The sequence below is a fragment of the Dyadobacter sp. CY261 genome (assembly GCF_021440085.1).
In the GTDB taxonomy this organism is placed as follows: domain Bacteria; phylum Bacteroidota; class Bacteroidia; order Cytophagales; family Spirosomataceae; genus Dyadobacter.
In genome coordinates, this window is record NZ_JAKCPW010000001.1 from 921,538 (window position 1) to 979,208 (window position 57,671).

Here is a 57,671-nt window from a genome sequence, read left to right on the forward strand (position 1 = left end):
TATCGACTTGCCGGGTTCCAATAAATGCACTCTTTGTGGAAGGAATTCCAGAAAACAATTGAATGCCTTGCCCAAATAGGCCGCACATATATATAGGTTCTGTTCAGTGGTATTGGTGATGGAAAGCTGTATTTTTCCCTCCCAGTTTCCCCCGATTTTTTCGTATTCCAGAGTAGCCCTGCCGCTTGAAATATCGATTGTTTTGGCAGTGCCATCCGCCGCGATTTGAGTCAGTTCAATTTTCAGCGGATTGGCAGGAAAGCCTTGAGGAATCTTTTCGTTTTGGAGATTTTTGATAAAATGCCACCGCGATATGTGTTGGATCGATTCGATAATCTCGCTGGTCCTGTTATCACCGATAAAGGGAATGGGTTCGATTAAAGGTCGGAACGGATCATCCGGTAAAGTGAGGTAAGCTTCACCGCTATTCAGGTGCAAAGTATAATCCGCCATTTCCGACGACTTGCTGTCCTCTTTTTCCTCCCCGGCCGGTTCGCCGCCAAACGAAAATCCGCCGCTTGCGTTCTTTTGCAACTCATCAAGAAGCGCCGCTGCTTGTTCCGGCGTGGCATCGCGGTTGTCAAGTTCGAGCTTCAATTCCTGCGTCAGCAATCCGGCTACTTCCGCTTTGTAAATCGTATTCCTGTCAAGGCCATCCGCGGCAATTTGTGTGTAGTCTATAAAAACCCCGTTTTCTTTAACTTTGGCTTCGATAACGGTTTCAGGTTGCTTTGGATCACTCAGTTTTATGATAGCATCGGTTTTCACCCCGTGAAGAGCGCCCACATTTAATTGCCAGCCGTTTGCCTGATTAAAAGTCGCTTCGCAAATCGTTTTTTGCGGATCGATAGCGCGATTAAGAAAACCGCTTCCCAACAACTTATCTGCAATAAACGGCGCATAAACGCGGGGCGTCTGTTCGTAACTTGCCCGCATATATTGGCGTACGCGGCTTCTGAGGTTGTTATAGGAAATGTTGCTCCCGCAGTCCGTCAGTGTTTTCAGTAAAGTTTTGGTAAAAACACCCGCGCCGGCCACTTCCAGAGCTGTCTGGTTGGATTCGCAAGCTGCCATTTGAACATGGGTCCCTTGCGGAAGGAACTCTGCGATTTTCTTTCCTTTGATAGCCGCCTCCTGTATGGTATCGCTGAAAAGGAACTCGCTCCATTCTCTTTTTGGGAAAAACTGAGAACCTCTTTCCAGGCTTGTTACACGTCTTTCATTTATTTCACTACCCGCGCTGCCGGCCATCATCAACGCGCCGTTTCTGGTATTATCCCCGGAGTGGCAGCAGTCGAAAATGGTGACAATATGGGCTTTTGTTTTTTGATATAACTGATTGATCAAATAACGCAACTCCTTATCTGTCAGTAGGAATTGAGAGTATTTGGTGGTGCCCCCGTCGTAGCAGACCATACATTCCAGCCCGCCGTCCGTTTCGTCCCAGATGTCGTCTGCTTCCTCCTGCGTACCATGCCCGGAATAGTAAAAGAAAACCGTATCGCCTTCTTTGGCATTGCCCAGGTGGTTTTTGAAAGCATCTTCAACGCCATTTCGCGTCGCTTCCGAATCGGTTAACCGCTTGATGTTAACGTTAAAATCCGTTCCGGTCCGAAGGTAATTTTCGACGGCGTTCACATCATTGATACACCCACCAAGTTTTCTGACACGCGCGTAATTGTTGATTCCGACCAGTAATGCGAAGAGCTCAGGTTTTTTGGCAGCACTATCGTCGGTCAAGGATTTGTCTTCAAAGTCATTTGGGTTATATCCTTCGTTATCAGTCGTTTCTTCTTCCTGTTCCAGCAAATCGCGGCTCTGCGGATACAGTGCGTCTACTTCCGATTCGTCTTCTATAACGCTTTCCAGGCTCCGGGCAGAAGGTGCGGTTGACACAAACTCGGAAGCTTTCACGCCCTCGATGACCGTCTTCCAGTCAAAAGCCGGCCCGACATCCCATTTTCCGCTTGAACGGTAGTTGATATGGGACACAATGCCTTTGAAATTAACCAGCTCGTTAAATGTCGTGTACCGTTTGTCTTCGGGCAAAAACTCTCTGGGAATATTGTATTTGGCGGTCAGGAAGCGGAGCAGGATAATGAGGCTATCGATCTGCTCAGCGGTGTAGGAAGGGTAAAAGGTTTGCTCGCGGAACGGTTTGTCGATTTTGACATAAGCTTGCTTGTTATCGATCGGACAGTACGGATCAGGAGCGCTGACTTTGCCGGTATTCGGATCTTTGATGCGGGAATAGATCGTTTCCAGGTTGCCGTCCTTTGGTACCAGAAAGCCGTAGTTAGAAAGCTCAATACCAATGGTAGCCTTATCCTGAGGGTTGCCGGTACCTTTCTTGTTACCTACCCCTTCGCCTAAATGTCCCGACCAAAATTTGGATGGAAACAATTGATAAATCGTTCCGTCACGGGCGATCACAAACGGAACCGAAACGTGCCGGCTCTGTTGGGTAAGGCTCTGCATGTCAGAACGAAGATTTCCGGCAGTGAAATGGAGCACGATCCTTTGCTTTGGGTGCTCCGTTCCGAAAAAGTAGTCCGTGGTTTTCGGGGTGAAAGCGGTTCCGTTTAAGGTTAAATTCTCGTTAGGAACCGGCAAAGAAAAGGCTTTTAAGGACGCAGCATTATCGGCGCGAAAGCGCGCCTCTATCTGGGAAAGGGTGTCGAATCTCATAACAAGTTCTGTTAAACGGAAGAATTAATCAGACAAAATAGCAGTCTTCAATTTATACAAAATTGTCTACGAAGATTTCATCTTTTATTTAACGGTAAATACCCAAAACATCTGGCAATGAGGGCAAAATGGCTGTCAGTCATCCGAATCGGGCAGTTCGATGGCATTGAGCATATTGATGATCGAAGCCACATCATTTTTAAGCGAATCGGGGATGATTTTCTTCCCGGAGAATGTTTGCAGGTCGTCGATCATAGCATCCCGGTTATAGCCAGTGCCTTCCATATAAGCGCAGTTTTCCTCATCGGAGTTTCGTGTAGCAGCATATTGCTGGTAGTAGCGGCGGGCTTCCGCAATGTTACCGGATAGAAGATACGCGTGCGCCAGGTTCACATACATGTAATCGAGGCGCGATTTGGGCGTAACAGCCACAGCAGTCCCTTTTTTCGCATATTCGATCGACTTTTTAAAGTTCCCATCGAACAGCCGGTACCAGGAGGCATTGTTGTACACGATCGACAGGTAGTGATTCAGGCACGGATCGTTCGGAAGCTTCTCCTGCATGTCTTCGAAGAATAGAATATGGTCGTCGCTCGCATAGCGTTTTGATTGCGCGCGCACAAAGGAAAAAAGTGTATTCCGCTCGTCTTCTCTCAGCTTTTGGACCTTCCTTTCGAGATTACCACGCACAGCCAGATAAACGTCGGTTAAACCCTGGTTGCCATCCGCATTGATTTTTCTCGATAGCTTCATCCAGAGCTCGAAATTGTCCCTTCCCTCCACCTGTCTCACCAAAGCTTCGAGGATGCTTTTAAGGTTGGCAAGCGACCCGGAGTTTCCCGACATAAAGAAGGAGCCGGATAGCCTGTCAATTGATGTCAGGTATTCGTTTTCCAGATAAGTCCACAAATCCTCTTTGGCACTGATACTCGAATTTCTTCTCAAATGTTCAAGATCTTCTGCGTCCAGTGGCAGCAGGAAGCGCACCTTTGTCTCAGGAAGAAGGCGGGAGCTCGGTTCGATCTTCTTGTTGCCGGTCCAGAACAGCCGGCTTATTCCCATCTTATTGTCCGAAATGGCGATCATAGAGTCGTGCGGGAACCTCCTCAGCGAATTATAGTTATATTCGTTGTCGATGTCATAGAGCGATTGCGTGCTGTCGCTCAGAATCCCGTCAGAGGTTAGTCGGAACGATTCGCCGTCGCTGATGCTGTCAATGACCCTTTTCATCATCAGCATCTTGCCACTGTTGTATGTAACCCTCACCAGGGTAGTGTCGTGACTGTTAACTGCCACACCGATCCCATGGTTCGAACGGGCTTTGTTCCACCCACGTCTGACGAGATTGTACCTGTTTTCCAGTGTTCCGAAACGCTCGTTATACAGGCTTACCGTATTAGGGCCAGTAATAATGATCAGCTTTTTGCCCCCGCCCACATGTGCGATGGCCATATCCGTGATCGGTTCGACATTAAATATGGAAGCAAAATACAGGTTTTCATGTTCGGGATATCTCTTGATTTCCTCAAACATGGCATCCCCGAACAGGCCGGGCAATATGCTATTTTCTTCGTACTGTTTATAGAGAATGTATTGCTGCGTTTTTGATTTGGCAAGGTTAATCAGGAGCCGGTAGCGAGTACTTTTTTCCGAACCCCACACGGTCAGAAAAGTCAGTACAATCAAAATAAATGCGGCCCCAACGGCATAGCTCAACCCATATATAGTCGCGAGCCGGCGCTTGCTGTCCGCAACGAATTTCCATTCTTCTTTCGTCGGCTGCTTGCTCAGCGCAACATTTTCTCTGATGTCCTTGGTCGAACGCTTGATATCCCTCAAATCATTCCGGTCGAGATACGACCTTAAAAACCAAATCCTGTTCGACTGCTCGTATTTCAGATACGCGTTTTTAATGGTCTTGATCGTTCTCGCGATGTGCGAATTTTCGAGACTGAACTTGTCGTATATGATTTTGGCAAGACTATCATGCGCGATTTCATAAATGCTATCCGCCTCGTTCTTACCGTATTTGTCCAGCCTGAGAATATTTTTATTGGCCAGCGATTTGACGATCGCAGTGGCAATGTCCAGCGGCGCAGCTTTCGAAATCACATCCTCCATTTTTTGCGGACGTTTTGTGCCTTCGTCGCTGACAAAGCAATAAAGTACGTCCCTCACGGTATTGTAGTTGACCGACTCGTATTCCGCGGAGACTTCCAAGATCGTCTTCTCAATTCTTTCTTCCAGAAATTGTTTGAGCACATTCTGAATGTTCCCTACTTCTGCCAATAACCCGCTCCCGAAACTTTTGCGAGGGCCGGGGGCCTTATGCCAAAGCCGGTCGAGGTAAATTTGAAGATGGGGCAGTTCTATCAGGTTTTCGTCGATTTTTAGGTTCCTCACGATCCCATCGACGGTGGCATCGTCGGTTTCTATGTCGAAATGCTCACACGATTTGTTAATGACGTTTTTAATGTCTTTGTCGGTCATTCGCTCGATCAGCACTCGTTTGTCAAAGATCTCCGGCACAATGCTCTCATACTTTTGCAGCTGGGCAATGTACCGTTCGCGCATGATGAAAATTACCTTGCACGGAATATCGCGCGCGTCGAGCAACCTCCTGAGATCCTTAAAAAAAGTCTCTTGTTCCTCCGTATTCCCTAATATGAATATTTCTTCAAACTGGTCGAAGATTAGGTACACCGGTTTAAAAAAATCGAAATACAGCGATCTAAGACAGTCCAGGATATCGGCATCGAGCGGAAAATCCTTTTTGTTTTTAATATTAATTTCTTTTCGCAGTGAAATATTGATATCGTCGTAGCGCCGTACGAATATTTCAAGCCAATCGGTTTTTTCGAAACAGTTTGCCAGTCCGCATTTGATGATACTGGACTTTCCCGTTCCAAGCGGACCGTTCACCAACACGATATTGGATTCGTGGATATAGTTGTATACGGTCCTGATCTCATCCTCTCTTTCAAAAAATGCGCTGCGTTCATTTTTCTCAAATGAGTCCAGCAGTTTGAACGGTGAATGTGTCATGATTTGAAATAGGAAATAAAACCTTCGACGCTATGAAGAATATCCGGGCCGATGGTTTCCAGTTCTTCCTGTGATATTTTTAAATCGGTCTTCGTCCTCAAAAAATTAGGCAAAGCGGGAATTTGCAGGCGGTCTTTCTTTTCATTGATATTTTTAATGAAGTTATAAGTGCACGTGGCATTCGTAGCACCTTTATCATAATTATAGAAGAAATATATTTTGGAAAGCTTTTCGCTGATCAATGCATTCATATCAATCACAAACGGGTACAAATTGAATGCAAAAAGGTTCTTGTTCTCGATTTTATAAATCACTACCGAATTAGAATCCGTGAAATTTTCGAAGTCTTCCATTTTGTCGGTAAACCCCACCAGTACATAATCCAGTTTGACCATTTTATGCTGGTAAACGGCCGGTTGGTTTTTCTTTTTATTGATATAGATATTTTTAATGGTCGCGAATTTATACCTCGCGCAGAAGCCCAATTCCTTGAAAATGACACACAGGCTGACCTCCGTTTTCTGGCAATCCTGCTGGCTCTCCCGATCGTCGAGGTCTTCCATGGCGGCCAGGTCCCTGTACTTGCTTTTAATGCGTGTTATATTCAGGTACGCCCCGAAGAACTCGCTGTCCTTTTCGTCCATAAGGTCGGCCAGATGGGACATTTCGTTGACGAACAATGGTATGTCGTGGGCCTTGAGCTTATCGTGAATAAGCCTGACAAGCGGGATAACGTCATAGGCCTGCCTATCCTGATGGTTGAGCAGGAAAAACGCACTGATATGTTCTTTTAAATGATCTTCCAGAACTGGCACCTTTCCCTGCACCAGCGCCTCCCATAGTTGGGAAAACATGATAAACAGCAGAAGATCGGCCATCACGGTGTAGGTATTGATCAAAAACCGCAGCCGTTCGCTTGCGACGGGCTCATCTTCGGTAACCAGCAGTTTTCGGACCTGTTCGGCAATAGGAGAGGGCAAGCTATTGATAATCGCGTTTTTGACCTCCCTGACATCGAATTTTCTGGGATCCCATTGCTCCCCATATTTCTTTTCAAGGTCTTCAAACATCGGGAGTTCGTCGCTGAATGTCATCAGTACATTGTAGAGCGCGGCGAGAATGGCATCTTCGGAGGTATTGAACTTCGAGTCGATCTGGCTTTTGATGTGCAGCTCATAAAAGCTTTTATCCGATAACCGGTGGCCAGCTGCTTCCGGATGGTTTTTGTGAAGGTAAAGCCCCCAGACCGGACCCGAATTAGGTGGCTTAATCAAACTCATAAGGCCACGGCCCGGATTGTCCGAAGTGTTTACCGACGCATTGTTTTTGGCCGTGACCACCTCCGTCGCCAGCCTGAAAGCCTCGTCGATGGAATGTCCCTTGGCCAGTTTAGTGTAAAAATCTTCGGCAAATCGCGTGGCGGTGTCGTCGCCGATCTCGATGCTTGTCGCAATGACCGCACGCACACCGGCGTCGAGAAGCTGGTCAACCTGCTCCTGGGTGGAACAGCCGTTCAGAAAAACGAGTTGCAGGTTCTTTTGCAACCGGATCGATTGAAGAAGTCCCGCCCCGTAAATCGTCGCGTCTTCCATCAGCAGCTGACTGCCGTTGGCATGCCCTGCATAATGAATGATCTCTACCTGAGGTTGATACAAGAGCAAACGGTCCCGTAACTTCTTGATGGTACGCCCATCGGTGTCCAGCAAAAGGTGTCCTTTGGCCTGTCTTTCCCGCAATGCATCCGAAATAGCCTCTTTTTCCTTTTCAAGTTGTGAGAGGTAGGCGTCACTGGAATTTGAAAACGCACAAAGTATAACCGGAGGTCGCATTGATCATGAAGGATTAGGCTGGTAAGTGTAGAAGCGCAGAACGTATCGATAATACCAAAGTAGTTACATTTTTTATTAGAAATATTATTAAACGGTTTAATGCTGTAGATAGGGGCATTGGCCATCCCTGACTTCCATTGCATTATTGCTTACCCTGGCGCCCGCCATCATTTCCTGCGGCGATGGGCGCGACGTAGAGCCCGTGCGGCGACCTCTGCGATGGACGACAAACCCGGTGAAAAGCACGCCTATACCTGGTCCTACGAACGATCTTTGCAGGCGCTTACCTTAAAGATCCGCAAAGCCACCAAAAAATAGACGAATGAGAAATGGTGTACCAAAGCGATAACCGGCTGTGGATCAAATTCAATGTGCTGCCCGACGGTAGGAAGGACTCTTTGCTAAAAAGCATTATCAAGTTGAAGAAGCATTGATGCGTTGCTGGTAATCCTCGCCCCATGCGCAAAGTGCGTCCATGATGGGAATCAGGCTCTTACCGATCTCCGTCAGTTTGTATTCGACCCTGGGCGGCGACTCCGCAAAAGCCTCGCGGATCAGGATTCCGTCGCGTTCGAGCTGTTTGAGTTGGGCTGTAAGCGTCGCCTGGGTAATGTGCGGCAGCTTGCGGCGCAATACACCAAAGCGCATCGGGCATTCTTCGCGTATCTTGTTCAGCAGCGTTAGTTTCCATTTTCCGCCGATAATGTCCAGGGCGATGTTCATCGTATTGTTTTTTTCCAAAAAGATGAGAAATCGTCTTTTGTAATCGATTGATCCACATTAATAGTATGGTCTGTCATACCTGGTATCGTTTTATAAACTACTTGATTACGAGTGTTGTCCGCTTGATTTTTGGCCCAAAACAAATGCCTATCCAAGCTTTCGGGCCTGAGATCATCCAACAACGCAATGAACAGACAAATTTCAAAATGGTCGCTATTGGCCATTATTTCTATTTCCGTGTTTTTGTCCGTCATGGACATTTTTATCGTGAACGTCGCGATTCCGGCCATCAAAGCGGGTATTCGCGGCAGTGACAGCGACATTCAACTCGTCATTGTGCTTTACCTGCTGGGCTATGCGGTTTTTCTTGTCACCGGTAGCCGGGCAGGCGATTATTTTGGCAAAAAAAGGATCTTTGTCGTCGCTACGTTCATGTTTGTGGTCATATCGGCCGTGTGCGGTTTGGCACAAACGGCCTGGCAACTAAACGTCGCGCGATTCTTCCAGGGCGTAAGTGCTGCTTGCATGATCCCGCAGGGCATTAATTACATTCAGGTACTGTTCCCGGGCAGTGGCGAGCGGACGAAGGCATTGGGGATTTATGGCAGCGTCGCGGGCAGCGCGTCGGTCATCGGGCAGTTCCTGGGTGGAATACTGCCCGAAATTGAATTTGTTCCGGAAAGCTGGCGGCTTATTTTTCTGATCAACCTGCCAATCGGGCTGGTTGCGGTCCTGCTTGCATGGTTATTTCTGCCGCGCGATGCGCCCACTCGGGCTGGTGCATTCGATCACGCTGGTGTTGCATTGCTTACAGGTACGCTTGTGTGCCTCACGTACCCGCTCATACGTGGACGGGAATTGGGCTGGCCAGGGTGGTGTCTCGGAATGCTGGCGGGCAGTGCAGTTTTGCTTGTTTTTTTTATAAGAGATCAAAAACTGAAATTGGGCAATGATCGTCAGCCATTGCTGGATGTGCGGCTGTTTGGTTTCAGGGACTTCAATATCGGCATGGCGATCGTGCTGTTTTACTTCATGGTCCAGGATTCGTACTTTCTGATCAATGTCATGCTGCTGGAAGGTCTTGGTTTCAGTTCTGGCGAAACTGGCATTTTGTTTGTTTGTCAGGGTGTTGGCTATGTCGCGGCATCGTTAGCTGCCGTGCGCCTGGTTCCTGTATATGGCAAGAAAGTGTTGCAGGCAGGCATATTGGTCATGATCGTCACTTTGCTGTTGCACATTGCTGTTCTCAGAAGCGCGGAGGTGAATCGGAATGTGCTGTATTTCGTCCTTTTCATATATGGCACCGGTTGTGGGTCGGTATTGCCCTCATTGCTTGCGGTGGCATTGAAAAACATTCCGGTCGGGCTTGCCGGCGCTGCTTCCGGGACGTTTTCGACTTTTCAGCAAACCGCCATTGCCCTGGGCATCGGCGTGACAGGCGGAATCTTTTTCACGCAGCTTGGGCCGCATCCAGATGTGTCCGACTTCGTTTCGGCCTACCGCGTGGCTACGGTTTGCAATGTCGGCCTGCTTGGGCTCGTCGGTTTTTTCCTTTGGTTATTACCAGGCAGTAAGGGGGTGTATGGCGACGTGGTTTCGCATTGAAGGAAAGCTGATGATAAGGATTCAGCAATAGATCACTAGTGCATGTGGGGGTATTGTGAGCCGGATTGACTTCCCGTTCCTTACCTCAATGTTTAATTCGGCCGGACTCAGGTCAGAAGCATACAAGCACTTCATGGTGCTGTCCACCGGATGTATTCCGTCGTCCACAGTAACATATACTATAGCATAATTTTCCTCGGCCAGATTCATGGCGCACAAAATTTCGCGGCCGTCCGAAATACGCGACCATGCAATTACCTCCTTGTCTCCATCTTCATGATCAGGGAAATTAAAATCAGTGCCATTCCGGGACGTCGACCGCAGGAAAAAATCCCCGGAAAGCAGGGTGGGGTGCTTTTGAATGAGAAAGTCCAGCCGCTCTATTTGTGAAGGGCGTAACTTATCCAAACAGTTCTCACGAATGCCGAACAGGTCTGGGTTTAAATGGATGTCGAGCAGGTTTTGCATCATCGTAACTGGCAGATTTACAACTATGTTGAAGGTAGTGATATTTGGTACGCAATGAAATATTATTCTAAATATTTTTAATTCGTTTTTTATTTTCAAAATTTTATTTTACATTTGGTAAATATTTTAAAATAAAGTTATGAATAGAGGAACAGTTAAGTTTTTTAATGACGCCAAAGGTTTTGGTTTCATTGCTCCGGAACATGGCGGAGATGATGTTTTTGTACATACGTCAGGTCTCAATGATGACATCCGTGAAAATGACAGTGTGTCTTATGAAGTTGAAAATGGAAGAAAAGGCCTAAATGCAGTTAACGTGAACGTTATCTGATCAACCATACATGTAAGCGAGAAAATCCTCCCGAACAGGGAGGATTTTTTTGTTTTAGACGGTGTTTTCTATGAAATCCAACCAAAATTCATTGATGGGACGGCCGTGGCGAACGGTGGCCGCATTACCGGTCCGGATACTGGCTACGCTTTTTAGCGAAAGTCTGCTCTGGTTTACAAAAATCCTTTCTTTTTTACTTTTTGTATCGCTCCGGTATATCCTGAAATACCGGAAATCAGTTATCCGGAAGAATCTGACGCGTTCTTTCCCGATGAAATCAGCCGGCGAGATCCGCAAGTTGATGCATGCTTATTACCGCCACATGAGCGATTTGCTGCTCGAACCTTTTCTATTTTATATGGCACCGGCTTTGCTAAGAAAGCGTCTGGCCACCTACACCAATCCAGAGGTACTGGAAAGATTATATAAAGATCGCAGGCAGGTTATCGTCTTTGCATCACATTATGGAAATTGGGAGTATCTGATCAACCTACCACAAGTCACCAATTATCAGGTCTATACTGCCTATTCGCCTATTAAAAGCGGGGCCTTAGACCGGCTGATGATCAGGTTGCGGTCATTTCTGGGTGTCAGGCTGATCCCCAAGAAGGGTTTTTACCGGCAGGCATTGTCGCTATTGCGACAGACTGCGATCCCAAACCTGCTGGTCGTTATTGCAGATCAACGGCCTGCTCCGGGCAACGACAAATTTCATATCCCGTTTCTGGATCAGGACACTGCTGTTCAAACCGGCGGGGAAAGAATGGCAGCATCGTCTGACGCGGCGGTGGTATACGTTGAATCCCACAAAAACGCGCAGTTCAGCTACGATTTCACCTTCAAATCGATGGAAAATACAGACCGGGTAATTCCCATGAGCATCACAAAGGCTTACTACCGGTTTCTTGAAAAAAGTATCAGTCTTGCGCCCACTTACTGGCTATGGTCACATAACCGGTGGAAGGTTCCGACAGTTAGTGCTTTTTAGTGCCTTGGCCCGCCCGTGAGCTGCGCCGAAATGCGGATGGCCCGAGCCAGGAACGAAATTTGGATCCTGATGGGGCCGGTCGGCTGATGAACAATGATTAACTGTAAAAAAAACGAGCCATAGCAAATATCGCCATGGCTCGTTTTTTAGCGTAAAACGCGGTGTAAGTTATCTTACAGGTACCGGGATTAGCTCCCTTTCAAAAAAGGCCAACAACTTTTGGTCGTAGTCACCGATTTCTTCACAATAGTAAATGCGCTTCAAGTAATTCTTGATAGTTAACCTTTTGCCGGGGCTTGTTAGCAACGAAACCACCGACCCTATCACATGTTTGTTTTCCATTCTTGTAAGGTAGACAACTTATCTCGCCATTACTAGATATTTACAATTTAAATTATTGATATACAGATATTAATAATTGGAAAAATTATGGCAAGACAAATAAGCTGCCGACATCGATATATCCCGACCTGAAAGTGCTTTCGAAGGAGGAACTCCGACATGCGGATCACTCAACTTAAACAGAGTCCGCAATAATAATTTTTTTGCTTAAATCATATCTCATGTTTTTTACAAAGACCAAGCTTGCTCTGTTCAATGCGGCCTTGTGTACGGCCTTGTCGGCCCCTTCATTCAGCCAGTCACAGCCCGTCACGATCGAGGTGAACCTGACGAAGGTAAAAGCTCCTATGCAACCGATTTGGGCATTTTTCGGGTACGATGAGCCGAACTATACCTATATGAAGGATGGCAAAAAGCTCCTGACGGAAATTTCACAGTTCAGCAAAGTACCCGTGTTTGTGCGGGCGCACAGCCTGCTTGTGACCGGCGATGGCGAGGCTGCGCTTAAATGGGGCTCTACCAATGCCTATACCGAAGACGCGCAGGGCAAACCGGTGTACGACTGGAAGATCGTCGATAAGATTTTCGATACTTACATTGAAAGAGGCATGAAGCCCATCGCGCAGATCGGTTTTATGCCTCAGGCGCTCTCAAGTAAGCCGGAACCCTACCGCCACCACTGGAAGCCGGGCGATAATTATAACGACATTTACCTGGGCTGGGCTTATCCGCCAAACGATTACAAGAAATGGGGCGAACTTGTGTACCAATGGGTAACACATTCGGTGGCAAGGTATGGCCGGAAGGAAGTGGAGAGCTGGTACTGGGAGCTATGGAACGAGCCTAATATCAGCTACTGGAAAGGCACTGTGGATGAATACATTAAATTATACGACTACACCGCCGACGCCGTGAAACGCGCATTGCCCACTGCTAAAATAGGCGGCCCGGAAGTGACAGGCCCGTCCTGGGACAAGTCGGAAGTATTTATGCGAAAGTTCCTGGACCACGTCACCAGCGGCAAAAACTATGTCACCGGCAAAACCGGCACGCCGATCGATTTTGTAACCTATCACGCCAAAGGCGCACCTAAAATCGTGGAGGGCCACGTGCAGATGAACATGGGCACGCAGTTGCGCGACCTCGACAAGGGTTTCGAGATCGTAGCGTCTTATCCTGCGCTCAAAAAGTTGCCGATCATCATTGGCGAATCAGATCCCGAAGGATGTGCGGCCTGCTCGGAGGACGTAAGCCCGCAGAATGCCTACCGCAACGGTACGATGTATTCGAGCTACACCGCGGCTTCGTTTGCAAGGAAGTATGAGCTGGCGGAGGCCCGGGGCGTGAATTTACTCGGCGCAGTGAGCTGGTCCTTCGAATTCGAAGATCAGGCCTGGTTCCGCGGCTTCCGCGACCTGGCTACCAACGGCGTCGACAAGCCGGTATTGAATGTGTTCAGGATGTTTGGCATGATGGAGGGGAACCGCGTGGAAGTGAAGCAAAACCTCGCTTACGATTTCAAAAGAGTAAGAGACGAGAGCGTTCGCAAAGAGGCCGATATCAATGGCATTGCTTCCAAAAGCGCGACTTCGGCGGCAGTGATGGTCTGGAACTATCACGACGACAATGTGCCTTCGCCGGATGCGACTGTGAAAGTGTCGGTACAAGGGCTGCCGGCCCAAAAAATGATGCTTTACCACTACCGGATCGATAAAGACAACAGCAATTCCTACGAAGCCTGGAAAGCCATGGGCTCGCCGAAGCAACCCAGTGCGGAGCAGATCGGGCAACTGGAAAAGGCAGGCCAACTGCAACTTCTCACCTCGCCGCAATGGATACAACCCAAGAACGGCAATGCAACCGTGGAGATGCAACTCCCGCGCCAGGGCGTTTCGTTGCTGCATTTCAAGTGGTAGGTAGCACGGCCTGGCGCTTTTGACTATCAATTTTTAAAGTATAAAGGAACACTGAGCGATCGGCGGGAAGAGTCGGAGGAGTGAGTGGGGCTCGCCACCGTCGACACCAGGCGTATGTCATTGGCCTGGGTTTAATAAATAGTGTTATTCCTGAACAACTTTGCTAAATTGGGAGGCGCGCGTTCACTTAAACAGAATAACCGGGAAAAGCAGGGCCGGTATTATTTCCTGCTTATTACTATTAACATTTACTCATGTCAAAATCCTTGCTTTTTATGCTTGCCGGACTGGTAGCGGGCACACTAACTACCAGTCAGGCTCAAACAATAGACTTAGCGCCGGTTTGGGAAACCGATACGACGTTAAAAACACCTGAAAGTGTCTTGTTCGAACCGGGTCAAAATGTTCTGTATGTTGCCTGTATCAATAGTGGCCCAAGTTTGGAAAACAAGAACAGTTACATTGCGAAAGTGGGCCTGGATGGCAAGGTTATCAAGTTGAAATTTGCAGAAGGCCTCAATTCGACCAAAGGTATGGGCATATTGGGGGATAAATTATTTGTTACCGAAATGACGCAAGTCGCGGAAATAGATCTGGCGACAGGCAAAATTCTCAACCGGTACCCGATCGAGGGGGCTAAGTTTCTGAACGACATTGCGATTGACACCCAAAAAAAAGTGGTATACATCACAGATTCCGGTCATGGTAAAGTCTGGGCGATCAATGGCGGGAAAGTAAGTCTCGTTTTGGAAGGAGACCCGCTGAAAGGTACCAACGGACTTTTGTTTGAAGACAATCAATTATTGATCGGTAACGGCGACGGCACGCTGCTGAGTCTGGATCCGGCAACCAAGAAGCTCAGCACCATTGCGAAGGTTTCGGGTGGTATTGACGGCATCGCAGGCTTAGGAAAAAAGACCTATATCGTTACTGAGTGGGCCGGGAAGGTTTGGTATGTTAAAGCCGACGGAACGACAGAACTCAAAAGCGATACGTCGCCTCAAAAAATAAACTCGGCTGACGTTGGATATAATCCTAAAACGAAAGTGCTGTTTGTTCCGACTTTCTTCCACAATACGGTGAAAGCATTCGCTATTAAATAAGCACTACCGCGTCAAGTAAGAGGCTGTCGGGCAGGACCATTCAGGTACCCCGACAGCCTCTTTTTATTTGATAAATAATCCTAAACCGGGCAATGTAAGCGTTAGTTATAGGCAAGATCTACTGCACGCCAGTCAAGCTGACCAACAGCTCATCCAGTTTTTCCAAGGTCGCCAGCATGCCTTCCTCCATGCCCATTTGAAGCGTCGTTTCCAGGTCTTCGAGGGACTTGTAGGTTACCACCGTTTCGACCACAGCGTTTTCACCTTTGTCAGTAAACGTCACAACCCATTCGGCGCGGGGCAGGGCTTCGTTGATTTCGCCATCTGCGTTCGAAAAAGCATCTGTTGAGGTGTAGTAATCGATTGGTTGGATGTTGATATAGTCTGTCCAGCCCCAGTATTCGGTGCCATTCGGCTCAACCATCGCGTAGTGCCAGTGGCCACCTTCGCGGAAATCCATGGATTTGGTCTTGGTGGTAAGTGGCTTGGGTGCAAACCATTGATCAAGGAGTTCTGGTTTGGTATAACAATCCCAAACGAGCCGGCGGCCGGCCCGGAATTCACGCCGTACCGTCAATGTGTTTTTTTCTTTGTCTGCTAGGAAATCGAATTGAAGGTTGTGATTCATTGCTGTTGTTTTTTAAGGGTTTCTAAAAGGTTGTCGAGTTGCTCGAAGCGGCTCTCCCAGATCTTTCGGAACTGTTCCAGCCAGTGATCGATCTCTTTCATTTTGTCGATCTCGAGCTGATAATAAATCTCCCTGCCCCGGTGTTGCGGCTGCACCAACTCGCATTCGGTGAGTACTTTCAAATGCTTGGACACCGCCTGGCGCGTCGTGTCGAAATGCTCCGCTATCGCATTCGGCGTCATAGCCTGCGCTGCGATCAGCACGATTATGGCTCTTCTGGTCGGGTCGGCAATGGCCTGGAAAATGTCTCTTCTCATCGTATTGTCACGGGTAAAATTTGTGCAAGATAACTTTACCGTCGGCGTATTACCTGGATACGATGGGCAAATACTTTCCCCAGTTATCGACGATCACCCAGGCGATCACCGCGATGAATATGGCGACAATGGGTAAGCCCGACGGCGCGGCGGTGATATTGGTCAGTAAAACACCGGTCAGAACGGGCAAGATCACGATGGCTCCGAGCGCCCGGGTCCTGGGAATTACCAGCAATACGCCCCCGAGTATTTCCACGGCCCCTACCAGCGGCAACAGCCACCCGATCTCGGCAATAGCCGTCCCCATTTGCACCATTTTTTCCGGCAAATCCGGCGGTACGGGCATATAGTGCAGGAATTTATCCAGCCCCGCATTGATAAACATCAGCCCCGTGAGAAGGGAGAGCACAAACAAGATTTTCTGTTTCATAGTTGTTGACTTTTTTTTCAATAAGAAACCAATTGGTTGCAAATATATATGCAACCAATTGGTTTCCCAAATAATCATGCAAAAAATTTTGGCGCATGTTTACTTCGTGATATTTGATAAAACCTGCGGGTTAGGGTTTTGCATTTCAATTCTGGCTTTATCTTCACTGTAGCAAATTTGTGCGCCTGCAATGTGTGCCAACGGGCAAATGAATTTTTCACGAAAACGAAACGGCTGGTGATTAATCTGGGGGAAAGGCTGGGACTGGAAAAGACGCGGTTGGACGAATTTTTGGAGATATCGCAACGAAGGCTTTGCCGTAGGGGCGACATCCTTTTTCAAAGAAACAGGGTTTGCAATCAGCTGGGGTACATTGCCGAGGGGGCACTACGAACGTATTGCGTGATGGAGTCCGGGGAAGAGATCAGTTTCCTCCTTCAGGTGAATGGTGATTTCTTCGGGGATTATGAGAGTTATCTTACGGGAGAGCGGTCGGGATTTATCGTCGAGGCGATGATGGACACGGAGGTACTGCTATTTGATAAGCGCGATCTTGAACATCTGATCGATAGTGACGTTTTCTGGCTGCGTTTCAGCCGGACAATCCCCGACGTTTGTTTCCTGGAAGCGAAGCGCAGGATCGAGGACTTGCTTTTCTTCGGACCGGAGGAGCGTTACTTCAGATTGTTGAATAAAATGCCGGAGATTGTTCAGAAAATACCGCTGAAATACATTTCCAGCTACCTGGGCATCACGCCCCAGTCGCTGAGCCGTATCCGTAAGCGGATCACTAATTAACTTAAGTGAACGTTTTTTTGACCACCCGCAAGCGAATTTAGCGGCTACAAACAACCAATAATAAAACATGGAAGTAGCTATTATCGGAGCGGGAATCGGTGGGCTGACCACAGCCCTGGCATTACAGAAAGCACACATCCCATTCCGCATTTATGAAGGGGCCCCTGGGCTGGAACCCGTCGGCGCCGGTATTATTATCGCCCATAACGCCATGCAGGCGCTTAAAGCATGGGGAATTACTGACCAGATAGTGGGGCTCGGCAATCGCATCTCGGTCATGAACCTTACCCGCCCCGACCTAAGTAACCTATCGACCAACGACCTCCGCAAGTTTGAACAAAAATCGGGTTTGCATAACATTGCGATACATCGCGCGGACCTTCATAGGGTTTTGGTCGACGCCGTTGGTGCAGATCACATTGTTTTGAACAAACGACTGAAAACCGTTGGTGAAGCGGAAGATGGCTTCCAGCTATCGTTCGAGGACGGCACCATTAGCCAAACGAATTACCTGATAGGCGCGGACGGTCTGCGGTCCCGGGTGAGAAGTGCTTTATTTGAAAACGGCCAGCTGCGGGACGCCGGGCAAAACTGCTGGCGGGGCGTGGCCCATTACGAACTGCCCGACCGCTACCATCATGAGCTAAACGAGGCCTGGGGAAAAGGAAAACGGTTTGGCTTTGTCCCGCTGAACGACCGGCAAGTGTATTGGTATCTGCTGATTGATAATGACCTGGCTGAGGCAAAATCCGATGTTCTTCCTTTTTTACGAGATTTTCACCCACTGGCGGCACAGCTCGTTGAAGCTACACCCACTTCGAAATGGATCATCTCCCCGATTTTCGATCTGAAACCGATGGGGAAATGGAGTACAGGCCGTGCCTGCCTGATAGGCGATGCAGCCCACGCCACCACGCCGAACCTTGGACAGGGCGCATGCCAGGCAATCGAGGATGCCTATGTGCTGGGTGAGTTGCTGAAACGATGTTCGCTTGAAGATGCGATCCGCAAGTATCCATCTATCAGGATGGCAAAAGCCAACCACATTGTCGACACAAGCTGGCGCATCGGCAAAGTGGCGCATGCACGGAACAGGTTTACGATTGGCCTGCGTAATCTGATCATGAAGGCGACGCCGGAATGGGTCAACCATAAGCAGTTGGAAAAGATTTTTTCCATTGAAATAGTTTAGCCTAAAGTGTCGTCTGGAACAGACCATACCAGGAAAGCTAAGGCTGCATACTGTCCCTTTTTTGCCAATGATATGCCGCCACGGAATTCTTCCAAAAGTACTTTTCGGCAACTGGGTGGCCTTTTTCCAGAAAGTACTGACGGACCAGGTTAAGTCCGGCTTCAACGGGGAGCCACTGGTCGCTATTAGGCCAGTCACTGCCGTAGAGTACCCGATCCGCTCCGAAGGTTCCGTAGAGCACGTCCAATCGTGGTCGATAGAAATCCAATGTCGTCGGGATTTGCCCGTCGACCCGGCGTAAAACCTCTGAGATCTTTACAAATACGCGCGGTCGTTGGCCGATCTCTTTCAGGTGGGTCTCACAGATTTTTTGGGTCGCCCGATCTTCCGGCACCTGCATTTGGGGCAGGTGGTCTATTACAACCGTTAAATCGGGTACAAGGTCTGTAAGCTTTACCACCGCGGCCAGCAGTGCAGGGTTGGGGTTCGCCGTGTCCAGTACAAGCTTTGCCCGTGCGAGGGATTTCAGGTCGGACACAAACCCGGGGTTCTCCAATCGAGCGGCAATATCATGCCCCCAAAGGTTTCCATACCGGATTCCGCGAAAAAGCTTGCTCATTTGAAAGCGATCAAGCTGCTTTTCGAAGCCTGCTTTGCCCGGTTCAAGATTGCCGATCACCCCGACGATGATGTTATCCTGTGCGGCAGTGTCAAGTACCCACTGGTTATCTTCAAGCCATGAACTCGCTTCGACGACGATCGCGCCCTTGATTCCCAGTGGTACAGCAATGCTTTTGTAACGTTCAGGAAGCGCAGGTTTGTAGAGAATTTTATCTGTTTTATCAGGCCATGGCACACCCTGTGAGCGGTTTGTATCAAAGAGGTGAATGTGCGTGTCGATGATCGGGATAGGAGAGGGCTGCCGTGCCGTTTGAAGCCCGGCGCCCAAGGAAGCTGTGGCGGATAAGGCAAGAAATTTTCTCCGGTTCATTGAGTGCAAATTGTATTTTAATGCGGTCTGTCAGTTCCACGCTTCAATAGGCGAGCATTGCATTATCAAACTAAAACGAGTATTCAGTAACCTATACTCTGTCGGAGGCAAAACTTTTATTGGTGAGATAAATGCCTTCAGCCCAAATTGAAGGTTTGCACCGCTTAATAAGTTATCAGGTTACAGCGGTGGTCGGCGGGTGAATCTTTGTAATTTGATAGGGAATCCATTCGCCTTCCTAACCATCCATACTATGCTGGGCCTGAGCTGTATATTGCTGCTCTTTGCTGGTCACGAGATACTGTCGGCCGGTGCTTTGCCAGATAGCGGATGCCGCATCAATGGCGAGCAGTACGAGCACCTTCCGGATACTCTTTATGTGCGGCAGGCGGTCAATGAGCTGTTTCTTGAGCTACCCCAATACCCTCTGGCGGGCGTCTCTTACGCGTTCAGAATGGAACCGATCGATACCGAATGGATTCCCGCTATTTATCCCGCAATGCGTTATGAGACGCTCAAAAAGGGGCTCTATGAACTTCATTTTCGCGTGTTGGATGCAAATGGAAAGGTGTTTAAAACCAGTAGCTTCGTGATCAGGAAAGAGGCGGCATTTTGGAACGCCTGGTGGTTCATTCCGCTGCTTACCGTTTATGTGCTGGTGGTGGCGGGCGTCGGGATTTATATTTTCAGCCTGTACAATTTCCGTCAGAAACTCAAAGTGCAGTACCTGAGAAACCAGATCGCGTCCGATCTGCACGATGAAGTAGGTTCCAATCTCAATAGCATTGCGCTGTTTGTAGAACTGCTGCGTAAAAATGCTTCCCCCGATAATTTACCCATCCTGGACCGGATCATCAGTAATTCGAAGGAATCTGTAGAGCTGATGCAGGACACCGTCTGGGCCATCAACCCGCGAAACGATTCCCTCCAGAAGCTCATCGACAAAATGCACTCTTTCGCTGCCCAGGTGACGGCTGCCAGCGACATTGAGCTTGAATTTCAGGCGGCAGTTGACTTCGACGACCTTCATTTGAGCATGGAACAGCGCAAGAATATTTACCTGATATTTAAAGAAGCCGTCAACAATGTTGTCAAGCATGCCGGTGCGACGCAGGTAACGATCAGATTAAACCGCCTCAGCGATGCTTTCTTCTTAAAAATAGAAGATAACGGAAAAGGTTTTGACACAGGTCTTGAATACGAGGGGAATGGGATTTCCAATCTTAAAAAACGGGCGGAAGAGTCGGGCCTTGACTTACTGTTGCATTCCCGGCCGGGTGAAGGCACCCGCGTGGAAGTTCTTTGCCATCCCTAAAATTAGGGATTTTTTATCCGCGGAAATTCCCGGAATTTCGATACACCATTTAATGATATCGTCGATGATCAAGGTATTGCTATTCGAAGACAATAAGAACTTGCGGGAGGGGTTGGCACTTTACCTGTCGGCTACCGACGATATCTGGCTGATAGACAGCTTCCCCGATGCCAGGGATGCCGTATACATGGCGAAAAAGCATAAGCCCGACGTGGTGTTGATGGACATCCAGATGCCGAAAAAGTCCGGAATTGAAGCCCTGATTGATATCCGGAACGCCATGCCGGGCGTGAAGGTGCTCATTCAGACCGTCTTTGAGGATGATGAGAAGATATTTCAGGCGATTTGTTCGGGTGCATCAGGCTATATCGTAAAGAGCCCCGATCCGGAAGTGTATGTGCAGGCCATTCGCGAAGTGTACGCGGGCGGTGCGCACATGTCGCCCGCTATCTCGCGCAGGGTACTTGCCATGTTCCAGAATCAGTTCGTAAAGTCTGAGCAGACTTTCGTGGGTCTTACCAATCGGGAACGGGAAATCCTGGGATGGATGGTGAAAGGCCAGAGCTACAAAATGATCGCAGCGAACTGTGGGATTTCGTTCAGCACCGTGGCGACGCATGTAAACCACATTTATGAAAAGCTTCATGTCAATTCTGCGCCGGAAGCCGTAGTAAAGGCATTGGAAATGAGATTAGTATAAATCCTCCATATCTAAGTCCATAAAACAGATGAGTACTCCCCTCATTCCTCAGGTCCTTGGTAAGTCGTGCTGGGCGGCGTCCCTCGAAATGTTTACAGACCGCCAGTTGCAGCAATGCGACCTGCTCAGGGCCGATTATATCCGCGACCAGCCGGGCCAAACCCCACCATTATTCTGCGACAGCAACTGGCAAACCGAAGACGCAGGCCAGTTTATCGGAAATACCAAGACGCTCGACGACGTCGACGACTTGCTTAACGCGCCAGGTGCTAACCCTGTTGCCCCGCCCGCCACCAGCAGGCCCTCGTTCGCCCGGCTGCAGAGCAATATTGGAACTTCGGCCATCACGCTCTATTCATGGGGGATTGGCGGGGACCAGCATTACATCGTATTAAAAGAGGCGCTTGAACAACAGCTTACAACTTCCGAGGTAATGCAATGGATCAAAGTTTTTGACCCCTTCCCCGTACTTCAGGGGCGTACCTATTATCTCGCCTACCCCGAGTTTTCACTCGCAGGCTGGTTTAAAGGGATTATTTATCACAGGTCAGTTCGGGCCCGAAGTGCTACGATTCAGCCAGCAGTTACAGACAGAGACCCGAAAAAGCTAGTCCGGAAATATATCAATGGGTTGCCCGGTACTATGGCAGGCGATTTCCTGGCAGTAACACATGTAGCTCCCTCTCATCAAATTCTTGATTACGAGTTTAATGTGACAAATACCAATGTTTCCATACTGATCAATAACCGATTCCACTTCTTCAATAACATTCTGGCGCTTGACAGGAACATAAAAATGTACCTCGCAGGATCGGGTGGCGACTACTCGTCATTTTTCCTGAATTCCAAAAGCAACAAGTACCATATTTCAGCCATTGAGAACGGCCTAAAATACCTTCCCGTACTTGGGAACGACCTGGGCAATGTGATAGACCTTGAGGCGATCGGCGCACGGACCGTTGCGCGATCGATCCGACAGGTAGAGGTAGATAGCCTGGAAAAACCCGACGACATCGAGAAAGGTTTTATTAAATATTTTGAGAAAAAACCAAGAACCGCCCTGATCTGCCGGTTCTTCGATATTGGCCAGGAATACGTGTTTCTGCTGCGGGACGGCCGGGTACGGGTTTTCGACCCATTCAGATCGTTTGATTATATTTTTTCAAAAGGGTCCAAAGAGACCACACATCTCCCTCTTGATGAGTTCCTGAAAGCATTGACCCAATTCTATCCAATCCTAAACAAAAATTAAAACATGGCAAGACCAGATAATGCAATCGACAGATTAAAGCGCTTCAATAGCATGAAAAGCGTTCGAAATGCACGCAGGGTGAATTTGGGCCTCCGTTTTTCGGTTGATCAGCTACTTCAATTAGCTACCGCACTAACCGGCAAACGTGCACTACTGGTGGACGAACCGCCTGGCGCACGACCATCCCTGAAAGACGCAGAATTAGTCCTGGCCACAAGAGGGAAGCCGCCCGGCAATGAATATCGGATGAGCGTATCAAAGGTGTCGGTCCAACAAGCGGGCGTCACGAACGAAAATACCGACCCCAACAGCCGATTCAACGCGACACGTTTTCCCAAAGCTACCGGAGTGGTATTCATGGTAGGGAAGGAACCGGGCACGATGGCCCTGACCGTTGACGATTTCCCGGTTGTGGGAGATGATGTCAGGGGGCCCTCCGGCGTTTTGCCAGACTGGGATTTTATTATCCATTTGGGCCGGCGTGCCTGGTCTTTCTCCGACGGCGGGGGCGGACCCGGTTCCAAAACGCCTCCTCCCGGCTCGTAACATACCCGACGATGTCATCTGAACTCATTCTGTACCGGTTTTCGGGATGGCTGCTCACAGCGGTCTGGCTATTCCTGTCGGTCCAGGCGCTGCGGAACCGACGCGCCTGGACCGGGAAATACCGCTACTTCCTGGGTTTCCTGCTTTCAATCTCATTCATAGAGCTGGTCGCGGCCATTACGGCACCGCTCATGAGCAACAACCTTTTCCTGGATTACCCCTACATCACCGTCGAGTTTGTGATGCTGGGATTATTCCTGTCCAGGATCATCGATATCGGCTTTATTACCCGACTCGTCCAAATAGCTTCAGTGTTTTTTGTGGTTTTCCAAATCGCAAACACGTTCTGGCGTCAAGGGTTGGAAGGCTACAACAGCTATGGTGGTTATGTCAACAATGCATACCTGTTCATGCTCTCGGTATGGGCGCTGACGGTGCTCTACCGCCAGAATCTTGGGCGCAGCATACTCGCCGTAAGGGACTCCTGGTTTGTGCTGGGGATATTGAGCATTTATCTGCTCATTGCCGTAGTGGATTTCTTGTACTACATGGCATTGCCGTACCAGAATGACCATTTTTTGTATGTCGTATTGATTGCTGGTAACTTTTTGAAATCCAGTCTTCTGATGCTGTACTACAAGGGCATTCGCATGATGCCGAGAAGTTCATAACACCCCGCATTGGTTATACCGCAACTCTGCGAGCACGCCCCTTCAAGCGTGCTTTTTTTATTCCCAGCCCAGAATATCCATAAAATTATCGATACCGCTTCATTCCGAAATGGGGGACATTTGAATCGTTATCGCAGCGGCCTTTCCTGCAATCGAAGCCGGTGGGCCAATCGTACAGAGTTGTGAGTTTCTACCTTTAATTAACAATTGATATGAAAAAAGACGAATCAAGTTCAGGAGGTTCAGGAGAAGGAATTTCCTGTTCCATCAAACTTTTACCTGAAGACCAATGGGTGTCTGCCGCTGAAACCGCCGTTAGCCGGAACCCCCTGAATGCGCCTGCTATCAGCCAATATCGCCAGGCATCGCCAGGTGATGAGCTCACTCAGGACCGCCTGGCCGTACTTACCACCAAATATTGGGGACTGGGCGGGGTAAATCTCAAAGTAGGGTTTACGGACAATCCGGAGCCTGCATTACGTGCAAAAATACTATCGCATATGAATGCGTGGGGACTCTTTGCCAATGTGCGGTTTACCGAATCGTCCAACAATCCTGAGGTCAGAATTAGCCGGGGCCCGGGTGGTTATTGGTCATATTTAGGTACCGATGTATTGCTTATACCCGCGGACAGGCCTACGATGAATTTGGAGGGCTTTTCCATGAGCACCCCTGATTCCGAATTTTTCAGGGTAGTACGCCATGAAACGGGGCATACGCTTGGTTTCCCTCATGAACACATGAGACAGGATATTATTGACCAGCTAGACCGTGAAAGAACCATAGCGTACTTCATGCGCACGCAGGGATGGTCGCGGCAGACCGTCATCGATCAGGTGTTGACGCCGCTGAACAATTCGGCCCTGAATGCAACTGCCGAAGCGGACCCGAATTCTATTATGTGCTATTTTCTGCCCGCAAGTATCACCAGAACCGGGACTGCCATCCCGGGTGGCCCGGATATCAATGCCAACGATGGGAATTTTGCAGGGATCATTTATCCGAGACCGGGCACATCGAATTTCTTTCTCTGGCGCGGGCATGGGCGTGCATTGTTGAATATTCCCAATTCGAGGATTAGCGCGTATTCCACAGTATTCGCGTCCATCAGCGAATATGCTTCGGATCCAAGAACATCCCGATTCATCGGGTCTGCCCGAATGGGAGTTTATAACATTGCACCCTATAACGGCGGCGTGTATGTGTGGGTCGAAGTGGATTGGTCGCAGCCACTAAATACTTGTATCGACCTTTTTATTTTCTAAGATCTTTTTGAACTCAATCTAAAACAATATTCGAAATGGAAAATTTTCAAACTGGCAGCAACCTGCCTATTACTGATTCTCAAGTTATCGAAGCGGTAAGCCTTTCTGATCAGGGTTCAATGGCAGACACTGGCAGGGATCCTCAGGCCGCACCTAATACCAGCTGGTTTGCCACCTGGCGTGGCAACGGTGTTATCCGGCTCCGCATCAATTGCCCGATCATCCACGCCAATTCGCGGGTACACATCAGCATTAGCGAGTTTTCAAATACCAACAATGCCGCAGGAAGCCGCTTTATCGGATCTGCGCGGTATGCCATTTACAACATCGCACCCACCGAGGGCGCAGTCAACATCTGGGCCGATGTGACCTGGGGAAGTCCGATCAATATCTACTTCAGTCTGTTGATCGAAAACTAACGTGTGTGGAGCCTGCTGCGAAGCCTGGATAGGTTTATCGCAGCAGGCATTTACCAACTATGCTTTAATGAAGAATGCCTTTAATTCGGCCATCGAATAACCAAAAACATAAAAGCAGATAATGAATAAGGCCATCAATTTCTCGATACTATATGCAAGTTTATTGATTACGGAATCAATATTAATGTTTGTGATGTTTCTGGCGGTTGATTTTATTCAATATGGCATCGATATTTTTTATATTAAAAAACAGTTGCATGGTATTGGCTTGTGGAATTATTTGAGAACGTTATTTTATGCCGTGCCATCTGTAATACTATATTTAATGTTTTTCAGATATCTTTTGAAGATAAAGCTGTATGGATCGCTTTTATTTTCAATTTTTAACTTATTTACTTTTGTTTCACTATCTATTTTATCGAAATTAATTTGGGGCAAGAACGTTCCGATTGACCCAGAGGAAATGGTATTTTTGGTAACTTGTCTGGCAATATTCGTTAGCCCGATTTTCTTGGAGCAGATGCGCTATTTTAAGAGATTGATGGAAAGTTTCTAATGATCCAATCAAAGGCCAGGTCTGGATTTGTGTAGAAATGCTCATTTTCGCTGCTGTACAATTGCTCATATTTCTCAATTTTTCCTGCATCCTGATGACAGTGGGCGGCGGCAATGCATTGAACGCCTCTTTTACGGGTAACGGTTAGCTTTTCGGCTTCTTCGGGGAACATGTTCACATAGCCCACTTTCCAGCCATATTCAGCCAGCGTAAGGGGTATGATGTTGCGAAAGTATTTGTGCGTTTCGAGGTTTGCCGCCGTGAAACCGTATAGGTTTACGAAGATCTTAAACGTGCCCGAATCGCTTACCTTGTCAAGCGCGTCATGCAGGGTCTTTTCCCAGCGAATAACATCCTGCATTTCCAGATCCCCGCTGATTTGGGAGACGATCAGTTGATCGGCAGGACGCCAATCACTGCGTATTACTTTTGATTCCGGCATAGTATTTCCAATGATGACTAAAACTTGTTTTGGATTTAATTCTGATGGTCATCATATCGTTCCTATCGTCGACATACGGCTGCGATTCATCGACTAACTGGCGTTCTTCGGCCGTTTTGGCGTGGCGGGAATGAGGTAAACGGCTTGGAGGCCTCATAAAGCAGGATTGCCCAGGGTAATACCACCGTTAACTTCAGGGAATTACACAGGCCGGGCGTCATGATTGATATTATTAGCTTTCAGACTTTATGGATCCAGCAATTGACCGCAAACCGCCAATCTTTGAATGGCAGATTTGGAGCAATTATCGGGAGTACTTCGTGTGGCGAAAATGACGGAAAGACAGCCAGTGAGTTATTTTCAGGAATAATTTCTTTGGATTCATCATTTTCCGTTCCGATAGGCAGTGGATGTATCACCAAATTTCCGCCGGTAAATTTTCTTGGTTGGGAATGAAGATAGTACACTGCGCTAATCATTCTTCGCGTCTGAGTCTTCTCATGAATCGCTGTGTCAATGTGTGTCTTAAAGAATGCACCGTCTCCATGCGCCGCTAAATTCAGCTCGATTGTCGCAACGGGAAAACTCGGGACTTCAAGGGCTTCAAGCATAGCAGGGATTGAACTGTGAAGTTTCTCTTCAAGAATGGACTTATAGGGTCCGAGATCTTTGAAGGTCAATGAAACCCGTACAGGGGAAACGCTGCTCATTCCCTGGCTCGACACCGTCGAAGGCAGAAATGAATCCTGGTTCTCTATGGCATAATTCAAGATTTCAGCATTCAACTTTTCGTCCAGAAAATTCTCGAGATGTAAAAAGGGCATTAACCTAGGCATAGATCGTCAGGAAAGATGATTAAGGATCATGATGACAAAAGTAGACAAAAAGGATAGCGTCGCTATTAAAACGAGTGAAATTTACCGGGCTATTGCAAAAGGCTCGTTGGGTTCCAGATGAAATCCATCAGTTCAAACACCGCTCATCAAAGTGTTCGGGACTGGACATGTAACCGTTCGTTTTTGAACATAATGAAGCTATCTGAAACAACGTATAGTGCGATTCGGTATCATGATGAGATGTTCGCAGCGCAGGCCTGTTATTTGCTGCATGATTTATTGTGACGAAGGCCTTCACTATCTGCCTTTTTGATGATTCATAGCTTAATATACAGGTCAACTATGATAAAGAACTACTTACGGATCGCTTGGCGTAACCTGACTAAAAACACGGTTTTTTCAGCTGTTAATTTGATCGGTCTTTCCCTTGGAATGGCCACGGCAATATTGATTGGTTTGTGGTTATGGGACGAACTGTCATTCAACAGGTATCATCAGCAATATGACCGCATTGCCCGCGTGATGCAGCACCAGACGGCGAACGGGACAACGTTTACAAGCACTGCTACGCCGCTTCCGATGCGGAACGCATTAGCCAATGAGTTCGGCGCCGATTTTAGCCATATGGCATTGTCCTCCTGGACCGAGGACCACATACTGGCCTATGGAGGAAATCAATTCACAAAAAAGGGTAATTGCGTCGAGACGGATTTTCCATTGATGATATCGTTAAAAATGCTCCGGGGGACGGCTAAAAATTTGGATGATCCGACGTCCGTTCTGCTTTCCGAATCCGTGGCGAAGGCGCTTTTCGGTGAGTCCGAACCCATTAGTAAGGTTATCAAAATTGATAATAAACATCATTTCAAGGTCACGGGTGTGTATGAGGACCTGCCTTACAGTACCGAATTCCGGGAAATCTCGTTCCTTCTGCCCTGGAAGTTCTTCCTCGAAGACACGCCGTGGGTGAAGCGTTCGGAAACGAACTGGGGCAATAACTCCTTTCAGCTATTCGTAGAGATCGCGCCTGGTACCGGCTTTGAAAAAGTTTCTGCTAAAATCGAAAACATCAAAGTGCGGCACGCCAGGGAAGAGGCGAGGTCCAACCCCAGGGTATTTTTGCATCCGATGAGCCGCTGGCACCTGCATTCGGAATGGGACAATGGCGTCCCGGTTCGTGGGCGCATTCAATATGTCTGGTTATTTGGCATAATCGGTGCCTTTGTGCTACTGCTGGCTTGTATCAACTTTATGAACCTGTCGACGGCCCGGTCGGAAAGGCGGGCCAAAGAAGTCGGTGTCCGCAAGGCGGTGGGTTCGGGGCGCCGACAGCTTATATCCCAATTCCTGCTGGAATCGGTGCTGATGGCGATAATGGCGTTCATTTTGGCATTGGCCCTGGCGCAACTGCTTCTACCAGTGTTTAACGAAGTCGCGGACAAAAAGATCGTAATGCCGTGGCAAAACGGACCGGGCTGGGCGGTTGCGTTGGGTTTTACAATGCTTACAGGGATGTTTGCAGGCAGTTACCCGGCGTTGTTTTTGTCGAAATTCAATCCGGTGAAAGTGCTGAAAGGCTCTTTTCAGACCGGAAAGGCCGCCATATTACCTCGTCAGGTACTAGTCGTGGTTCAATTTACGATTTCTATCACATTCATTATCGGCACGCTCGTCGTGCTCAGGCAGATACAGCATGCCAAAGACCGGCCGACGGGTTTCGAGCGGTCCGGGCTGATCTCCATCCCACTCACTACTTCGGAGCTACGGGATCATTATGAGGTCGTCCGGCAGGAGTTGTTGCAAACGCGTGCGGTGGTTGCTCTTGCCGAATCGTCATCCCCGGTCGATGAAGTGTGGAGCAGTGATGCCAGTTTTAGCTGGCCGGGCAAAGACCCGAATCAGTTAGGGGATTTCGGCACGGTAGGCATTACGCACGAATACGGGAAAACAGTGGGTTGGCGGTTTAAAGAGGGGCGCGATTTCTCCCGCCGCTTCTCGACAGATTCGCTCGGCATTGTCCTCAATGAAAGTGCAGTCAAATTTATGGGTATCAAAAACCCGGTTGGACTGAACATCCAGTGGAACGGCCTGCAGTACACGGTTATCGGCGTCATTGGAGACGTCATCACAGGGTCACCATTTACGCCGGTTCGGCCTACCATTTATTTGTTGAAGCAAGATTGGGCTGATTTTATACACATTAAACTCAATCGTACAATCAATGTAAGGCAAGCGCTTTCTGCGCTGGAACCCGTCTTCCGGAAGCATAATCCCGGCAGTCCCTTTGAATACAAGTTTGCTGACGACGAGTATGACCGCAAGTTTCGCGCCGAAGAACGTATAGGCCAGCTGGCCTCAATCTTTACGACATTGGCAATATTGATCAGTTGTCTTGGCCTTTTCGGGTTGGTTTCCTTCCTGGGAGAGCAACGGCGGAAAGAGATCGGTATTCGCAAAGTGCTTGGCGCGTCGGTTGCCAATGTTTGGGGATTACTTACCAGGGACTTTATCGCACTTGTTGCTATCGCTTCGCTACTGGCCGTGCCCGTTTCTTACTATACATTAAGCGATTGGCTGCAAACCTATGCGTATCGAACGGAACTGTCGTGGTGGATTTTCGCATCGGGAGTTGCCATTACCCTCGTTATAACGTTGCTAACCGTTGGTTTTCAGGCTATAAAAGTGGCTTTGCTCAATCCTATCAAGAGTTTAGGCGAGGCATAGGTCTGATAGGGTCGGCCCCATTCAATCCGCCGCAATCCTGAAACCCCTGTTGAAGTTACTGCTCGACGGCGGCACCACATTGCGGTAGCTGATTCGACAATTGGGGGCAGGCACCGACCAGGCGCCGCCTCTGTACACTTTGTAAGTTCCATTTGCCGGTCCCGCAGGGTTGTTCGCGGGACTCGCGGCGTAGTAGGAGGCATCGTACCAGTCGCTGACCCATTCCCATACATTTCCCGTCATGTCAAAAAGGCCCAGTTCGTTCGGTTTTTTCGTGGCAACAGGTTTGGTTCCGTAACCTGTCGCTACATACCACCCGACAGAATCGATACTCGTACCACCACTGAACGCGGCTCCATTGGTATGAGATCCTCCTGCCGCTGCAAACTCCCATTCGGCCTCGGTGGGCAGCCGGTAATGGTGGCCGGTTTGGTCGCTTAGCCAGTGGCAATAGGCCACGCAATCGTCCCAGCTAACATTGATGACCGGGTGATCTTCATGCCAGCCCCAGCCGGGTAAATCGGGCATGGCGCGATGGGTTGCGTGGCAGAAGACCCGCCATTGGGCAACTGTAGTTTCGGTTTTAGCAATGCTGAAATTTTTCAGCGTAACGCTGTGCGCCGGCGCTTCGTCCTTACCGTTGCTGTCACTTCCCATCCGGAACGTCCCGCCGTCGACCCTGACCAGCTCCGGGTAGTCGCCGGGACGCAGTGCGGGCAGGGTTTTACGGGAAATGCCGCCTTTTTTCTTGCCGAGCCAGAACAGTGCATTGGTAATCATATTGTTTTGCATGAAATCGGACAGCACTTTGTCGCCGTGGCCCATGTTCATGTAAATCATATTGTATTTTGTATTAGTCCAAACTACCGGCGTGTCGCCGCCTGGAAGGATGTCTTTGATACCCAGCGGATAGTTGGACGGAGCCAGGGTTATGAGCACTTTTACATTCGGGTTTTCGCGCGGACTCGGCCGCCAATGGTACCATTCATTCACAGGTGATCCATACGCGGCGGGCATTCCGCGTGTGACGGCGTGCGTGGTGTCGTCCACACTAAGTCGGGCTTGTACCGGCGGCCAACTGTTGCTGTAAAAAACGCCTCCGCCAAGAAAATCGACAAACCAGGGCCATTGGGTGGTCTTGTCGTTATATCCTGCGACATGAAACCCAAACCAGCCGCCGCCGTTTTCCATGTATTTTTGGAATGCTTCGCGCTGCTGTTGCGTATGCGGGAAGTCGTTCAGCCACATCACGACCTGATAATCGCGAAGCACCGCGTCGTTGCAGTTGGTCCAATCGCTTGTCACGTCGAATGTAAAATGGTTTTCAGCACCCAATTTTGTAAAAAATGCCCGGGCGTCGTTAGAGAAGTCGATATGGTCGGGCTCGACTTTGCCGGAGTAAAATGCGAGTACTTTGAAACCCGCCTGTTGCGCGAGACAATGAGTGGCCAAACCCGGTATAGCAAATAGCCAAAGGAATAGGCTGATCCCGTGTAAATATCTTTTCATACTGGTCAGGGTTTGAGCTGGCCCGCGAGCCATAGCAGGCCGTCCGTAATCATTTTGTTTTGATCCGGGTTGGAAAGGACTTTGTTGCCGTGCCCCATATTAAGATAGAGCATTTTGTAGCGGGTGTTGGTCCACACTACGGGCGTATCGCCTTTTTCGAGGTAGGTTTTAACACCCAGCGGATAATTCTCCGGTGCGAGCGAAACCAGTACCTTTACGTTTTTGTCCATCCGCGGACTTGGTTTCCACTGATACCATTCCGTAACCGGCGCATCATAGGTTGCCGGTAGCCGTTTCGTCACCGGATGCGACTGATCCTCGACCACAACTTTAGCAGCCATGGGCGGCCAGTTGTTGCTGTGAAATACCGGGCCGCCTAAAAAATCCCTGAACCAGGTCCATTTGGAGCTGCGGTCGTTGTAGCCTGCCACGTGGAACCCCAGCCAGGCTCCGCCGCCTTGTATGTATTTTTCAAATGCGGCACGCTGGGCATCGGTGGCAGGGGAGTCGTTGAGCCACACTATCACCTGATAATTACTGAGAAAGCCGTCGTTAAGATGGTCCCAATCGGTGGTTGCGTCGAAGGTAAACTGGTGCTGTGATGCGAGGAGTTTCAGGAAATACAATGCATCCCTGGCAAACAGTACGTGGTCCATTTCTACTTTTTCTGAATAGAATGCCAGTACCTTAAACTTCGGTTGCTGTGCGTAGGAGAGGCCGGTCACCCACAAGGGAATGAACAGCATAAATAGGATCCGTTTGCGCATGTCGTTACTCCTGGGCCATGGTGGTCACCGCGATCAAAAACCAGGCTGCATGTGGTATCCATTGCTCGGTCCAACGCCATTCGTTGCCGTTGTCATGTGGCTTGTAATCGATACCGCTGCCGTCGGCGTTACCGTCTTTGCCCGTGACGCCGTTCGAAATCCCGCCTCGCTCGGAGCCGTGCCCGTACATGGACTTCATATACGGCATATTGTTGCGCCCGTAGCCATACATGAAGCAAGCCTCGTAGGGATTACCACCCAATATCCAGGAAATCTGTCGCCCTGCATAAGCCGAAAGCACCTCGCTGGTCCCTAAACCACCGGATGCCGGGTACACCAGCCTGCCACCGAGCAGTGCAGCCGAAGCCAGTGATCCCAGCCGTGCATTCTCGCCCTGCCACCACCAGCCACTTTCATTTTCGTGGGGAATAAAAAAGCCATCCTTTACCGCCCCATTTAGCAAAAAAGATTGCCGTGCATAGCCAAACGGGTTCGCTACCTCGCCGGTTACGCGCACATTGTAATCCAAAGCTTTTTTTATCGTACTAAGGGTAGCTTTTCTAAATGTCGCATCCTGTTCAGCATCCAGATACCGGCAAAGCGCCACGATGGGCAGGCCGGCGTCCGACGCGTGCCAGAATGGGCGGTTGGCATCGTTGGCGATGAAGTATCCGGCAGGTGCCAACCGGTTTCCGAGGTTTTTGGCGCGTTTTCGGGCTTCGTCACGATATTCGTTTTCACCCGTCGCCAGCCAGAGCTCCGTGGCGCCCATTAATGCACAGTAATCGTCGAGAACGTTTTCTTTGCCGTCGTCGCAATATTTGAGGTTATTGACCTGCAAATGCGCAAAGGCACGTTTGGCGGCGGCGAGGTATTGTGCCGAGGTGAATGCACCATCCATTTTCCATCGCGAAATGCGGGCCAGCGCGGCTACACCCATTCCTCCGCCTTCGCGGTAGGCACATTGATACTTGTCGGTTGTGACGCTGTTGGCATTCAGCCCCACCACGCGGCGCGCTTTCGGATCGGGATTGAAATAGCTGAAAATGGTCATGTAGAAGTAGCCTTCCTCGGATAGCGACCGCACAATGTAGTCCGCGCCGTATAGGGCTTCGCGTTTCATAGAATCCAGGACATTCAGGTTGGTCAATAACCCGGGAATGCGTTCGGCGGCATTGGTCATAGCCCAGGTGCAGAGCGGGATTTGTTGCTGCGACATGAAATTGGCATAGGCTAAATGCGAGAAATACTTGCTGATATCACCGGATGCATCGTCCCAGCCACCTCGCAGGTCGACGGTCTTATCACCCCCGTAAAGCGTCACATGCTCATCGGCAAGCAATTCTTCGGGTTTGTCCGCACGCTGTTTGTTGTAATAATGAATGATCGACGGGATAAGCAGTTTGGCCACTGCCTTATCGCCGATTTGAAATTCATCTGAGGTTATTGGCATGCCCTTCGCGTTGATGACGATCTTATACCGCCCGCTCGTGGTTAAGCCCGAAAAATCGATGGGCTGGTAAATGCGGCCCGGAAACCACTCTTCGATTTTTTCAGGCCTGCCCGATTTTCCCGAAAACACTTTCTGCTGGTTGCTCACATCGATTACATCGAATGCAGAAACGGCATCAAGCTCGCCCGCATCCGACGCAACGACGGCCGATTTGATCGCCCGGGTATCGAACCCAACCTGGTTGATATGGATAATGATTTTGGCAAACGTACTGGTAGTAAGGGAAATAACAAGCAGAATGGGCGCCAGTAGGGCTCTTGTTCTTTTCATGGTAAAGGTTTAGGAAGAGGTCGTTTTGCTAAATTATTGAAATATTAAGGTAAAAAAAATCGGGGAATCCTTTTGAAGATAATCCTAAACCTATTTTAACATATACTTATCAAATTCATGCGAAAATTTCTGATCGCGACCCACGGCACCTTCGCTGGAGGAATCCGGAGCTCTCTGGAGATGATCATCGGCCAGCAAGAGCATGTCCACCTCATTCAGGCCTATGTGGAAGAAAACAAAGGACTTGAAGAGGAGCTGGGAGCGCTGCTAGCCGATTTGTCGGAAGAAGACGAACTGGTCATTTTCACCGATCTGCTGGGCGGCAGTGTTACCAACCAGGTTCTCCGCCACGCCTTGAAGGATAATGTCCATATTGTATCGGGTTTCAACCTGCCACTGCTGGTGGATGTGCTGATGGCCGGTCCTGAGGAGCCGGTGATGGAAGTTATCGCGCATGCCATACAGGCTGCCAGGGACCAGATGGTTTATGTAAATGGTCTTGTCACCTCCCAGCAACCCGACGATTTCAATGATTAAGCTCTTACGGATAGACGACCGGCTGGTACACGGTCAGGTGGCATTGACGTGGACGCCCGCCGTGGGTGCGGAATGTCTGGTGGTAGCGAATGACAAGGTCGCCAAGGATGATTTTCTCAAAATGACGATGAACCTCGCCAAGCCGGCGAATGCGAAATTGCTCATCAAATCGATTGCGGACACAATTACCTTTTTGTCGGACGAACGAAGTAAACCGATGAAAATACTGGTGCTCGTCAACTCCGTGCAGGACGCGGCTGCGCTCGCCCATGCATTGCCGCAGGTGCGGAGTATCAATTTCGGGGGAATCAGGGCGCGGGAAGGTGCCAGGCCCATTTCCAAAGCCATTACCCTCACCGATGCCGACATAACCCTGATCCGTGACTTGCTGGCAAAGGGAATCGAGCTGGAAGTGCGGCAGGTGCCGACGGATGAACCACGGTCCATTGAAACACTGCTCTGATGCTGACATCCTACATCCTGATCACCCTGATTGCCATGTTTGGGCATTCGGAGGATTTTCTGGGCACGACGCTGCTCAGCCGCCCCCTGGTTTTGGGGCCGTTGGTTGGACTTGTTTTGGGCGATTTCGAACAAGGGATCGTTATCGGCGCTACGCTCGAACTGATTTTCATGGGCAATATCAAAGTTGGGGCGGCCATTCCACCCGACGTCATTACCGGCGGCGTATTGGGTACCGCGTTCGCGATCATGTCGGGGAAAGGCCCGGCTGTGGCGCTTGCCCTGGCGGTACCGATTTCCATCCTGGCCGAAATGGTAGTGAGCGGCTTATTTGTATTCCGCCCGGTGTGGAATAAACGTTTTGACCGGTATGCGGAGGATGGCGACTACCGTAAAGTGGAGCGGTTGCACATTTTGTCGGGCTTGCTCAAACCCTTGCTGATGGGCGTGGTGACGCTGCTCGCATTGCTCCTTGGGTCGGATGCGGTAAAGTCCTTTGTCGACACGATCCCGCCCTGGGTGCATTCGGGGTTGCAGGTCGCGGGTAATATGCTGCCGGCATTGGGTTTCGCATTGCTGATGAACCTGATGTTCAACAAGGATGGCGCACCGTATTTTTTTCTGGGCTTTATTCTTACAAGTTATCTCAAACTGCCGATGATCGCCATCGGCGGGCTGGGGGTCATTACTGCATTGATCGTCACAGGTATTACACATAAAGAGCAACCTGCCGGCGGAGACAGCGATTTTGATGATTTCGATATGGACGATTCTCCGCCGGTGATGGTCAAACCGAAATCCACGCTCCTGACGCAAAGCGACATTCGCAGCTTGTTTGTCCGTTCGATGGCTTTGGAAGCCAATTTTAACTTCGAAACCTGGCAGAACACAGGCTTTGCATTCACGATGATCCCGGTTTTAAAAAGGCTTTACAAAACGCGGGAATCGATGTCGCGCGCATTGAAACGGCATTTGCAGTTTTTCAATACTGCGCCGCATGGCTCGACGCTGATCATCGGTATTGCGGCCGCGATGGAGGAACAGAATGCCCGCGAAGACAACTTCGACGAAGAGTCGATCAACGCTGTCAAGACCGGGCTCATGGGACCGCTCGCGGGTGTGTTCGACTCGTTGTTCTGGGGGACGATCAAGGTCATAGCCGCGGGAATCGGTACTTCGCTTGCATTGCAGGGAAGCGCACTGGGGCCTCTGCTTTTTTTGCTGATCTTCAATGTGCCGCACCTGATCCTGCGTTACAAGCTGACTTTCATCGGTTATGACACGGGCACCCGGTTTTTGCAGGATCTTTCCAAAACCAATGTGATGGACAAACTGAAAGCCGGTTCCGCTATTCTCGGCCTGATGGTCGTAGGCGCAATGCCCGCGACATTAATGGCGGTTCGGACGCCGGTTATGATCGGTTCGTCGGATTCGGCGGTGGCATTGCAAGGCGTGCTGGATCAGATCGTGCCGCATGTGATCCCGCTGGCGTTGACTTTCCTGGTATTCTATTTCGTAAAGCGTAATGTCAAAACGGCCTATCTGCTGATGGGGCTGCTCATGCTGGGTTTTTTAGGGAGTGTTTTAAATGTTTTTGCCTGAAAGCCTATGGTACCGACAAAGAAATCGACACAGATCGAAGGTATGGGCGTCTCCCCGGGGATTGCGCTCGGGCGGGCGTTTGTCATGCAGCGGGAGGTGGTGGCTCTAACCGGAATTCACCTGACCAGTGCGGCGGAAGTAGCAGCAGAAATCGCGCGTTTTGACGATGCCGTATCGCAATCCGTTGCGGAAGTGGAGGCATTGATCGCCGAATTAACCGATCGGGGTGCCGATGACGGACTGGATATTCTAGAAACACAGATCGAATTTTTATCCGACCCGCAGCTCCGGGACGACGTGGTCCGGAAAGTAGAGGAGGAATTAAAAACGGCCCACGATGCGCTGATCGAGGTTACTGATGCATTGGTACGGCTCTTCCTGGGTATGGAGGATGAGTACATGCGGGGACGCCACGCAGATGTGCGTGATGCGGGCGACCGTATCCTTCGTAACCTCGGTGCAAGAGTGCAACAGCCACGGACGTACCCGGAAGGATGCATTATCATCGCCGACGACCTCAGTCCGTCCGACACCATGACGCTAGACCTGACGCTGGTCGCCGGATTTGCAACCCAAACCGGGGGCAGAACTTCTCATGCGGCGATCGTCGCAAAGGCTCGTGGTATCCCGGCGGTCGTGGGCTGCGGTGCTGCGCTCGGCGGGATCGGGGATGATGAATGGCTTATTCTGGATGGGCAGGCGGGGCAGCTCCTGGTGCAGCCGGATAATGATACAATCGGCATTTACCGCGAAAAACAGCAGGATTTTGTCAAGCAGCTTGCCTGGCTCAAATCGCTCAGAGATGCTCCCGCCGTAACAAAAGACGGGCATGCCGTAGCGCTTCTGGCCAATATTTCCGAACCTGCCGATCTGGACCAGGTGTTCGAAAATGGGGGAGAAGGAGTGGGGCTACTGCGAACGGAATTGCTTTTCATGGGTCGCGATTCCCCGCCGGATGAGGAAGAGCAATTTGAATTTTATAGAAAAATCGCTTTGAAAGCAGGTAAGCGACCTGTTACGATCCGCACGATCGATATTGGCGGGGATAAAGAGGCACCCTACCTGGGATTACCGAAAGAAGAAAACCCTTTTTTAGGCTACCGGGCCATACGCATTTGCCTGGACCGGACGGACGTTTTCAAAACGCAGCTTCGTGCCATTCTACGTGCTAGCACATTCGGGAATCTGAAAATCATGTTTCCGATGATCGGGAGCGTACAGGAAGTACGGGCAGCCAAAGCGGTCATGCGGGAGGTGGGGAAGGAGATGGAGCAGCAAGGCGTTCCGTTTAATTCGCAAATACAAACCGGGATCATGATCGAGATACCGGCGGCGGCGATCATTGCCGACCTGCTGGCGAAGGAAGTGGATTTTTTTAGCATCGGTACCAATGACCTCATTCAGTACACATTAGCGGTCGACCGGATGAACGATCAGGTCGCTCCTTTGTATGACGGCTTTCACCCGGCCGTGCTGCGTCTGATCGCCCGCGTGATCGAAGAGGCGAATCGCAACGGCATTCATGTGGGCATGTGTGGCGAGTTGGCTGCCGACCCGCTCGCGACGCGTTTGTTGCTCGGAATGGGTTTGCGAGAATTTTCCATGAGCGCTGTTTCGATACCCTGGATCAAACAACAGGTGAGGGAAACCATGCTCTCCGAGGCAGAATGTATTTTTGAAGCTGTCAAAGGGCTCGACAGCGCCGACGAGATCAGACGTTTTTGTAAACCAATTAATTAAAATATAAAGTATTATATGATATCGAAAGAATACACAATCCTTGCGCCGGAAGGTATTCATGCGAGGCCAGCCACGGCACTGGTCAGGCTGGTGAAAAAATTCAAATCCGGGATCAGCTTGAAAAAAGGGGATAAAACAATCCCGCTTAATAGCATGCTCAACATCCTGGCATTGTCGACCAAAGGGGGAGACCTGGTTTCGGTCCTGATCGACGGCGAAGACGAGGAAGAAGCGGCTTCGGCGTTGGATGTATTCTTTAAAGAACAATTACAGAATTTATAGTCAGGGATAGGTTCAGGCATCGCTGACAACGCCTGACTACTCTTGACCAAACTTGACTAACCCTAACAACACCCGACTACCTTTTATTGACTGACTATGAAAATTACCATTTGTAAAAGCGAACACGAGTTCAATGTGACTGCCGCATGGCGGATCATCGCACAGATGCTGGAAAAGCCCAATGCGGTGATCGGCTTATCAACCGGTCAGACTACGATCGACATGCATGCGATCGTTTCAGACATTTACCGGCAGTACCCTTTCGATGTTTCGCGCATTACATTGTTCAATGTCGACGAACTGACCAACCTCCCGCGTGAGTATGCCGGTAGTTGCTATACGATGATCCTGAACCAGCTCGCCGGGCCGCTGGGTATTCCCGAAGAGAACTTCATCATGCCTCCCACGATGTCGGACGATTTTGAGCGCGAAGCGCGTTTTTTCGAACAACAATTAACCGAAAGGGGCGGTGCCGATCTGCAAATGCTGGGATTGGGGATGAATGGGCACATTGGTATTAACCAGCCCGGCACGCCGTTCGAAAGCGAAACCTGGGTATCGCCCATGGATCCTGACTTTGAAGCCCGAGTTCGCAGGGAAACGCAGGTGCCCGCCGAAACAGTCCTGGGCGGCCTCACGCGCGGCATTCGGAACATTATGCATACCCGCAAGCTCATCCTGATCGCAAAAGGCGCCCATAAGGCCGAAATGGTCGAAAAGGCCATTATGGGACCCGTTACCACAGACATTCCCGCATCGATCGTGCAAATGCACCCCAACTGCGAGATCCTGCTCGATGCCGACGCGGGTGCGCTGATTGCCGGGAGGATATCATCTTGAATTCAAGTGAAGGTTGTCCGATTCAAAGACAACCTTCATATTTTGAATTAGTGTTTACATTTCTCAATACATTCGGCTAGTGCTTCCCGGGCGGTCGCGAGTATTTCTTCGAGCTCGGACCTGTATTCAACAGCCTTGTCGTAGGCGTCCCTGGCAATGCCGGCGTTCTCGATGGCCTCATCGTTCGCTTTTTGCGCATTTTCAAGGGCTATGATGTTTGCTGCTGTTGGCGATTTGTTGTAATTCTCCTGGGCTGTTTTCAGGGCGGCGGCAGCTCTGTCAACTTCGGTATTGGCGGCCTGAAGGGCCTGCAACAATTTCAACTGTTCTTTTTTGAATTCTTCAATTTCATTTATGGCGTCCTGGACGTCCTTTTTCTCCTGATCACAGCAGTGATCCATTATCATGTCGGAACAACTCCAGTCGGGGCCAAGCATTACCAGGAGGAACAGATAGTAGAATATCTTTTTCATAACTGATTGATTTGATTTAGAGTAAGGGCAAATGCGAAAGATGTCGCAAATCGGCCTGATACTGCCGATTCGCCATGCATAAACGGTGCACCTGCTGGCCGCAATATTATTTGCAGCGGGCTGGTTTTCGTAATACTTATCAATAGGGAATGAGAGAAGGCGTTTTCAGAATGCCTTTCCAGCATAAGCACAGGAACCGTGGTACTTCAATACAGCGTGCGAAGGCCTTCGTCAATAGATGAAGGGCAGTAGCGCGGGAGTTTGCCCTAGTTCGGGCGGCGTAGCAAAGAAGGCCGTGCGTGGCGGCCCGGGCACATCGTGTGCGGATTGAACAATGCTTTCATGCAGAGGGTGGTTTGGAATTGTTCAAATTTTTATAAAAATAACTTAATTAATTTTATATCAAATCATGAACGAATGGTTTTTTGGATAAATCGACATGTTAGTACTTTTATTGCAAAAAAGCCGCCCTCCAAAGTGTGAATGGGGGCGGCGTTTAAGGGTACGGAGGGTATTGGCTACTTGCTGACTACAATCTTTCTGACAGTGTGTGAACCATCTTTTGTCACGATTTTGACCAGATACATCCCGCTGGAAAATTGGCCGAGATCGATGCCTTTTTCTGAAACCGTGTCAAACTGCGCAACAATTTGTCCGCTTGCATTGGCCAACGAAACATGGCTGATCGATTGCGGGTCGACCCCTGTGATGTGGAGTGTACGTGAAGCGGGATTTGGATATGCCCATACCTTCATGCCTATATTTTCCAGGTCGACACTCACTGTGCGGGAATAAGCAAAAGTATGGTCGCGGTCAACCGTTTTGAGACGATAATAATTGGTTCCCGAAAGCGGAGCCTTGTCGATTGCCGTGTAGCTGTTTGACTCCCGGCTGTCACCAATTGCGGCTGTCTCTGCGACTTTATTCCAGGTTTTTGCGTCGTTGCTACGTTCCACATCAAAGTGGGAAGCGTTGGTTTCCTGAGACGTTTTCCACGACAAATGTACCTGACTTTCCCTTGAAACCGCTTCAAAGCTTACCAGGGTTACCGGCAATTTGCCCTCCCACGTCAGGGTGTAGGTTGCCGGGCTCTTGTCGTCCATTCCATGTGAATCTACATAGGCATATTGAAACGATGTAAGCGCATAGCCGGACCCGGTCATTTTAATACTGAACAAGGTCGGATTAGTGAATACAAAGTAGTTGGTTACCTCGGTAGCGGTCACTAACGATCCATCGTAATACAAGTCTCCATTTGTAGGAAGCGACGTAATGATTACACCCTGAGGATTCGTAATTGTGCCTGTATTGCCTGTGTAAGTGCCGTCCTCGGGATCACTGCCTGACACGACCGGGGGATTTCCGCTGATACCATTCAGCAGGATTACATCATTCACTTCCGGCTTCGCAATAGACGTATTGTGGTTATCTGAATTCGGTGGCTGCAAGTAAGTTACGGTAATGGTAGCGACGTCGCTCAGGCCTGTTGCTATTTCCGTAAGCGTGTAGTTGATCGCGGTCGGATTGCCGCTGAAACCTACTTCGGGCGCAAAGGTAACCTCGCCGGTACCAGGGGTGTAAGTCCATATGCCCTGACCAGTTACAGTGAGCGAATGCTGAATGCCGCCTGTCGAAGGGTCTATGTCCACTGTTACGTCGCCCGGCGCAGGGACAGCGCCGCCATTTAGCTTGTCGTTGGTGAGGATGTTCAACGTAACTATGGTTCCCGAAGGATTGGCAAGGTCCTGGTCGTCGTCGGCGATAGGTGGCGTCACCACCACAGCATCGTCCTTGTTGTTCTCCTGGTTATCGTCGTTTTCGTTGCCCTGTATAATCACCGTATTCAAATAGGGGCCTGTTGCTTTGACTCGCGCCGTCACGGTCATTGTAGCGACTTCGTTCTCGTCCAAAGTACCGATAAGCCATGTTTCGGTTGCTTCATCCCACGATCCTTTGGAGACGACCACACTCTCAAACGTGTAGCCATCCGGAATCTCATCCGTCACGATCACGCCGGTAGCAGTGAGCGGATTCCCCGCATTCTCCGGAAGAGGTAAGTTGGTGGCCTCAATCGTAAAAGTGACGGTTTCCCCAACGCTGGCGGAGCCAGGTGTCACCGATTTGGTTACAGCCAGGTCTACATCCGAAGTATAGTTGAAGACCAGTTCACGGACAATCTCATCATTATAGGCACCAGTCCAGGTATTGATCGTATTGTTTTGACTAAAACCATTATCCCCGTTGGCCCACCATTTGTGGTCGGGGCCTAAAACGCCGGTTACATTCACCTGGACGCTCCGGGGGCTAAGGGTGCTGGTACTGGGTATGTTCGCTCTTGTGATGCCAGTGTCATCCCAGTAAAGCTTGTCGTTGATTGGTGTGGTACCGGATCTGAGTGGACGTACATGTTTGATCGAAATACCCAGGCTTTGCTCCATGTCGTAGATCGGGAAATGCACCGGGTAAAATAAAAGCGAGGATACAAAGTGAATCGCTGTTCCGGTCGGGACATCCGCGCCGTTACCGTCCTTGCCATCCCAATGCATTTGATAGGTGCCGGCTGCATTATACTCATTTGAAATGATCACATCGTTTCCATCGAAGAATTGATTGCCGTTCAGGTCAATCAAAATGTCCACAATAGACGGGTTGTCGATGTTTACCGTGAAATCTGCCTGGCCTGCAACAGGGCTGGAACCCGGCCTCCTGGAAAACACGGCTTCGAAGGTTGCCACAGGGAAAGGAGATGAAGGCCATACACTGGCGTCGGGATTGGTTAAAAACAGCGGAAAATGCGCGTTGGAAGATACGCCATTGATAGAACGGCGGTTCTGTTCGAATGTCAAATTGTTCCTGGGGCCATCCAGGTTTGCAAAAAATATGGCATAGCCGGAGTTGCTTCCTCCAAAATTGGCATACTTGATATAAAAGTCATTGGCCGGCGTATAGGTATTATCGATAGGTATGTAAAAACCAAAATTGGCAGGGGAAGAGTTGGTATTAGAGGAGCCGACGGTAGTAGGCAGGTCGTTTACCACACTCCAGTATTTACAGTACACACGGCCGTTTTGCCTGGTATAGTTGCCTGCGGAGCCGGATGCTACGGTGATATCCCAATAGTTGAATTCAAGGTTGTTTGATTCAATTTCAACCCAGAAAGCCCTGTCCGAGCCGGTATTGTTTGTAAACGATTGGGCATTATATCCGTTCCCTGTTACCTGGGATGGGCCGGTAGTAGCAGCAGCGGCGTTTGAAGGCCTGCCGGTGGCCCCGCCGGACCCCTGTGTTATGCCTTGTGCCTGCCGAAGGACCCTGTTCGGGGAGGTGGTAGCGGTGGGGTAATAGCCAGTGGAAGAGTTGTCGTAATACCAGTTGAAATTGATAGTGGAGCTCCCGGAGGCAGTCCTAAAACCATAAAAGACGGTTTCGCCGGCTTTAACCCACACGTACATACGATGGGCGGGATTGTACGGATTAGCACCACTACCTGTGTTGGAGGCAAGCATCATGAAGCCCCGGGCGACGTAGCCTGTATTGCCACCACCGGAGCTGGCCGTTGCAGGCACAAACAGGTTGACTTGCCTGTCGGCAGTGATGCCCCATGCGCCCGAACCTTCGCCGAAAGCATAGTTTACGCTGCAAAATACCGCCATGACGAGCATTGAGATATACAAAATAGTGCGGCTGACCCTTTGTTGGGCAGTTAAGACGAAAAAACGGCCTGGCATCGTTGGCCAGCGTCGGGGGAATTCTCCCGTGAAATGTTTACTGGTAGATTCTACTTGCATAGCTGATATGAGGGGGTATTTGATTATGGATAATACAACACAATGCCATCTGTGAGCGGGCTCACAGAGGTTCTGTTTTTGACAGTGTACAAGGATTTTCAGGCGAATTATCTCACACCCATTGACAAGGCGTATCAGTCAGGCACTTCCTGATGACAAGCCTTACTTTTGGCGCAATTGACCTGAATGTTTGAACGAATAGGAGCACTTTTGCAATCGTAATTACTCGACATCGCGAGCGGCTTCAAACCGGCTTTTCTATTTGGTGAAGACAGTCTGCTAAGTGTGTGGGTCTCCTACAACTATTTGCTTTGGAGCTTAATAAGTGGGTTTGGCGTTTAAAAAAAACGCCTTTGTATAACGTCACAAGTATAGACGTTTATAGTAGTCAATTTTCGATTTTGGGGTGAGCGTGCGCAATTGCAGGGTGTAGTATGCTCTTTATGGGGAGAAGATTTTGATCTATCAAATGACTTTGGTAGCCATTGAATTTTTACTACAAATTCTTGTTAAAATCAAGATATAGAGCTTGTAAAGCCTATGACTACAATTGGCGAGAAGATATCTAGGAGGACTTCTATGTGTACTTTGGCCGATGATATTGCTAAAAGATACGGCCGTTTGAAAGTGGTACCCGACACACTCGAAGGTATTTTTCGGGCCTGAGTAACGAGGCGATTCTCGGGCGGAAGCCGTGGCCGGCAGTAAAAAGGAAGGTCTGTTCATCAAATTGCCTTTGCAAGATGAGAACAGACCTTTTCACAAACTTATTAACGAAGGACCGTCACTTTCAGGAATGTGGCGGGAATTGAAGTCGAATTTTTGTCCGTACTCTGATTTTGGCTTTCGAACAAAGTTTCCAGCTCTCGTTGAAGATCGGCTTCCTTCCCACTTTTTTCCGCCGCTTCAAATGCATTCATGGTAGGACCGTAGTATTTTCTGAAAGTTTCAAGAAATACAGCCGGGGAGAAAGGCGCCTGAAATGTAAATGTTTCTCTTTCGAATGAGATGTTCTCTTTCAATGCGCCAGCGGCAACAAAACGCTCTGTTACATTGCTTTCCATGCCCCATAGCATCGGACTTACAAAACCCTCCGGCGGTGCAGGCGTGTAGGCAGAGCTCACTTTCAGGATCTGTGCGACCAGCGTCGGATCACCCGGTATCCAGTTGCCCATGACGATCTTGCCGCCGGGACGCGTGACGCGAAACATTTCTTTTGCCACATCAAATGGTTGGGGTGCAAACATGGCACCAAAAATGCTCACAACCAGATCGAACGTTTCATCCTCAATGTCATTCAAATCGATTGCATCGCCTTCCCGAAATGTTATATTGGTCAGCCCCTCTGCCTTTACGCGTGCATTGCCGGCTTCAACAAGGTTCCTTGCAATATCGACGCCCTGAACATTTGCGCCGAGTCTGGCGGCAGGTATAGCGGTGGTGCCGTCGCCGCAGCCAAGATCCAGAACTTCGAGACCTTCTTTAATTCCTAATTTTGCTACCAGCGCGGAACCGCTTTCGCGCATTGTTTCTGCAAGACGGGTGAAATCACCTTTTTCCCAAAGTGCTTTGTTTGCGTTCATTTTATTTTTCATGTTTAAAGATAATTAACGCTGCAAAGATGCGGCGGAGCGGACGTATGAAACTTGTAATGATGAAGCATATTCAGGTAATTATGCGTCACATGCGTCGACCTGGCAGTCTGCGCTCATAACTACCTGGATCTGCATCCGAATTACAATCCGGGCCGAATGACGCCATTTAGTTTTGTAATCGGCTAAATCAACCCGGACTTAGTCAAATCATTTACATTGAAAATTAGCTATGAAAAACAACCTCTTTCTCCGCCGTAGCGGACACCTGCTTGCTTTTGTTATTCTTTTGGGCTTCTTCGGTGCCTGCACGGATCACGAGGCGCCCGAACCGCCAACCCCGGCTGAGCACATTCTGGCTAGCGAAAACCTGGCGATACCCGGCGTTTTTTCGCTTCCTCCAAATCAACCAGGTTATGAACGCGTCGCTACCTATTACGCTGTGGGCGTACAGAAATACAAAGCGCAAGAAAAGGCAGGGACCAATCCTGTACAGTACGAATGGGTTTTTGTAGCGCCGGAAGCAGACCTTTTTGATACTTCAAATGCCAAGATAGGTACGCATTATGCCGGTCCGACGTGGAAAATCTCAGGTACCGGCCATATGATCATGGGGCAGGCATTCAGTCCTGCAAAAACTTTTTCAAATGACCCGAACAGCATTGACTGGTTGTTGCTGAGCAATAAAGCAGGACAAGACCCGACCGGTATTTTCCAGGGTGTGGGCTACATTTTCAGGATCGCGACAACCGGAGGGAGAGCCCCGGCCGCCCCTCCGGCCGACTTAACCTCCACGGCCGATGTGCCTTATACCGCAGTTTACCGGTTCGTGAAACAGATCCTTTAATTACGCTTATTTTAATTATTATTATTATTTTCTTTTTGGGGAAACCTCTGCGGAATATCCGTGGGTGTTTCCCCAAATTCTTGTTTAACCTCTTGCAGCCATTATTCCTCTGAACCTGCTCCGTATTTCCGCTGTAAGTTACGTTCGGATGAAATTTTTCTACATTTTTCCATGTGGATTGTGCGTAGCTTTCTGCTAACTTATCGGGGCGGATAAGTAGGTTAGTTGCTGAAGGGCTTAAATAATTGTACAAAAACGAATATGCATCTTTGCCTCCGGGCACCATCCTAAGTGAGAAACTGATCTTGAAGCAATGAACAACCGATCTAGCCTGGTACTAAGCTGCTTTCAATGCAGGATTATTCTGATTGTTCTGGTTTTAACAGTAAGCTTTATAAGATGCAAACAGTCGCAGAAAGGTGAACATCACGTTCAATTAAAAGCATGGATCGATAGCCTCGACCGTAATTCGCGGGAAATAGGGATCCAGAAGACGATTGCCAGTCTCGATTCGCTCGTCGCCTCACTGGACAAAAAAGATTTACACGATAGCATCGCCTACTATAAGTTTATGAAGGTGTTGAGTCATCGCGATTCCACGATGGCAGATGTCGCGCTCATTTACACCGATAGCCTTCTTCGGTTGTTCACATCCGCGCACGTTCGCGAACAGAACCCGACCGATTATTCCAAAGCACTGCTTTTAAAAGGGGACGATCTGTTGAAGCAAAAGGAATATTATCTGGCATATCGCAACTACTACAAGGGTAAATCATTTTTGACGTCACTCGGCGAAATCTGCGAATGTGCACGGTATAGCAGCCGGATCGCGAACATTTCTTTCAAAGAAGAAAACTATTATCAAGCTATCGAATATTGGCAGCAGGAACTAAAAGAATTAGCTGAATGCAAGGGAACGGATTTTCAGCTGGAATTTATTGAGCAGCAGGGAAGTATGCGAAATATCGGCATTGCGTATCTGCGTTTGAATGAGCCCGACAAGGCGCTTACCTACTTTGATAAGGCGAGCCGATTTATCAACGGCAACGCAGGCCGGTTCCCGCGGGAGCAAAACTTCATCAAGTTTTCACGTATTGTTATTTTAAGAAATCAAGCCGAAGCCTATGCTTTAAAAGGGAATGCCATTGTGGCCGAAAGACTTATTAAGAAATGTCTCGAACACGACCCAAATATTGAGTGGTCTATTGACGTAGAGCAGGAGTCTCGTCGGATATTAGCACAAATATATATTGACAAAAAAGAGTATGACAAAGCGCAGGAACAGCTGGATACCCTGAGTCGCCTGCCTGCTGCAACAAAGGACGCGGCGACAGCCGGTTTATATCAAAGATTACAGGCTGCTATCTGGCTGGGACACGGGGATTTTGAGAAAGCCAGTAAACTATTAATGGCCCATATCGAAACGGATCGTAAAAGGAAACTGAGGAGCAATGCAGAGAAAAAAAGAAATGTCGGACAGCTTTTGCAACAAATTCAGCGCGAACAGGAAATAGAACTGGCTGCTGAGAAAGATGCCCGGGAAGATCTGATCCTGAAATTTGCCGTTCTGATTTCAATCGCCATGAGTGTGATCGTATACCTTATCTGGCGTAATGCGAAGAAAAATATTGCTAACCTACATGCGGTAACAAAGTTGAACGGTGTAATTACGCAGAGCAATATCGCCCTTCAGGATACCGTCAACGCATTGGAACAAGCCGAAATGGAGAAGGAAGACGTGCTGCGGATCGTCGCACATGATTTAAGGAACCCGATCGCCGCGATGATTTCGGCTTCGGATATGCTCTTCTGGGACCAGGTTCCCTCGGATGAACAAGCCATGATCATCGACGTCATTCAGCAGTCGGGGCAGCTGGCATTTGGATTGATTGGACAAATATTGCAGTCCAGCCCGGATCGGAAAAAGATTATCAAAAGTGAGGAGGACCTGGCAGAAATAATCCAGTCTTGCATTGATATGCTGAGTTATAAAGGAAAAGAGAAGAAACAGACCATTTACTACGATTATGCGGAAGCGATGGTACCTGTTGACAGGGAAAAGATCTGGCGTGTATTTTCCAATCTATTGAGTAATGCAGTGAAGTTCTCCCCGGCAGAAAGCGCCATTCAAGTGAATCTTCAAAAACGATCGGATACCATGCTGCTGACCATTGAAGACAAAGGGATCGGCATTCCGGAAGATCTCAAAGGACAGATTTTCCTTCATTCAAATGTTGCCAGAAGAACCGGGACTGCCGGTGAGCAATCCTTTGGTATCGGCCTTTCTATTTGCAAGCAAATTGTCGAGGCACATGAAGGAAAAATCTGGTTTGAGTCTATTGGCGGTGTTGGAACTACATTTTTTGTGGAGCTACCGGTTAATTGAAGGGGCAGAAGGCGTTACCCTGGCTTACCAGGGTGCCGTTACTCTTGAACCTCAGGTTTTGTCAGCACACGCGCGAGGTTCTCTCTCGCGGGGCCGGTAAGAACGGTCCCATCTGTGTCGAAACGCGCTCCGTGACAAGGGCAGTCCCAGCTTTTTTCAGAATTATTCCAGTGGACAATGCATTTGGTATGCGTGCAAACCGGATCGAGCGCCTGTATGTTGCCATTCGGGTCCCTGTAAATGGCCAGCTTTTGACCGTCATATTCCACCACTTCGCCAGAATCGACCGGCAGTTGGGAAACAGACTTAATATCTTCCAGCCCGAGGCGGTCACCGATGAATCGGGCAACAACATCAACACCTTCTTTAACTACTTCGGCGAAGCCGGCAATGGGTTTGATGCGTGCCGGGTTGTACAATTCTTCATACACGCTTTTGCCCTGTATGATCAGGTCGCTGAGCACCATTGCCGAGACAGTTCCCAGGATCATGCCGTTTCCACTGAAACCGGTTGCTGCATAAATGCCATCGGAAGCACCCGGAAGTTTCCCGATATAGGGCAGGCCATCGGCTGGGACATAATACTGTGCCGACCATTGGGTAAATATGTCTTTTACAGGATAGCACTGCCTGGTGAAAGCGATCAGATCTGCAAAAGACTGCTCCGGATCTCCGTGACCGGTCTTATGATCATGGCCGCCGGCTACCAGATACTTTTGCCCGTCGATCATATGGGTCCTGAAATAGTGGTAGGGCTCTTGCATATCATAAACCAGATCTTCGGGGTAAGCATCGCTTGTCAAAGTTGCAGCGATGACATAGCTACGATAGGGGGCATTTCTAAAGTGCAGCACATTTACCCCACCTGGTGGGATATGGGTAGCATAAACGATGGCCTTTGCCTTGATTTTCGCCGAGGGTGCTGAGGCAATATGAAAGCCATCCAGGGTCTGTACATCTTGGATAAGTGTATTTTCCAAAACAACCCCTCCAAGATTGCGAAACTCAGTTTGCAGGGCCAAAATGTATTTTAAAGGATGAAACTGCGCCTGGCGGCCGAAGACAATCGCTTTTTGGAAGTCGACTGTAACAGGAACCTGGTTACTTACCCGGACCTCGACACCGACCTTCAAGGAACTATTGAGGATATCGTCGAGCTCTTTGGTTTCTTTGTCGGTTTGCGAATACACGTACCCATTTTTCCACTCAAAATCGCAATCAATCTGATAGATATTCACCAGTTCGTGGATCAGATCCACCGACTCGGCAATGGAATCTGCAAATTGTTGGGCAGCATCCTCGCTAAAAGCGCTTTCCACTTCGGCGAAGGTAGTATCTGCAAAGGTATTGATATGCGCGGTGGTGCCGCCGGTGGTCCCGTATCCGGGATTGTGGGCATCGGCAATAGCGCACTGCATACCGGCCTTTTGTAGCAATAAAGCGGTCGTTATGCCGGTAATGCCCGCGCCGACTATCAGCACATCATAAGTTTGCGATGGATCAAAAGCCCTATGCTCGTGATCGTTAGATATATTTTTTTGCCAAAGACTTTGGTTGCGGCCGTCGCGTGTGTTCTGATTGACTCCCATTTGTAACAAGGTTTTTAGGGCGGTTCTTAAACTAAAATCGTACCACCGTCGTGTAGATCGGGCTCCCGTCCGGGCATAGGCATTCAGGCTTGGTAAGGTCTTTGTATAGGATCGCCCATCTCACAGACGGAAATCCAGGATGTGAGAGGCACTGTCGGGTTGACAGGAATGAAACCAACTTAGCAAAGACAATGGGCCACTTTAAAAACATTTTTTTGGTACTGAAAGAGACGTTTTCAGAGTTTTCGGATGACAATGTGCTTAAACTGAGTGCAGCTTTATCCTACTACACAGTCTTCTCGTTAGCACCGATGCTCTTGCTGATCATTTCTATCGTAAGCTTCTTTTTCGGCAGGGAAGCATTTGAGGGAGAGCTTTATGGGCAGATCCGTGGACTTTTAGGGACACAAGCGGCCACCCAGTTACAGGAGCTCATCAAAAATGCTGCGATCAGTGATAAATCGACCACCGCCGCGATCATTGGCGGTGTTACGCTGCTCATTGGGGCAACCGGGGTTTTCGCTGAGATCCAGGACTCGATCAATTATATCTGGTCCATCAAATCCAAACCTCGGAAAGGTTGGGTGCAGTACCTGAAAAACAGACTGTTGTCTTTTTCGATGATCGTCACGCTGGGCTTTTTGCTCGTCGTTACGCTGGGCGTCAATACGGTCGTTGACCTGCTAAGTGCGAGACTCGAACACTACTTCTCCGAGGTCTCAGTAATCATTTTCTCAGTATTGAACGTTGTCCTCGTGCTGGTGATTATCACTGCGCTCTTTGCGGTTGTATTCAAAATTCTGCCCGACGGGCATGTCCGGTGGAAAGAATGTCTCATCGGAGCAGGCTTCACCTCCCTGCTGTTTGCGATCGGGAAGCTGGCAATCAGTTTCTATTTGGGCAGTTCTGACCTTGGTGCAACGTATGGTGCATCTGCATCTATTGTTATCCTGCTCACCTGGATTTACTATTCCTCCATCATTCTTTATTTCGGTGCCGAATTTACGAAGGTGTATGCCAAATCTGACGGGCATGAAATCACTCCCAACGAGCATGCCGTTCTCATGGTCAGACAAGAGGTGCAGCAACCTGCGGGCGGTGACCCATCCTCAAAGAAAGAATCGTTTAGTCTTAACCCTGCGGTACTTTCGAACACGTTGTTCCAACGGGTAAGTCATTTTATTGATGAAAAACTGGATTCTATCCGCGCTGAAATTAATAACAAGGTTTCCAGGGCGACCTCACCGATCGTTTATTACCTGCTGATGTCGTTGCTCGGCTTTGTCATACTTGTTACCATCCTGGTAATTGCCGGGCATTTCTTAAACAGCTGGCTAGATAGCGATTATCTTGGCTTTGTAATTCTGTTGGCTTTGATGGTCATTGCGTTGGTCGTGCATCTACTTTTCCGAAAACAATTTCAACAACTAATAAGCAAACTGCTGTTCAGGTTGGGGAAAGGGAAATAGGTTTATTGTGTATTTAAGCCAAAACCACATAAAATTTGGTCTAAAAGCTGCTGGCATAATTCTTATTGAGCCTGTCGAGTTTCTAATTTGACAATCATTACTTATGTCCATCAACTTACAAAAAGATCTGCTTTGCTTTTCCCATTTAAGATGGGATTTCGTTTTTCAGCGCCCGCAACATCTGATGACGCGTTTTGCCGAAATTGCGAATGTTTATTTCCTGGAAGAGCCTCTGTTTGACTGTACGGGTAAGCCCTATCTCGAATGTAAGCCAAAATGCGAGGGGCTCTGGGTATGCGTGCCTCATTTGCCAGCCGGTATCACTCAGGGAGAAACGATCAGGGAAATGACGGCCCTGCTCAGATCGTTCTTCGGCGAACGTGATTGCAGCAAATTTATCTTCTGGTATTACACGCCCATGGCATTTGAATTTTCATGGTCGTTCTCACCGCATATGATCGTATATGATTGTATGGATGAACTTTCCGCATTTAAATTCGCCTCACCCCGGATCAGCTATATCGAGCGGCAGCTTCTCGCGAAAGCGGATCTGGTCTTTACAGGTGGTTTGAGCCTGTATGAAGCCAAAAAGGCGAGCCACCACAACATTCACCCATTTCCCAGCAGTATCGACAAAGCCCATTTCAGGAGTGCCAGGAACGCCATGGCCGAGCCGTCGGACCAGGCTTCGATCACTGGCATAAAGCTGGGCTTTTATGGCGTTATCGACGAACGGTTTGATCAAAAACTGATCAAGGACATTGCATCTCTACGGCCGGACTGGCAAATTGTCCTGATCGGGCCGGTGGTCAAAATCGATCCCGCTGCGTTGCCGTTTGGAGACAATATTCATTATCTGGGACCTAAAAGCTATGCCGAGCTGCCAGCTTATTTGTCGGGTTGGGACATTGCGCTGATACCTTTCCTTTTAAATGAATCCACCCAGTTCATCAGTCCTACCAAGACGCCTGAATACCTGGCAGCCGGAAAGCCCGTAGTCTCAACGGCCATTCGGGATGTCGTTTCGCCCTACCGGGAAATGGGATTGGTAAGCATCGGCAATGACGCTGAGACCTTTATAGCGGCCATTGAGTATGAACTAACTGAGTCTGTGGATGAGCAATGGCTCCAAGCCGTCGACGAATATCTTTCCGATAAGTCCTGGGAGCACACATTTGCCTCCATGATACAGCTGATGCTCATGGTGAGGCGTGAGGTCAAACCTGTCATTCTTGTCAGCGAATTGAAACATGCGAGCTAGTGTACCTGTCAATCCTCCGAATATGAAAAACGAATTTAAAACCTTCTGGATGGCCGGCTTTGAATGCACCGATCAGCTGAATGCGAGTGGCGATAGGGTAGACCTGCTTCAAATGACCGGGCATTTGGAACTCATCCGTGAAGATTACGCACGGATATGTAGTTTGGGGATCCGCACCGTGCGCGAGGGCATCAGGTGGAGCGTCGTCGAATATATGCCTTACCATTACAATTTCGATGATGTACTCGACATGATGCATGCGGCCAGGGAATACGATGTGCAGCAGATCTGGGACATCTGCCATTTCGGATATCCCGTCGACCTTAGTCCGTTCCACCCGCATTTCACTGCCCGCCTGGTAGCACTTTGCGAAGCATTTGTTACTTTTTATATCAAAAATAATCCTGGCGAACTGTTATATGTAACTCCGATCAATGAGGTAAGCTTCATTTCCTGGCTAGGGGGTGAAGTCGGCGGAACAGTGCCTTACTGTACAAAAAACGGCTGGGAATTAAAGTACGCGCTGATGCGCGCATACATCGCAGCGGTCAAGGCGATGAAGCAGATCAGCGGTCTGGTCAGAATCGTCACCACCGAGCCGCTGGTCAATATGGTACCTGGCCTGAACCCCACGGAAGAAGAGCTGGCGACAGCAGCGACTGAAAATGAAATGCAGTTCCAATCAGTCGATATGCTTTGCGGGCGAATCTGCCCTGAACTGGGAGGCAGTGACGATCTGGTCGATATATTAGGCTATAATTACTACTATAACAATCAATGGATCATCGGGAGCTACGAGTTTTTATGCTGGACGGACCCCATACCCGATCCGCGCTGGCAACCTTTGGCCAGCCTGCTGGAAGCTGCTTACCTGCGATACGAAAAGCCCATTATCTTATCGGAAACCAGCCATCCAAAGGAAGACCGGCCGCTTTGGATAGAAATGATCGCATCCGAATGCGCGACACTTATCGATCGGGATATCCCATTGCTGGGTATTTGCCTTTACCCGATTATCGACCGGCCGGATTGGGACCACCCAGAGGTCTGGCATCATTCCGGGATCTGGGACACTGATTTTTCCGGAAGATCTGCGAGAGTCCTACACCTTCCCTCGGCGACAGCACTTCTGGCGGGACAAAAGCTGATAGCCCAACGGCTGGAAAGTAAGGCCGCGACATCCATATTAGAATATTTTTGGAAAAGCGGTTAAGACAGTGACTTGTACTGTTCTTCCAATAGCAGGATCATCGAATCTTGTACGACGTCGAAATCCTGGCAGGTCGTCCAGTCGATGGTTTTGTGCAGGACCTTGTTCAATGGTGCCCACCGTTCGGGTTCACCGTCCATGCTAATTACAATGCTGGGTGTGGCGGTGGCTGAGGCGATGTGCGAAACGCCTGTACAATTGCTGACGAGCAACGCGGATTCCCGGATCAGCTGTGCAATTTCGCCGAGACCGGTCTGGCCGGTGAGGTCAATGGCCGGATAGTCCATCGCCTCGATAACCTGCCGGGTAACCGGAGCTTCGTCGGTTGTTCCGGTAATCACCACATGGTAACCCATTCCGGCGCAATGGTCGGCCAGGCAGGCAAAATGCGAAGGCGGCCACTGGCGCCACGTCCCGCGAGAGCCCGGATGAACACACACGTAATGTTGTTTTTTTAACATTGGATTTTTTGTATAAAACTGCCGGACTTCCTCGTCGGTTACCGGGTATTCAAGCTCCGTACCTGCTGCCGGAATATCCAGGTGCGTCATAAGCCGCAGGTGTCTTTCGATTTCCGAAATGCCGGTCGGGTATTCGAGGAAACGCGAGGTGTCCCGGTGATTACCCTCACTGTGGAAGCCGGCAACTGGTCCGATCAACAGGTTGTCCAGCATTTCATTAACGATATGGCCGTTGCCTTGCATTTGCAGGATAAGATCGAAGGGGTTCTCTTGCATGGTACGCTCAAATTGTTGCCATTTGCCTGGATCAAAGGGCTGTTCCGGCAAACCTTCATAGCCGGGAAAATGAGTGAAGTTGTCGATATAACCGGAAAAGCGTTGTTGGAAAGATCGGGCCCAGGGCAGCCCGAGTAAGGTAATTTCCGCCTCGGGATAAGCGTTCCGCAATGCCCGGAGCGCGGGAACTGTACAAAGCATATCGCCAAGTTGCAGCGCCCTGAAAACGGCTATGCGGCGTGTGGTATCCGGTGAGAATTTCATAAAAAGAAGACTTTATATCGCAGTGCGCCGCGAATGGTCCAATAAACAGACAGGTATGGAATAGCGAGCGACGTCACCATCATTTCGAGCCGGTGGGAAAATGAAGCATCGGTGCCTTTGAGGCGTTTGGCAACAAAAAACATAACCGCACAAAGCCAGATCAGCAAGGCAGGTACGCCAGTCTCCGGAGAGCCAAATGCGAAACTGACGATTGTTACTACGGTTGCCAGGATAATTACATAATAGTTCCAGACCGGGCCGCGCGCGATCCGGCTCCGGTAGAGATCCGGGTGTTTTTTAAAAAGCAGTGCATTGAACATGCTTTTGCGCTGCTCACCAATGCTGATTCCCCAGTGCGCCGGTCGAACCGGATGACAAATTACCGCGTCGCCGACATGCGCAATGGGTACCTTATTTTTCAGCAGCTCAAATTGAAAGTCAGAATCCTCCCGCCAGGCAGCCGGAAATGCCTCGTCAAAACCTCCGGTAAGATCCAGTACCGCACGGCTGCAAGCGCAGTTGGCGGTGATAAATTCCGCGGTGGAAAGGTGGGCTACATTTTTCTCGTAGTCCGTAGGGCGTTCGCGCACTGGCACCATTACATGTCCCGTGAATGCGATATAATCCTGATCGTAGAGGCGATAGGCACGCCAGTAAGCGGCCAGCCAGCCAGCATCGGGAATGCAGTCGTCGTCCGTGAAAATCACAAGATCGCCGGAAGTCCGGTGCCAGCCGTAATTTCGTGCGGCCGCCGGTCCGCGTCTGGCTGGCAGACTGTGAAAGGCGATGCAGAAGTCAGGATGCCCCTGCGCAAAGGCTTGTCCGAGCTTCTCAGTTTCAGGATCAGGGCCGTCGGACACGACCATGACTTCGAAAAAACATCCCGGATAACGCTGCCGGTACAATGCCGCCAGGCATTTATGCAAAAGCTCCGGACGTTTGAATGTCGGGATCACAACACTGATGCTGGCAGTTATCATTATTTTTCGAGAATGAAGGAGTTGATGATCAAAGCGTCGAAAGGAGACGTCCAGAAGCATTCGATAGCGTCCCTGGGCGAGCAAACAATCGGTTCGCCGCGGGTGTTGAAGGATGTATTCACCAGAACGGGAACACCCGTGAGTGCCTTGAACTCGCTGATAAGGTCATAGTAAAGCGGATGTTGAGCCCGGTTGACGGTTTGGACGCGGGCCGTACCGTCGGTGTGTCGCACGGCCGGAATCCGGCCGGCCCTGTCTTCTTTAACCGGGTAAACAAAGAGCATGAACGGCGATACCCCGGCATCCTCGAACCATTCGGGCGCATCGTCTTCCAGCACAACGGGTGCCACGGGCCTGAAATCCTCACGATCTTTGATATCGTTGAGCCGCGCCTGCATCTCAGGGTGGATCGGGGACGCGAGGATCGAGCGGGCGCCCAGCGAGCGAGGCCCGAATTCCATCCGTCCCTGATGCCAGGCAATGATCTTGTCTTGTGCGAGGATCGCCGCAGTTTCCCTGGCGATATTGGTAAGGCGTTTGTAAGGCATTTTGGCCCAGATCATAAATTTTTCGATCTCCTGGTCGGTATATTCCGGGCCCCAGAATACATGTTCCATCGGTGCCGTGTACCGGGCCTGGTCTTCGGTGGAGTTCAGGAGCACATCCAGCCACTGGGCGGCGCCCAGGGCTGTACCGGAGTCACCGGCGGCGGGTTGTACCCACACATTCTTGAATGGCCCCTGGTCGCGGATCACCGCATTCATCACGCAGTTTAATGCGACCCCTCCGGCCAGACAGAGGTTTTCGGCCCCGGTCTGTTCGTGCAACCAGTAAGTCAGTTTTAAAACCGTTTCCTCCAATGCTTTTTGCAGTGAATGTGCAATGTCGTGGTGTAGCTGTTCGAAAGGGTCGTCCTTTTTACGTCCGGTCCCCCACCATTGCACAGGATCGAAATCGTCGATCGTGTACTGCCCGTCGTCGCCGACATGGATCACTGAGCGAAAATCTTCGAGGTATACCGGCTGGCCATAAGACGCCAGCGCCATTACTTTGTATTCGTCGGATGAGTGAAGAAAGCCGAGGTACGTCGTGATTTTTTCGTACAACATCCCCAGCGAATGCGGCATGTCTACCGAATCAATCTGCACCAGCGAATTGCCTTTGCCTATAAAATAGCCTGTTGTCGCTTTTTCACCCCTGCCATCGAGCGTCAGTACGGCGGCTTCCTGGAATGGCGACGGGAAGAAGGCGCTCGCTGCGTGGGCATTGTGGTGGTTGACATACACCCACTTGCCGGTGATGTCGCCAGCGTCGGCCAGCCGTTTCTGCAAATGATGCGGATACCCATCGCGAAGTTGTTCCGGTGCTTTACGGATATAGTTCAGGAAAAGCGTATCCCATCCCTGGTATACATCCGGTGCCGTCAGCACATC

47 protein-coding genes (2 of these 47 only partly in view) are annotated in these 57,671 nt (G+C 49.5%); 26 read left to right on the forward strand and 21 right to left on the reverse strand.

The features are described 5' to 3' along the window. The 4 genes from LZD49_RS03785 to LZD49_RS03800 all read right to left on the reverse strand — a co-directional run. On the reverse strand, positions 1 to 2,688 hold the 5' portion of the coding sequence (locus LZD49_RS03785; protein WP_234665987.1) for a caspase family protein. Its footprint begins 1,242 nt before the window's first position; only the first 2,688 of its 3,930 coding nucleotides appear in the window; it begins with the start codon at positions 2,686 to 2,688; the stop codon falls past the left edge of the window. Positions 2,689 to 2,823: 135 nt separating this feature from the next. Beyond that, positions 2,824 to 5,733, reverse strand: a complete 2,910-nt coding sequence (locus LZD49_RS03790) for an ATP-binding protein (protein ID WP_234665988.1) — start codon at positions 5,731 to 5,733, stop codon at positions 2,824 to 2,826. Beyond that, the gene (locus tag LZD49_RS03795; protein ID WP_234665989.1) at positions 5,730 to 7,562 is read right to left on the reverse strand and encodes a CHAT domain-containing protein; all 1,833 of its coding nucleotides are present in this window, start codon (positions 7,560 to 7,562) and stop codon (positions 5,730 to 5,732) included. The genes LZD49_RS03790 and LZD49_RS03795 overlap by 4 nt, the downstream gene beginning before the upstream one ends. Before the next feature lie 414 nt (positions 7,563 to 7,976). Next, complete coding sequence (locus tag LZD49_RS03800; RefSeq protein ID WP_234665990.1) at positions 7,977 to 8,285, reverse strand: helix-turn-helix domain-containing protein; 309 nt, start codon at positions 8,283 to 8,285, stop codon at positions 7,977 to 7,979. A gap of 186 nt (positions 8,286 to 8,471) precedes the next feature. On the opposite strand from LZD49_RS03800, the gene LZD49_RS03805 reads away from it, so the two are divergent. Next, positions 8,472 to 9,890 carry an MFS transporter gene (locus tag LZD49_RS03805; protein ID WP_234665991.1) on the forward strand — a complete coding sequence of 473 codons (1,419 nt, stop codon included), beginning with the start codon at positions 8,472 to 8,474 and terminating at the stop codon, positions 9,888 to 9,890. A 21-nt stretch (positions 9,891 to 9,911) separates the two neighbouring features. On the opposite strand, the gene LZD49_RS03810 is transcribed toward LZD49_RS03805, so the two are convergent. Next, complete coding sequence (locus LZD49_RS03810; protein WP_234665992.1) at positions 9,912 to 10,361, reverse strand: hypothetical protein; 450 nt, start codon at positions 10,359 to 10,361, stop codon at positions 9,912 to 9,914. Between the two features lie 136 nt (positions 10,362 to 10,497). Between LZD49_RS03810 and LZD49_RS03815 the strand changes: the two genes are divergently transcribed. From LZD49_RS03815 to LZD49_RS03830, 4 genes are all read left to right on the forward strand, one after another. Then, positions 10,498 to 10,689: a cold-shock protein gene (locus LZD49_RS03815; RefSeq protein WP_234665993.1), complete on the forward strand. Its 192-nt coding sequence runs from the start codon at positions 10,498 to 10,500 to the stop codon at positions 10,687 to 10,689. A gap of 70 nt (positions 10,690 to 10,759) precedes the next feature. Then, a complete protein-coding gene (locus tag LZD49_RS03820; RefSeq protein ID WP_234665994.1) occupies positions 10,760 to 11,677 on the forward strand; it encodes a lysophospholipid acyltransferase family protein in 918 nt (305 codons plus the stop codon). 563 nt (positions 11,678 to 12,240) lie between these two features. Continuing rightward, entirely contained in the window at positions 12,241 to 13,935 is a 1,695-nt protein-coding gene (locus LZD49_RS03825; protein WP_234665995.1) for a GH39 family glycosyl hydrolase, read from the forward strand. 254 nt (positions 13,936 to 14,189) lie between these two features. Next, positions 14,190 to 15,038 carry a hypothetical protein gene (locus LZD49_RS03830; protein ID WP_234665996.1) on the forward strand — a complete coding sequence of 283 codons (849 nt, stop codon included), beginning with the start codon at positions 14,190 to 14,192 and terminating at the stop codon, positions 15,036 to 15,038. A gap of 118 nt (positions 15,039 to 15,156) precedes the next feature. Here the strand turns inward: LZD49_RS03830 and LZD49_RS03835 are convergent, their stop codons facing one another. The 3 genes from LZD49_RS03835 to LZD49_RS03845 are packed head-to-tail and all read right to left on the reverse strand — an operon-like array spanning position 15,157 to position 16,413. Further along, on the reverse strand, positions 15,157 to 15,666 hold the full coding sequence (locus LZD49_RS03835) for an SRPBCC domain-containing protein (RefSeq protein WP_234665997.1): 510 nt from the start codon (positions 15,664 to 15,666) through the stop codon (positions 15,157 to 15,159). After that, entirely contained in the window at positions 15,663 to 15,983 is a 321-nt protein-coding gene (locus LZD49_RS03840) for a helix-turn-helix transcriptional regulator (protein ID WP_234665998.1), read from the reverse strand. The genes LZD49_RS03835 and LZD49_RS03840 overlap by 4 nt, the downstream gene beginning before the upstream one ends. A gap of 49 nt (positions 15,984 to 16,032) precedes the next feature. Continuing rightward, positions 16,033 to 16,413, reverse strand: a complete 381-nt coding sequence (locus LZD49_RS03845) for a DoxX family protein (protein ID WP_234665999.1) — start codon at positions 16,411 to 16,413, stop codon at positions 16,033 to 16,035. A gap of 237 nt (positions 16,414 to 16,650) precedes the next feature. Here LZD49_RS03845 and LZD49_RS03850 point away from each other — a divergent pair, with 237 nt between their 5' ends. Together LZD49_RS03850 and LZD49_RS03855 are read left to right on the forward strand one after the other, a co-directional pair. Further along, complete coding sequence (locus LZD49_RS03850; protein WP_234666000.1) at positions 16,651 to 17,211, forward strand: Crp/Fnr family transcriptional regulator; 561 nt, start codon at positions 16,651 to 16,653, stop codon at positions 17,209 to 17,211. A 67-nt stretch (positions 17,212 to 17,278) separates the two neighbouring features. Then, positions 17,279 to 18,403, forward strand: a complete 1,125-nt coding sequence (locus LZD49_RS03855) for an FAD-dependent monooxygenase (RefSeq protein ID WP_234666001.1) — start codon at positions 17,279 to 17,281, stop codon at positions 18,401 to 18,403. Between the two features lie 37 nt (positions 18,404 to 18,440). Here LZD49_RS03855 and LZD49_RS03860 read toward each other — a convergent pair whose 3' ends face one another. Then, positions 18,441 to 19,394: an amidohydrolase gene (locus LZD49_RS03860; protein ID WP_234666002.1), complete on the reverse strand. Its 954-nt coding sequence runs from the start codon at positions 19,392 to 19,394 to the stop codon at positions 18,441 to 18,443. Positions 19,395 to 19,647: 253 nt separating this feature from the next. Between LZD49_RS03860 and LZD49_RS03865 the strand changes: the two genes are divergently transcribed. The 7 genes from LZD49_RS03865 (at position 19,648) to LZD49_RS03895 (ending at position 25,562) form a co-directional block, all read left to right on the forward strand. Beyond that, on the forward strand, positions 19,648 to 20,709 hold the full coding sequence (locus LZD49_RS03865) for an ATP-binding protein (protein ID WP_234666003.1): 1,062 nt from the start codon (positions 19,648 to 19,650) through the stop codon (positions 20,707 to 20,709). A gap of 64 nt (positions 20,710 to 20,773) precedes the next feature. Beyond that, entirely contained in the window at positions 20,774 to 21,409 is a 636-nt protein-coding gene (locus tag LZD49_RS03870) for a response regulator transcription factor (protein ID WP_234666004.1), read from the forward strand. Between the two features lie 28 nt (positions 21,410 to 21,437). Next, positions 21,438 to 22,661 carry a hypothetical protein gene (locus LZD49_RS03875; protein ID WP_234666005.1) on the forward strand — a complete coding sequence of 408 codons (1,224 nt, stop codon included), beginning with the start codon at positions 21,438 to 21,440 and terminating at the stop codon, positions 22,659 to 22,661. Between the two features lie 3 nt (positions 22,662 to 22,664). Further along, positions 22,665 to 23,207: a hypothetical protein gene (locus LZD49_RS03880; RefSeq protein WP_234666006.1), complete on the forward strand. Its 543-nt coding sequence runs from the start codon at positions 22,665 to 22,667 to the stop codon at positions 23,205 to 23,207. A gap of 11 nt (positions 23,208 to 23,218) precedes the next feature. Further along, entirely contained in the window at positions 23,219 to 23,878 is a 660-nt protein-coding gene (locus LZD49_RS03885) for a hypothetical protein (protein WP_234666007.1), read from the forward strand. 212 nt (positions 23,879 to 24,090) lie between these two features. Beyond that, on the forward strand, positions 24,091 to 25,143 hold the full coding sequence (locus LZD49_RS03890; RefSeq protein ID WP_234666008.1) for a M12 family metallopeptidase: 1,053 nt from the start codon (positions 24,091 to 24,093) through the stop codon (positions 25,141 to 25,143). A 35-nt stretch (positions 25,144 to 25,178) separates the two neighbouring features. Further along, positions 25,179 to 25,562 carry a hypothetical protein gene (locus tag LZD49_RS03895; protein ID WP_234666009.1) on the forward strand — a complete coding sequence of 128 codons (384 nt, stop codon included), beginning with the start codon at positions 25,179 to 25,181 and terminating at the stop codon, positions 25,560 to 25,562. A 530-nt stretch (positions 25,563 to 26,092) separates the two neighbouring features. Here the strand turns inward: LZD49_RS03895 and LZD49_RS03900 are convergent. Both LZD49_RS03900 and LZD49_RS03905 read right to left on the reverse strand, forming a co-directional pair. Beyond that, positions 26,093 to 26,560, reverse strand: a complete 468-nt coding sequence (locus LZD49_RS03900; protein WP_234666010.1) for a hypothetical protein — start codon at positions 26,558 to 26,560, stop codon at positions 26,093 to 26,095. Positions 26,561 to 26,799: 239 nt separating this feature from the next. After that, positions 26,800 to 27,384, reverse strand: a complete 585-nt coding sequence (locus tag LZD49_RS03905) for a 2OG-Fe(II) oxygenase (protein ID WP_234666011.1) — start codon at positions 27,382 to 27,384, stop codon at positions 26,800 to 26,802. A gap of 354 nt (positions 27,385 to 27,738) precedes the next feature. Here LZD49_RS03905 and LZD49_RS03910 point away from each other — a divergent pair, with 354 nt between their 5' ends. After that, positions 27,739 to 30,120, forward strand: coding sequence for an ABC transporter permease (locus LZD49_RS03910; protein ID WP_234666012.1), 2,382 nt, complete (start codon positions 27,739 to 27,741; stop codon positions 30,118 to 30,120). Between the two features lie 21 nt (positions 30,121 to 30,141). Here the strand turns inward: LZD49_RS03910 and LZD49_RS03915 are convergent, their stop codons facing one another. From LZD49_RS03915 to LZD49_RS03925, 3 genes are read right to left on the reverse strand one after another with little or no spacing between them, the layout of a single operon-like run. Further along, entirely contained in the window at positions 30,142 to 31,629 is a 1,488-nt protein-coding gene (locus LZD49_RS03915; protein ID WP_234666013.1) for an SUMF1/EgtB/PvdO family nonheme iron enzyme, read from the reverse strand. Positions 31,630 to 31,634: 5 nt separating this feature from the next. Next, positions 31,635 to 32,375: a ThuA domain-containing protein gene (locus LZD49_RS03920; protein WP_234666014.1), complete on the reverse strand. Its 741-nt coding sequence runs from the start codon at positions 32,373 to 32,375 to the stop codon at positions 31,635 to 31,637. Positions 32,376 to 32,400: 25 nt separating this feature from the next. Further along, positions 32,401 to 34,179 carry a glycoside hydrolase family 9 protein gene (locus LZD49_RS03925; RefSeq protein ID WP_234666015.1) on the reverse strand — a complete coding sequence of 593 codons (1,779 nt, stop codon included), beginning with the start codon at positions 34,177 to 34,179 and terminating at the stop codon, positions 32,401 to 32,403. A gap of 117 nt (positions 34,180 to 34,296) precedes the next feature. Between LZD49_RS03925 and LZD49_RS03930 the strand changes: the two genes are divergently transcribed. From LZD49_RS03930 to LZD49_RS03955, 6 genes are all read left to right on the forward strand, one after another. Beyond that, entirely contained in the window at positions 34,297 to 34,716 is a 420-nt protein-coding gene (locus tag LZD49_RS03930) for a PTS sugar transporter subunit IIA (protein ID WP_234666016.1), read from the forward strand. Beyond that, the gene (locus LZD49_RS03935) at positions 34,709 to 35,179 is read left to right on the forward strand and encodes a PTS sugar transporter subunit IIB (protein ID WP_234666017.1); all 471 of its coding nucleotides are present in this window, start codon (positions 34,709 to 34,711) and stop codon (positions 35,177 to 35,179) included. The genes LZD49_RS03930 and LZD49_RS03935 overlap by 8 nt, the downstream gene beginning before the upstream one ends. Continuing rightward, positions 35,179 to 36,780 (forward strand): PTS system mannose/fructose/sorbose family transporter subunit IID, encoded by a 1,602-nt coding sequence (locus LZD49_RS03940; RefSeq protein ID WP_234666018.1) that lies wholly within the window; start codon positions 35,179 to 35,181, stop codon positions 36,778 to 36,780. The genes LZD49_RS03935 and LZD49_RS03940 overlap by 1 nt, the downstream gene beginning before the upstream one ends. Positions 36,781 to 36,786: 6 nt before the next feature. Next, the gene (ptsP, locus tag LZD49_RS03945; protein ID WP_234666019.1) at positions 36,787 to 38,520 is read left to right on the forward strand and encodes a phosphoenolpyruvate--protein phosphotransferase; all 1,734 of its coding nucleotides are present in this window, start codon (positions 36,787 to 36,789) and stop codon (positions 38,518 to 38,520) included. Between the two features lie 15 nt (positions 38,521 to 38,535). Further along, positions 38,536 to 38,802: an HPr family phosphocarrier protein gene (locus tag LZD49_RS03950; protein ID WP_234666020.1), complete on the forward strand. Its 267-nt coding sequence runs from the start codon at positions 38,536 to 38,538 to the stop codon at positions 38,800 to 38,802. A 96-nt stretch (positions 38,803 to 38,898) separates the two neighbouring features. Beyond that, positions 38,899 to 39,642 (forward strand): 6-phosphogluconolactonase, encoded by a 744-nt coding sequence (locus tag LZD49_RS03955; protein WP_234666021.1) that lies wholly within the window; start codon positions 38,899 to 38,901, stop codon positions 39,640 to 39,642. Positions 39,643 to 39,689: 47 nt separating this feature from the next. On the opposite strand, the gene LZD49_RS03960 is transcribed toward LZD49_RS03955, so the two are convergent. The 3 genes from LZD49_RS03960 to LZD49_RS03970 form a co-directional block, all read right to left on the reverse strand. Continuing rightward, positions 39,690 to 40,115 (reverse strand): hypothetical protein, encoded by a 426-nt coding sequence (locus tag LZD49_RS03960; protein WP_234666022.1) that lies wholly within the window; start codon positions 40,113 to 40,115, stop codon positions 39,690 to 39,692. Between the two features lie 518 nt (positions 40,116 to 40,633). Next, positions 40,634 to 43,789, reverse strand: coding sequence for a T9SS type A sorting domain-containing protein (locus tag LZD49_RS03965; RefSeq protein ID WP_234666023.1), 3,156 nt, complete (start codon positions 43,787 to 43,789; stop codon positions 40,634 to 40,636). A gap of 884 nt (positions 43,790 to 44,673) precedes the next feature. After that, positions 44,674 to 45,486: a class I SAM-dependent methyltransferase gene (locus LZD49_RS03970; RefSeq protein WP_234666024.1), complete on the reverse strand. Its 813-nt coding sequence runs from the start codon at positions 45,484 to 45,486 to the stop codon at positions 44,674 to 44,676. A gap of 241 nt (positions 45,487 to 45,727) precedes the next feature. On the opposite strand from LZD49_RS03970, the gene LZD49_RS03975 reads away from it, so the two are divergent. Both LZD49_RS03975 and LZD49_RS03980 read left to right on the forward strand, forming a co-directional pair. Continuing rightward, on the forward strand, positions 45,728 to 46,342 hold the full coding sequence (locus LZD49_RS03975) for a DUF3455 domain-containing protein (protein WP_234666025.1): 615 nt from the start codon (positions 45,728 to 45,730) through the stop codon (positions 46,340 to 46,342). 313 nt (positions 46,343 to 46,655) lie between these two features. Further along, complete coding sequence (locus LZD49_RS03980) at positions 46,656 to 48,728, forward strand: ATP-binding protein (RefSeq protein WP_234666026.1); 2,073 nt, start codon at positions 46,656 to 46,658, stop codon at positions 48,726 to 48,728. A gap of 38 nt (positions 48,729 to 48,766) precedes the next feature. On the opposite strand, the gene LZD49_RS03985 is transcribed toward LZD49_RS03980, so the two are convergent. Beyond that, positions 48,767 to 50,317, reverse strand: coding sequence for an FAD-dependent oxidoreductase (locus LZD49_RS03985; RefSeq protein WP_234666027.1), 1,551 nt, complete (start codon positions 50,315 to 50,317; stop codon positions 48,767 to 48,769). A gap of 191 nt (positions 50,318 to 50,508) precedes the next feature. Here LZD49_RS03985 and LZD49_RS03990 point away from each other — a divergent pair, with 191 nt between their 5' ends. From LZD49_RS03990 to LZD49_RS04000, 3 genes are all read left to right on the forward strand, one after another. Then, positions 50,509 to 51,786 carry a YihY/virulence factor BrkB family protein gene (locus tag LZD49_RS03990; protein ID WP_234666028.1) on the forward strand — a complete coding sequence of 426 codons (1,278 nt, stop codon included), beginning with the start codon at positions 50,509 to 50,511 and terminating at the stop codon, positions 51,784 to 51,786. 103 nt (positions 51,787 to 51,889) lie between these two features. Next, the gene (locus tag LZD49_RS03995; RefSeq protein ID WP_234666029.1) at positions 51,890 to 53,047 is read left to right on the forward strand and encodes a glycosyltransferase family 1 protein; all 1,158 of its coding nucleotides are present in this window, start codon (positions 51,890 to 51,892) and stop codon (positions 53,045 to 53,047) included. A 22-nt stretch (positions 53,048 to 53,069) separates the two neighbouring features. Beyond that, entirely contained in the window at positions 53,070 to 54,260 is a 1,191-nt protein-coding gene (locus tag LZD49_RS04000) for an amine oxidase (RefSeq protein WP_234666030.1), read from the forward strand. On the opposite strand, the gene LZD49_RS04005 is transcribed toward LZD49_RS04000, so the two are convergent. The 3 genes in view from LZD49_RS04005 to LZD49_RS04015 are tightly spaced (each overlapping or abutting the next) and all read right to left on the reverse strand, a layout consistent with a single transcriptional unit that may run on beyond the window. Then, positions 54,257 to 55,258: a glycosyltransferase family 9 protein gene (locus tag LZD49_RS04005; RefSeq protein WP_234666031.1), complete on the reverse strand. Its 1,002-nt coding sequence runs from the start codon at positions 55,256 to 55,258 to the stop codon at positions 54,257 to 54,259. The two genes, LZD49_RS04000 and LZD49_RS04005, sit on opposite strands and share 4 nt — an antisense overlap. After that, the gene (locus tag LZD49_RS04010; RefSeq protein ID WP_234666032.1) at positions 55,255 to 56,238 is read right to left on the reverse strand and encodes a glycosyltransferase family 2 protein; all 984 of its coding nucleotides are present in this window, start codon (positions 56,236 to 56,238) and stop codon (positions 55,255 to 55,257) included. Before LZD49_RS04010 ends, LZD49_RS04005 begins: the two co-directional genes overlap by 4 nt. Further along, positions 56,238 to 57,671: the 3' portion of a carbamoyltransferase C-terminal domain-containing protein gene (locus tag LZD49_RS04015; RefSeq protein WP_234666033.1), read on the reverse strand. It continues 276 nt past the right edge of the window; 1,434 of the gene's 1,710 nt are visible here — the last part of the coding sequence; the start codon falls outside the window, past its right edge; its stop codon occupies positions 56,238 to 56,240. The genes LZD49_RS04010 and LZD49_RS04015 overlap by 1 nt, the downstream gene beginning before the upstream one ends.

Excerpts from the sequence above, each read along its gene's own strand:
- LZD49_RS03955 (WP_234666021.1), top strand. The coding sequence starts at position 38,899 with ATGAAAATTACCATTTGTAAAAGCGAACACGAGTTCAATGTGACTGCC.
- LZD49_RS03815 (WP_234665993.1), top strand. The coding sequence starts at position 10,498 with ATGAATAGAGGAACAGTTAAGTTTTTTAATGACGCCAAAGGTTTTGGT.
- LZD49_RS03880 (WP_234666006.1), top strand. The coding sequence starts at position 22,665 with ATGGCAAGACCAGATAATGCAATCGACAGATTAAAGCGCTTCAATAGC.
- LZD49_RS03865 (WP_234666003.1), top strand. The coding sequence starts at position 19,648 with ATGCTGGGCCTGAGCTGTATATTGCTGCTCTTTGCTGGTCACGAGATA.
- LZD49_RS03830 (WP_234665996.1), top strand. The coding sequence starts at position 14,190 with ATGTCAAAATCCTTGCTTTTTATGCTTGCCGGACTGGTAGCGGGCACA.
- LZD49_RS03835 (WP_234665997.1), bottom strand. The coding sequence starts at position 15,666 with ATGAATCACAACCTTCAATTCGATTTCCTAGCAGACAAAGAAAAAAAC.
- LZD49_RS03915 (WP_234666013.1), bottom strand. The coding sequence starts at position 31,629 with ATGAAAAGATATTTACACGGGATCAGCCTATTCCTTTGGCTATTTGCT.
- LZD49_RS03840 (WP_234665998.1), bottom strand. The coding sequence starts at position 15,983 with ATGAGAAGAGACATTTTCCAGGCCATTGCCGACCCGACCAGAAGAGCC.
- LZD49_RS03825 (WP_234665995.1), top strand. The coding sequence starts at position 12,241 with ATGTTTTTTACAAAGACCAAGCTTGCTCTGTTCAATGCGGCCTTGTGT.
- LZD49_RS03950 (WP_234666020.1), top strand. The coding sequence starts at position 38,536 with ATGATATCGAAAGAATACACAATCCTTGCGCCGGAAGGTATTCATGCG.
- LZD49_RS03960 (WP_234666022.1), bottom strand. The coding sequence starts at position 40,115 with ATGAAAAAGATATTCTACTATCTGTTCCTCCTGGTAATGCTTGGCCCC.
- LZD49_RS03795 (WP_234665989.1), bottom strand. The coding sequence starts at position 7,562 with ATGCGACCTCCGGTTATACTTTGTGCGTTTTCAAATTCCAGTGACGCC.
- LZD49_RS04000 (WP_234666030.1), top strand. The coding sequence starts at position 53,070 with ATGAAAAACGAATTTAAAACCTTCTGGATGGCCGGCTTTGAATGCACC.
- LZD49_RS03845 (WP_234665999.1), bottom strand. The coding sequence starts at position 16,413 with ATGAAACAGAAAATCTTGTTTGTGCTCTCCCTTCTCACGGGGCTGATG.
- LZD49_RS03875 (WP_234666005.1), top strand. The coding sequence starts at position 21,438 with ATGAGTACTCCCCTCATTCCTCAGGTCCTTGGTAAGTCGTGCTGGGCG.
- LZD49_RS03935 (WP_234666017.1), top strand. The coding sequence starts at position 34,709 with ATGATTAAGCTCTTACGGATAGACGACCGGCTGGTACACGGTCAGGTG.
- LZD49_RS03820 (WP_234665994.1), top strand. The coding sequence starts at position 10,760 with ATGAAATCCAACCAAAATTCATTGATGGGACGGCCGTGGCGAACGGTG.
- LZD49_RS03890 (WP_234666008.1), top strand. The coding sequence starts at position 24,091 with ATGAAAAAAGACGAATCAAGTTCAGGAGGTTCAGGAGAAGGAATTTCC.
- LZD49_RS03885 (WP_234666007.1), top strand. The coding sequence starts at position 23,219 with ATGTCATCTGAACTCATTCTGTACCGGTTTTCGGGATGGCTGCTCACA.
- LZD49_RS03920 (WP_234666014.1), bottom strand. The coding sequence starts at position 32,375 with ATGCTGTTCATTCCCTTGTGGGTGACCGGCCTCTCCTACGCACAGCAA.
- LZD49_RS03985 (WP_234666027.1), bottom strand. The coding sequence starts at position 50,317 with ATGGGAGTCAATCAGAACACACGCGACGGCCGCAACCAAAGTCTTTGG.
- LZD49_RS03925 (WP_234666015.1), bottom strand. The coding sequence starts at position 34,179 with ATGAAAAGAACAAGAGCCCTACTGGCGCCCATTCTGCTTGTTATTTCC.
- LZD49_RS03790 (WP_234665988.1), bottom strand. The coding sequence starts at position 5,733 with ATGACACATTCACCGTTCAAACTGCTGGACTCATTTGAGAAAAATGAA.
- LZD49_RS03895 (WP_234666009.1), top strand. The coding sequence starts at position 25,179 with ATGGAAAATTTTCAAACTGGCAGCAACCTGCCTATTACTGATTCTCAA.
- LZD49_RS03990 (WP_234666028.1), top strand. The coding sequence starts at position 50,509 with ATGGGCCACTTTAAAAACATTTTTTTGGTACTGAAAGAGACGTTTTCA.
- LZD49_RS03975 (WP_234666025.1), top strand. The coding sequence starts at position 45,728 with ATGAAAAACAACCTCTTTCTCCGCCGTAGCGGACACCTGCTTGCTTTT.
- LZD49_RS03855 (WP_234666001.1), top strand. The coding sequence starts at position 17,279 with ATGGAAGTAGCTATTATCGGAGCGGGAATCGGTGGGCTGACCACAGCC.
- LZD49_RS03870 (WP_234666004.1), top strand. The coding sequence starts at position 20,774 with ATGATCAAGGTATTGCTATTCGAAGACAATAAGAACTTGCGGGAGGGG.
- LZD49_RS03980 (WP_234666026.1), top strand. The coding sequence starts at position 46,656 with ATGAACAACCGATCTAGCCTGGTACTAAGCTGCTTTCAATGCAGGATT.
- LZD49_RS03905 (WP_234666011.1), bottom strand. The coding sequence starts at position 27,384 with ATGCCCTTTTTACATCTCGAGAATTTTCTGGACGAAAAGTTGAATGCT.
- LZD49_RS03800 (WP_234665990.1), bottom strand. The coding sequence starts at position 8,285 with ATGAACATCGCCCTGGACATTATCGGCGGAAAATGGAAACTAACGCTG.
- LZD49_RS03910 (WP_234666012.1), top strand. The coding sequence starts at position 27,739 with ATGATAAAGAACTACTTACGGATCGCTTGGCGTAACCTGACTAAAAAC.
- LZD49_RS03970 (WP_234666024.1), bottom strand. The coding sequence starts at position 45,486 with ATGAACGCAAACAAAGCACTTTGGGAAAAAGGTGATTTCACCCGTCTT.
- LZD49_RS03860 (WP_234666002.1), bottom strand. The coding sequence starts at position 19,394 with ATGAACCGGAGAAAATTTCTTGCCTTATCCGCCACAGCTTCCTTGGGC.
- LZD49_RS03900 (WP_234666010.1), bottom strand. The coding sequence starts at position 26,560 with ATGCCGGAATCAAAAGTAATACGCAGTGATTGGCGTCCTGCCGATCAA.
- LZD49_RS03995 (WP_234666029.1), top strand. The coding sequence starts at position 51,890 with ATGTCCATCAACTTACAAAAAGATCTGCTTTGCTTTTCCCATTTAAGA.
- LZD49_RS03810 (WP_234665992.1), bottom strand. The coding sequence starts at position 10,361 with ATGATGCAAAACCTGCTCGACATCCATTTAAACCCAGACCTGTTCGGC.
- ptsP (WP_234666019.1), top strand. The coding sequence starts at position 36,787 with ATGGTACCGACAAAGAAATCGACACAGATCGAAGGTATGGGCGTCTCC.
- LZD49_RS03930 (WP_234666016.1), top strand. The coding sequence starts at position 34,297 with ATGCGAAAATTTCTGATCGCGACCCACGGCACCTTCGCTGGAGGAATC.
- LZD49_RS04010 (WP_234666032.1), bottom strand. The coding sequence starts at position 56,238 with ATGATAACTGCCAGCATCAGTGTTGTGATCCCGACATTCAAACGTCCG.
- LZD49_RS04005 (WP_234666031.1), bottom strand. The coding sequence starts at position 55,258 with ATGAAATTCTCACCGGATACCACACGCCGCATAGCCGTTTTCAGGGCG.
- LZD49_RS03940 (WP_234666018.1), top strand. The coding sequence starts at position 35,179 with ATGCTGACATCCTACATCCTGATCACCCTGATTGCCATGTTTGGGCAT.
- LZD49_RS03805 (WP_234665991.1), top strand. The coding sequence starts at position 8,472 with ATGAACAGACAAATTTCAAAATGGTCGCTATTGGCCATTATTTCTATT.